This is a genomic window from Pseudomonas sp. LH1G9 (assembly GCF_002949975.1).
Lineage (GTDB): Bacteria > Pseudomonadota > Gammaproteobacteria > Pseudomonadales > Pseudomonadaceae > Aquipseudomonas > Aquipseudomonas veronii.
Genome location: NZ_CP026880.1, coordinates 799,129 through 845,000, shown reverse-complemented (window position 1 = coordinate 845,000; position 45,872 = coordinate 799,129). Strand labels below are relative to the sequence as shown.

Genomic DNA, 45,872 nt, shown 5'->3' with positions numbered 1-45,872 from the left:
GGGGTGTTTCATATTGAGTTCGGTGGTGAAGCGCCAGAGCAAGCCATTTTCGCTGACGCCATCGTTCTCCAACAACAGCGTCAACATTTCCAGTTGCCCGAAATCGCGAGGATGGGATTCGGCATCGCAGCAATAGCCACAATAGAAGCGATGATTGAGCTCGATGTAGACCGAGCCCGCCATAAAGCCCAGCTCGTAGTGAAGGCCGTAATAACGGTTATCCCTGGCCGCGCTGTAGTAACGGTCGATAACCGCCGCAGTGGGCGCTTCAGAGGGCTTGGGCAGCGTGGGGTATTTATCTTCGACGCACTTGGCAACGGCTTGCCAGAGTTCCAGTTGCAGGTCTTTGAGCGTCTCGGTGAAGGCTCTCTGCAGGTCCTTGACCACGAGCAGGTTGTTGTCCTGGCGTAACGTCTGCTTGAGCGCGTCCATGTAGGCGTGTCCTTGGTTCTGGAAAGTCAGTTTTGCGATGAGGTCGATGTACTGCAGCAGGCTTTCTCGCACGCCCGCTTCGCGGATCACCCAAGGTTGGCATTGCGCAAGCCAAGGCAGGATGTCGGCGGCGTAGCTGATGCGTTGGTAGTCGATGCCCAGGCAACTGCGCGTGTCGGCATCGCGCCCGTCCAGGGTGAGGTACAACGGCGGGAACGTCTGGTAGCCCTCGCCCTGGAGCGCTTCCAGGTAACGGTGCAACTGGGCGTCCTGGTCCTCGGCGTTGAGCTTGTTCTCAATGATGATCGCCTGGCGCTTGCCGTTGCGGATCAGGATGTCGACATTGCGGTACTCGACATCCACCGTGACAGCGCGACAATCGAAGCCTTCTATATTCAACGCCGCGAGCCACAGCTCCAGCAGTTTCCCGCCCGCGGCGTGGGCGCCCTTGGGGTTGAGCAAAAAAGCCAGGTAGCGAGAGTGCAGGCGGACCTCGTCCGAAGCGCTGCGCAACAGCGTGAACAGATTGAAGGGTTCAGGGCGATGAAGCGTGGCCCTGAGTGAGGCGGCGCGAGTGATCAATAGGTGCAAGGCTCATCTCCTTGTGCTTGCGATGCCTGAGAATGAGGCATTGTGCCACTATTTTATGACACCGCACCGTCAAAATCGGGCCCATTGTTTTTAGCTGATATCATTCGAGAATTGACCAGGTGGGTGAGACCAACATGAACCGTCGTAAAAAGATCAATCAGCTATTAAAGGCCAACGCGAAAAAGGCCAGTGCCAAATTGGCGCCGAAAGCCAAGGACAAATACATCAGCAAGGCTGACCGATTGAAACTCGAGGTAGAGTCCAGTCAGGACACAAACTAGACCGGCTTACACCCGGCGGCCTATTCAGCTCAGGCGGAAACGTGCGGTGTTGTCACTCAGCGCACGACTGCCCTTGCTCAACGTATCCGCTGCCTGATTCACCGCCCGCGCGCCATCGAGCAAGCGCCCTGCCGCCTGATCCACTTGCTGGATATTGCCGCTCACCTCGTCCGCCGTCGTCGCTTGTTCTTCCACCGCCGCCGCGATATGCGCCAGAGTGTCGGTGACGTTCTGCACGGCTCCGGCGATCTCGCCCAGCCGCGCGCCCAGCCCGGTAACGGATTCGGCGTCGGTCAGCGCCTGGGCACAGGCGACGCTCATCAGTGTGACGGCCTGACTGACCGTGGCGCGCAGGCTGTCGACGGTGCCGGCGATTTGCGCGGTGGAGGCCTGGGTGCGTTGCGACAGGCTGCGCACTTCATCGGCGACCACGGCAAACCCCCTGCCCTGTTCGCCAGCTCGCGCGGCTTCGATGGCGGCGTTGAGTGCCAACAGGTTGGTTTGCTCGGCGATGCCTCGAATGGTGTCGACCACCGACTGAATCTGCTGGCCCTGTTGACTCACTTGCTCCAGGGCGTTGGCGGTGTCGGTCAGGCGCTGGTTGAGTTGCTGGATGCTCGCCGTAGTACGCTGGCTGTCGCGGCTGCTGTCTTCAGCGATGCGGCGGGTGTGTTGGGCGCTGCCGGAGGCTTGCTCACAACTTTTGGCGACGCCCATGGAGGTGGCGGCCAATTGCGTCGCCGCCGCAGCGATCTGGCTGATCTGGTGTTGCTGGTCTTCGACGTCGCTGAGGGTACTGCCCGACTGCGAATTGAGCGTAAGCACCGCCGACCCGAGTTGCTGAGTCTCGTGATTGACCCCCAGCAGGCTGGTACGCAGTTGCACCACCGCCACGTTGAGCGCCGCGCTGATCGCCGCCAGCTCATCGCGACCGTCCACCGCCACTTCCACACACAGGTTGCCGTCGCGCAACGACTCAGCCAGCGTGGTGATACCGCTGGCACTGCGGCGGATCGACGCTTGCAGGCACATGAACAGGTACAGCGCCGCCAGGGCCAGCAGGCTGAAAATGGCCGCTACGGGGATGAATTGTTGCAAGGAGCGGTCGTGGTAATGGGTCAGGCGCGCATCCAGCGAGCCGAGAGACTGCTTGCGCAACGCGCCCAGGCTGCCGAGCATGGTGTCGACACTGCGCTCGAAACTGGCAGGGTCAAGCTTGATGGTGCCGCCAAACACGCCGTCGTCGAGCACTTTGAGCTCGCTGTCCAGTTGTTGCAGGCTGTTGTCGTACTGCGCGGTCCAGGGTTCCAGGCCGGCGTATGGCTTGGCCTTGAGCGATGCCGCTGCCTTGACCAACTGGTCCCGCGCATCGCCGATACGACCGCGCAGGTCGCGCATCTGCAAGCGGCTTTGCAAGGTGAACTGGCCCGAGGCGATGGACGACTGACCGATACTGGCCATGCGCCCGATACGCTCGATCAGGTCCGGCGTGTGCTGGCTGGAAATCTGCATCAGCAGGTAAGTCTCCAACCAGGGGTCGAGGATCAGGCCGGCGTCGAGGGTGATCTGTTCACGCAGGGTTTGCATGGCGCTCAGCGCCGAGGTGAAGCGGTCGTAGCCGTCTGGCCACCAGCCGACGGTGCGCAGGGATTGCACATCCATCCCCTTGACCGCTGCCTGCAACGCATCGAAGCGGGCCAGGGTATCGGCGCTCGCGTCCTGTTTCTTGAGCGCGTCGCCCAGGGCTTGCAGGCTTTGCAGGATGAGCGGGTTGTTCGCATCCACCTGGTCCATCGCCGCCTTGGCTGCGGGAGTCGGTTCACGCAGCAGGTCCAGCGCTTTCCAGCGCGACGCCAGGTTGCGTTGGGCCGTTAATTGGCCATCTAGCGCGTCCAGGGTCAGCAGTTGAGAAACGCCGGACTTTTCGCTGGAAATCACCGCGAGTTTGTCGCGATAGTCCAGCCCGATCATCCAGAGGCTCCCGGCCAAGGGCAGCATGAACAGAATGAACAGAATCTGGAATTTGCGTGCGAAGCCGAAACGTCCGAGCAGGCGGATACCGGGTGACAAAAGACTGTGCATGGCCGACTACTCCCTAAAACCACCCACACGCGGCAACGATGGGTGACGCCTTGAAATGACTAACGGCAAAGTGCCATGTCATTGATTGGGAAGGCTCAAGCAAGATACGGGCCGCAGAGAGCGCCCCCCTGAACAGGCGGTGCGACACCCGAAAAATCGTGTGCCGTGCGCGAAGATGGGGCGAAAGCACTCAGCGTCGGGAACGACCGCGTAGCGAGTGGGTTCGATCAACCCGCTGCGGTCACGCCAGCAACGCGGTGATCCACTGCACTTGCCGGGCGACCTCTTGCACCTTGGCCGGCGGTAACGCCTGGCGGGCCTGTTCGAAACCGGCCAGGGTTTTCTGCTTTTGCCGCAGCAGGCGTTGCCACTTGGCCAGGAAGTCCGGGCTGCGGGCCTGCAGGTGCAGCGGGCCGAAGTACAACTCCTCGGCACTGTACACCCGCGGTTCGGCGCGCTCGGCGACGATGATCTCGTAGTAGAAGCGGTTTTCCCGCAACAACTCTTCGACCAGGATGCGGTAACCGTTGTCCATCAGCCATTGGCGCAACGGTTGTTCACCGCCGTTGGGTTGCAGGATCAGGCGCTCCTGGCCGGTGAGGCAGGCCTTGCCGCTGTCGAGGATGTCGCGGATGGTCTCGCCGCCCATGCCGCAGACGCTGATCGCACTGATCGCGTCGCCGGGTTCGATGGCTGCCAGGCCATCGGCCAGGCGCACGCTGACATGTCGCTCCAGGCCATTTTCACGCACGGTGCGTTCGGCGGCCTGGAATGGCGTCGCGGCCACCTCCCCCGCCACCGCCGCCGCGATCAGGCCGCGGCGCAGCAACGCCACCGGCAGGTAGCCATGGTCGGAGCCGATATCCGCCAACCGCGCCCCGGCCGGCACATGCGCCGCCACGCGTTCCAGGCGCATGGACAATGTGTGTTCGTTCAACTGGGGCCCCTTCTTCACCACGAGTGTCAGTGCGAGGGCTATTGACGCACAAACTCCACCACCCGCTCCAGCATTCGATCACAGGCATCCAGTTGTTGCAGGCTGATGAATTCATCCGCCTTGTGCCCCTGCTCCATGCTGCCCGGCCCGCACACCACGGTGGGAATCCCCGCCTGATCGAACAACCCGCCTTCGCTGCCGAAGGCGACGGTACCGAAGTCCCGCGAACCGCAAAACTGCGCGACCCACTCAGCGGCCTGGCTTTGCGACGAAGTCGCCAACCCCGGATAGCTGGACAACTCACTGAAACCGATCGCGCACTGCGCACTCACCGCCTGCATCGCCGGCAGCAGGGTGTGCTCGGCATACAACCGTAACTGGTGCGCCACCTGCCACGGGTCCTGGGCCGGCAGCGAGCGTACTTCGAAATCGAAGCTGCACTGCTGCGGCACGATATTCAGCGCCTTGCCGCCGCTCATCACCCCGGTTTGCACCGTGGAAAACGGCGGATCGAACGCCGCGTTCAGGTGTTGCGGCGCCTTGAGTTCTTCACCGAGCCGCACCAGCTCCCGGATCAAGCAGGCCGCGTATTCGATGGCGTTGACGCCCGACGGCGCATAGGCCGAATGACACGCCGCGCCATGCACATCGCAACGCATGGCCAATTTGCCTTTGTGCCCCAGCACCGGCTTGAGCTCGGTGGGCTCGCCGATCACGCACAACAGCGGCTTGACCGGCTGCGCGCAAAACCGTTCGATCAATGAACGCACGCCCAGGCACCCCACCTCCTCGTCATAGGACAGCGCGATATGCACCGGCATGCGCAACGACGCCCGCACCAGCGCCGGCACACAGGCCAACACACAGGCGATATAGCCCTTCATGTCGGCGGTGCCACGCCCGTACAACTTGCCGTCTTGTTCGGTGAGGTCGAATGGCGCCACGCTCCAGCGCTGGCCGTCCACCGGCACCCCATCGGTATGCCCGGACAACACGATGCCGGGCACATCCGCCGGGCCGATGGTCGCCAGCAGGTTGGCCTTGTTCTTGTGTTCGTTGAACACCAGTTCACAGGCGACGCCGTGGCCCTGCAAATAAGTACGCACGAAGTCGATCAACGCGAGGTTGGATTCGCGGCTGGTGGTGTCGAAACGCACCAGTTGCGCCAGCAGGTCACGGCTGTGGCTCATCGGTCATCTCCCGGCACCGCATAGCCCGGCGCGATGTGCGGGTGGAGGGCGCGGTCGAGGTAGTCTTGCAGTTGCCCGCGATAGGCCTGCCACAACTGATCGAGGGCGCCGATCGGCTCGGCATCGGCCCAGTCCACGCGCAGATTGACGATGGGCCAGAGCAGATCGTCGACCACCACCAGGGCCGCCGAATGCACCGGCCCCGCTTCGCCGCCGAGGGCCTGGCCTGCGTGCAGCGCGGCGAGCAGCCGGTCAGCCAGATGCCCCGAGGCGTTTTCGAACGCGCCGACCATCGCGGCGATCACACCGGGATTGGCCAGCATGTTCCCGGCCGCGACGCATTGCTCGCCGCTCTGCGCGGCATGCAGGCCGAGGGTCTGCGCGCCGCTGAAGTGCGCGGTGCGGCCCAGCCGATCGATCACCGTCACCTGCCGATAGTCGCGATGGTCCTGCCCGGCGAACACTGCCGCCACGGCTTCACTCGGCGTCATGCCCTGCTCCAGCAGGTCGAGAATCTGCGGGCCCAGGCTCGGCAAAGTGATGTTCTGCGACGCCACCGCGCCCACACCGGGGCGCAGCCACGGGCAACGCGCGCCCACGGCGATGCTCGACGAACTGATGGCGATCCCCAACTGGCCCGTCTCGGCACAGCGGGCAACAACGGAAAAGGTCATAGCGCTTCCTCAGTCGAGCACCGACGCATCGGCATCGATCATCATTTGCTTCATTTCTTCAAAATGCTGGCGCGAGAAATCGGTAATGCCTTCCCAGCCCCGCGCGGTTTTTTCCGCCACTTCATCGGACAACACCCGCAACGGCTGCCCGGTGGACCACGCCGTGACGAGGATCTGGCAGGCGCGCTCCAGGGTCCAGATATCGTCGAACGCTTCACCGATGGACGAAGCGGTCACCATCACGCCGTGATTGCCCATCAACAGGCGGCTCTTGCCGTCGAGCAGGCCGACCAGGCGCGCGCCTTCGGCTTCGGTATCGGCCATGCCGCCGTAGAGTTCGTCGACCGCCACGCGGTTGAAATAGCGCGCGGTGTTCTGGTCGATCGCCGGGATGTGCGGCTTGGCAAGGCACGCCACCGCCGTGGTGTAGACCGGGTGCAGGTGCAGCACGGCGCGGGTGTGCGGCAGCAGTCGGTGGATCTGCCCGTGGATCGACCAGGCGGTGGCGTCCACGTTCGGGTGGTCGGCACAGCTGGGGTCATCGGCGTTCAATAGCAGCAAGTCGCTGGCGCGAATGCGCGAGAAGTGCTTCCACTTCGGGTTGAGCAAAAACTGTTTGCCATCGGCCGACACGGCAGCGCTGAAGTGGTTGGCCACCGCTTCGTGCATACCCAGGTGGGCGACGATGCGAAAGGTCACTGCCAGGTCAATGCGCGTCTGTTCTTCGAGGGATAACGCCATGGATCGGTCTCCGCAGGGCGCGACCGCAAGACGGCGGCCGCGCAATAGGCTTACTTGGGCATCAGCGCCGCAAGGTCGGCATCGGTGGGGGCCTCGAAGTTGTACTTCTTGAGCAAGGCCGCGTATTCCGGCGTGGCGCGGTACTTCTCCAGGCCATCGAGCAGGGCCTTTTTCACCGTGTCATTGCCCTTCTTCACGCCGAAGCCGTTCAGCACCGGGTAGATCAACGTGTCGGAGGAAATCACCACGCGGCTGCCCAGCTTGTCGATCACGCCACGGGCCACGGCCGCGTCGGTGATCTGCGCTTCGACCGCATGGGCCAGCAGCGCCTGGGTGGTTTGCGGGTCGGTGCTGTACTCGCTGATCTGGATCGGCTTCAAGCCCTTGGCCACGCAGTACTCGGCCGACAGTTTGTTCATCTGCGCGAGCCAGGACGTAGCGCCCATGGAACCGATCTTGTGGCCGCAGAACTCCTCGGGGGTCTTGGGTTGGAAGGTGCTGTCCTTGAGGGTGAGGATCGACTCACCGCTTTTCAGGTAGGGGATCATGTCGATGACCTTGACCCGCTCGGCGGTGATGTACATCGACGAGTTGGTCACATCGAAACGCCCGGCCTGCAGGCCGGTGATCAGGTTGGGAAAGCGCGTGTCGAGAGTCTCGACCTTGCGCCCCATGACCTTGCCCAGGCCGTCCATGAACTCGATATCGAAGCCCGCTGGCTTGTTGTTATCCATGTACTCATAGGGGAAGAACGTCACATCGGAACCGGCGATGATCTTGCCGTCCTGCTGGAACGCCGAAGCCGCCAACGAGGTCATCGCAACCGCTGCGCCCAGCAGGCACACGGCAAGGGGACGAACACTTTTACGAAACGCTGTCATGGTCAATACCTGCAAGGGGGTTGGGAGGTTAGGCAGTGGCAGAATCTTGTCCGGCCTGTTGCACGAAGAAAGACGCGCCACGGGGTTTCTGCGGCAAGCGCAGTTGGTTGTCCGTGGAACGTATCAAGCCACTTTCTTCACCGGCCACCAGCAGGCCGGCATGTGCGCTGGGCAGAGGGTTTTCGCCGAATGGCAGCGCGTCTTCAGCGGCGTAGACGCTGATGAACAGGGTGCGCGGCAGTTCGGTCTCGTTAGGGCTGGAGGCATGCAAAAGCCGGGTGTGCATGAAGCACACGGAACCGGCCGGGCCGTAGCAGGCGACCGGTTGCCGACAGTGTTGCGCGACCACGGCGTCGTCCACCGCGCCGGTGAAACGCTGGTTCTGCCAGTGCGACCACAACGGGCCTTTATGGCTGCCGGGGATCACATTCAGCGGGCCGTTTTGCGGGGTCACTTCGCTGACCATCAGCAAGGCGGTGATGATGTCGTCGTTGCTGTGGGGCGTGAATAAAAAGTCCTGGTGCCACTTCACCTGGGTCGCGGTGCGGGGCAGCTTCGAGTTGATCTTGCTGTGGTGAAAGCGCGTGCCACTGGCGCCGATCAACTGCGCGGAAATCGCCGCCATGCGTGAATGCAACGCCACGCGCTCATACACCGGGGAAATCTCGGTGGGCGAACTGACCCGCCGCAGCGACGGGTGATCGGCGCGATGGTCGCCCTCCAGATCGAAGCGTGCGCGGCCATCCACGGTGGTGCCCCAGCCCTGGTCATGGCGGCGACTTTCTTCTACCCATTGGTCGAAGTCGTGCTGCAACGCGGCCACTTCGTCCATCGACAACACGCCTTCCACCACCAGGTAGCCATCGCGCTGGAACTGCTCGATTTGATGTTGCTCGATCATTTTGTTTTTCCTGAACGTTAGAGGGTCACGCCAGCGAGACGTCCTTGAGGAACGCCTCCACGCGTGGGTTCTGGCCGCTGCGCAATACCGCAGGCGTGTCGTCGCAGACCACACGCCCCTTCTCCATGAACACGATCCGATCGGAGACCTTGAACGCGAAATTCATCTCGTGGGTGACGATCACCATGGTGATGCCCTCCTCGGCCAAGGCTTCGATGACTTGCAGCACTTCGTTGACTTTCTCCGGGTCGAGCGCCGAGGTGGGCTCGTCGAACAGCATGATCTGCGGGCGCATCATCAACGCGCGGGCGATGGCCACGCGTTGCTGCTGGCCGCCGGAGAGTTGGTGCGGGTACTTCCAGGCGTGGTCGAGCATGCCAACCTTGTGCAGCAGCGCGTAGGCCTGTTGCTTGAGCGCGTCGGTACGCCCCAGGCCGTGATATTTCGGCGCCATCAGCAGGTTGTCGAGCACGCTCAAGTGCGGGAACAGGTTGAAGCTCTGGAACACCATGCCAATGTTCAGGCGATGCTCGGCGTGTTCGACGTACTGCGGTTTCTGCGCGCCGGTTTTGTTCAGGTGGATGAACGGCTGGCCGTTGATCCTGATCTCGCCGTTGTCCAGTTGCTCCAGGCCGTTGAGCAGGCGAATCAAGGTGGTTTTGCCCGACCCCGACGGCCCGATCACCGACACCACTTCACCGGGCTGGACCTGCAGGTTGACCGAGCCCAGCACCTCGATGTCGTTGTAGGCCTTGTGCAGCCGCGTGGCTTGCAACGCCGGGGCCCCGGTGGTTGCCGGACGTTGCAGCGCAACCCGTTGTTGCGTGGCCAGCGCCAGCACCGCCGCATCGGGAACCCGCGACACATTGCGTTGGTTGACGTCGAGAAAGCGCTCCAGGCGTTTGAGCAGGAAGTCGAACACGGTGACGATAAACACGTAGAAAAACGCCACCGCCGCCATGGTTTCGATCACCAGGAAGTTCTGCGAATACAGGCGCTGGCCGACCATCAGGATTTCCGTCAGCGAGATCACCGACACCAGCGAGGTGAGCTTGACGATGGAGATGTATTCGTTGGCCAGGGACGGCAGCGCCACCCGCACGGCCTGGGGGATCACCACGCGCCATTGGGTGCCGAAAAACTTCAAGCCCAACGCCCGCGCTGCCTCGCCCTGGCCTTTGGGGATCGAGAGCAGACCGCCGCGATGGATCTCGGCCACATACGCCGTTTCGCAGATCACCAGGGCCAACAGGCCGGACCAGAACGGGTCGGCCAGAATCGCCGACGTGCCGGGCAGCGCTTGCGGCAGGTTGTAGATAAAGATCAACAGCACCAACAACGGCAGGCTGCGGAACAGCCAGATATAGCCACGCGCAGGAACGCTGAGCAGCCCATGCCTGGATTGCTTGGCCAGCGCCAGCAGAAAGCCCAGACCGATGCTCAAGACCCAGGTCAGGGTGCTGAGCTTGATCACCGTCCACGTTGCGCGCCAGAACTCGGCGTCACCCAGCAGACCCAACATATAATTCCAATCGAATGTCATCGTTGCGCTGCCCTGCCCCAAAAAAGAAGTTGATCTGCGTCAATGAATTCAGAGTCGTGGCGGGAGGCACTTGGGGTCAATTCGTAAAACCCGGTCCACTGGGTAGGCAGAACCTACGCAGCCCCCCGCCACCCTCGAAACCACCAAAAATCAATGTGGGAGGGGGCTTGCCCCCGATAGCGGCGCATCAGCAACACATCAGCAAGCTGACCCACTGCAATCGGGGGCAAGCCCCCTCCCACATTGGATAGGCTGTAGGCCCTGACCGAAAGGGTGCGCGCCTGAACTCACCGCGCCGAACACGCCACCTTTTGGTGCAAATTCAGCTCACACTGCTGAGCGAGCGCACCGCATGCGGGTCAAAAAAGCTCGGCGGGGCCATGCCGGGGATGTACTGGTCGGACACAAACATGCGGCAGCGCTCGGCAAACGCCGACACCACACGCGACAGCTGGGTGTTGCTCGCCGTGGCGTAGCCCAGCTTCATCGGCCGGTGCGCGCCCGCCAGGCGCAGGCGGATCACGCGTTTGCCGTCCTGGGACAGGTTCGATTTGGGCCGCGCATTCGCGAAGGAATAACCGATCCCGTTGCCGACCATGGCGCGCACCGTTTCGAGGTTGGTGGAGCGCATGATGATGTTCGGCGTGGTGCCTGCCTGCATAAACAGGCTGAGGAAATAGTCGCGGCTCCAGGGCGTGTCGAGCAGCACCACCGGGTACGCTTCCAGGTCCTGCATGCTGACCGCCGACAGACTCGCCAGCGGGTGGTACTCGCCGACCATCACATACGGCGGCAGGTGCGCCAGGGGTTGGAAATCGATGTCGGGGCTGGTCACCAGGTCGTAGGTCAGGGCGATGTCCAGCTCGCCGCTGCGCAGTTTTTCCAGCAGTTCCTCGTGGTTGCCTTCGGCCTGGGTCAGGCGCACGCCGGGAAACGCACGCCCGAAACCAAACACCAGCTCGGGGGTGATCATCGGCGCCAGCGACTCCAGGCAACCCACGCGCAGCGGCCCGCGCACGGTGTTCAACGACTCCGAGGCGATGGTGTAGAGGTTGCTCACCTGCTCCAGAATCTGCTTGGCTTCTTGCATCACCAGGCGCCCCACGGCCGTCAGCGAAATGCCTTGGGCGTGATGCCGGATAAACAGCTGGATGCCCAGCTCGGCCTCCATGTGAGTGATCGCCGCCGAGATCGACGGCGACGAAACATGGATGCGTTCAGCCGCGGCACTGATGCTGCCGGCCTCGCCCGACGCGACGAAATATTCCAGTTGGCGCTGAGTGATACGACTGAGCATCAGGCCTGTACCTCGGTAATGACTGTATGCCCAGCGCGTTGCAGGGTTCATGCCGGGATAGGCGCGGGCCCTGCGCAGGGCGATGACCTGCACGGGCTTCGGTTTTTCCTAAGCACTACCCCGCACAAATGCTGGTTTCGTCCGGCGACCGGCGATGTGAAGCTGATTGCATCCCGCTGCCGACGAGTCGCTCGCCATGCCCACCCATACCCGTATCCGCATGTTCAATACCAAACAGACCTATCCCAACCAGGCGCTGGACAACGACCTGTGCCAGGCCGTGCGCGCCGGCAACACCATCTATGTGCGCGGCCAGATCGGCACCGATTTCGACGGCAACCTGGTCGGCCTCGGCGACCCGCGTGCCCAGGCCGAACAGGCCATGAAAAACGTCAAGCAACTGCTTGAGGAGGCGGGTTCCGACCTGTCCCATATCGTCAAGACCACCACCTATCTGATCGACCCGCGCTACCGCGAGCCGGTGTACCAGGAGGTCGGCAAATGGCTCAAGGGCGTGTTCCCGATTTCCACCGGGCTGGTGATTTCCGGCCTCGGTCAACCGGAGTGGTTGATGGAGATCGATGTGATCGCCGTGGTGCCGGACGACTGGAGCGTATGAAGGCGGCCGACGCCCACCTCGTGCTGCACCTCGCCGAATAAGCCGGAGAACCTCATGCCCCACACCGTGTACTTCCTCAATGGCCCCAACGCCAACCTCTATGGGCTGGGCAAGGACGGCATCTACGGCAGTGCCAGCTTCGCCAGCATCGAAGCGCGTTGCCAGGGCCACGCCGCGGAGTTGGGCCTGACCCTGGACTTTCGCCAGAGCAACCATGAAGGCGTGCTGGTGGACTGGATTCAAGAGGCCCGCCTGAACGCCGACGCCATCGTGATCAACGCCGCCGGGCTGAGCTACAGCTCGGTGCCGATCCTCGATGCGCTGCTGGCGTTCGACGGCCCGATCATCGAAGCGCACATGAGCAATATCTGGAAGCGCGAAAGCTTCCGGCATCACTCCTACGTGTCCAAAGCCGCCACCGGCGTGGTCGCCGGGTTGGGCGCGCTGGGTTACCAACTGGCACTCACGGCGGTGGCCGAACTGCTCGCAGAGCCGCCGCAGTGAACGGAATCACCCACGCGTCCACATTGGCGGTCCACCGCGACCGCGCCCGTTCTTTTCAGACAGACTTCTTACTATTCAGGCCCTTCCTATGTCAGTAGAAACCATCAACACCCTGGTAGTCGGCGCTGGCCAGGCCGGCGTCGCCATGAGCGAACACCTGTCCCTGATGGGCGTGCCGCATATCGTGCTGGAGCGCAGCCGCATCGCCGAGCGCTGGCGTTCGGAGCGCTGGGACTCGCTGGTCGCCAACGGCCCGGCCTGGCACGACCGCTTCCCCGGCCTGAAATTCGAGGGCATCTCCCCCGAAGCCTTCCCGCCCAAGGAGCGCATGGCCGACTACTTCCAAGCCTATGTCGAAATGCTCAACGCCCCGGTGCGTACCGGCGTCGAAGTACAGCAAGTGGAGCGCCATGTCGGGCGCCCCGGCTTCAAGGTGACCACCTCGGCGGGCGTGATCGAGGCCGCTAACGTGGTGGCCGCCACCGGCCCGTTCCAACGCCCCTCGATCCCGGACATCGTCCCCGCCACCGCGCCGCTGCATCAGTTGCATTCCTGCGCCTACAAGAACCCCGGCCAACTGCCCGAAGGCGCAGTGCTGGTGGTCGGCGCCGGGGCCTCCGGCGCGCAAATCGCCGAAGAACTGCAAAAGGCCGGCAAAACCGTGTACCTCTCGGTCGGCGAACACTACCGCCCTCCCCGCGCCTATCGCGGCCGCGACTACTGCTGGTGGCTCGGCGCCCTGGGCCTGTGGGACGAAGTCAAAATCCAGCCGAAGAAAAAACACGTGGCCTTTGCCGTCAGCGGCTACGAAGGCGGCAAGACCGTCGACTTCCGCCGCCTCGCGCATCAAGGGATCAACCTGGTGGGCGTCACCGAACAGTGGAACGCAGGCGTCATGACCTTCGCCCCAGGCCTGGCCGCCAACGTGGCGCAGGGCGATCGGGCGTACTTCGACGTACTGCGCGACGCCGATGCGTACATCGAGGCAAACGGCTTGCCGTTCCCCGAAGAACCGCAAGCCTGGGAACTGCTGCCCGACCCGCAATGCCTGCTGAACCCGACTCTCAGCCTGGACCTGGCCGAAGCCGGCGTGACCACGATTCTATGGGCCACCGGCTTCAAGTTCGACTTCAGCTGGTTGAAGGTGGATGCGTTCGACGAGAACGGCGAACCGTTCCACAAACGCGGGATTTCGGCACAGAGCGGGATCTACTTCCTGGGCCTGCCAAACCTGGTAAACCGGGCGTCGTCGTTTATCTATGGGGTTTGGCATGATGCGAAGTACGTGGCGGATCACATCGTGTTGCAGAACGAGTACATGGCGTATGGCAAGGCTTAGCGCCTTGTTCCCAGCGACATTTCAACGCTCGAACCGTTACAATCGCCGCTTTGGACATTCGCCAAGGAGGCAACCATGAGCGTTCGTGGTCAAGATCGACAGATCGACAATATTGAATTCAATGTCAGCGACATTGCCCGCAGCAAAGCCTTCTACGGCAACGCCTTCGGCTGGACGTTCGTCGACTACGGTCCGACCTATACCGAATTCAGCGATGGCCGGCTGACCGGTGGTTTCACCACCGGGGAGCCGGTTCGACCGGGCGGCCCTTTAATCATCTTGTATTCGGACAATCTGGCAGACGCGCAACAGCGGCTCAAGGCTCTGGGCGCGGTGATCTCCCGCGAAACCTTTGCGTTCCCCGGTGGAAGCAGGTTCCACTTCATTGATCCCGACGGCTATGAACTGGCCGTGTGGACCGCGCAACCGTAGATCCAGTTGGAATACCAGCGGCTTCGACACTTTATGTCTGCCGACCTTGAGTTCAATGGCGCCCGCGACCAAAAGACAATTGCGCGCGCTAAGTATATTGGCCTCAATCAATGGGAAATCTGGCTGGAAGATGTCAAGACCGGTGAAGTTATCAGTCAACGCCTACACTGATCCGCGATAAAGGGGGCACACTTATTCGCCAGTTAAATGGCGGCAATAAATTGTCCTGTTCACTTTGTCGCACCCCCTCTGTTACTGCTCCAGCCCCCGCTATATCGGCCGATAACTTGATTAACCGCAAGCCCAACGCATGCGCCCCTGACTGGATCGAGCCCGCCGCCATGAACCCACTCAACCTTCTAAAAAAAGCCCGGGCCGATCGACAAGGCACCGCCACCCTCACCTGCACCGCCAATGAACTGGAGTCCTCATTGGCCAACCTGCGCATCGCGCCCGTGCTGATCACCGGTTTCATCTCTCCGCACCTGGACATCGACCAGATTGCCGCCAAGCTCAAGCGTCGCTTTCCCCACACCAGCATCAGCCTGTGTACCACCGCTGGCGAGTTGTGCAACGCGGCGAATTCGCTGTATTGCACCACCGGCGAGCGCTGGGACCGGATTGTCCTGCAGTTGTTCGACGACAGCCTGATCGCTTCGGCCGAGGTGGTGATGGTGCCGCTGGAGTGTGAGGACATCCGCAGCGGCGGCAAGCGCATGGGGATGAAGGAGCGGATTGCCAAGCTGACGAGCAATATCAAGCGGGTACAGGCACACACGCCGATCGACCATCGCGACACGCTGGCCTATGTGGTGTTCGATGGGCTGTCCGCGTCGGAGTCGTTTTTCATGGAGGCGCTGTATGAGTCGGGGCGCTTCCCCTGCCTGTTTGTCGGCGGTTCGGCCGGGGGAAAGTTGGATTTCCAGAAAACCCTGATCCATGACGGCCAGCGCAGTTATCAGAACCACGCACAGATCGTGTTCCTGAAAACCGCCGCGAATGTGCGTTTTGGCGTATTTAAAAGCCAGAATTTCAAACCGGCTGACTTGACCTTCAGCGTGCTGACCGCCTCCGAAGAGGACCGCACGATTGACCAGGTGATCGACAGCGCGGGCAATATCAAGAGCATGGTGCAAGCGCTGTGTGACGCATTCAGTTGCACGCCCCAGGCGCTGGAATCGAAGTTGGCGGATTTCTCGTTCGCCATCCGCGTGGGCAATGAATTGTTCGTGCGCTCCATCGCACGGATCGACTATGAACAGCAGATCGTCCAACTGTATTGCGACGTGGCCCCCGGCGAGGAGCTGGTGATGGTGCGGCGCACGCCGTTGCGTGAAGCCACCCGCACGGACTACGCGCAGTTCCTGCGCGGCAAGGGCGGCCAGCCGGTGGCGGGCATTCTCAATGACTGCATTTTGCGCAGGCTGAACAACCCCAGCGAATTGGGCGGCATGGCCGGGACGTTTGGCGATGTGCCGCTGGCGGGGCTGTCGACCTTCGGTGAAATCCTTGGCCTGAACCTGAACCAGACCCTGACCGCGATTTTCTTCTTTCGAGTGGCCAAGGGCGCCAGCTACAGCGACGAATACCTGGACAACTTCATTGCGCACTACGGCGAGTTCAAAGCCTTCTTCCTACGCCGCCAGGTAAATAAGCTGGCCGGATTAAACCATGTGGTGGTCAAGCAGATTGCCGCGTTCAAAAACAATGACTTCAGCGGCGCCCTGAATACCCGCGGGCTGGACAGCAATATCCTGCCGGTGTTCGAGGGCCTGGCAGACCTCGGCCAAGTGCTGGCCCAGGCCGAACGTCAACAGGCGGAAATCGCCTCGCAGATCAAGCATTACTCCGGCGAATTGCACGCCTCGATGGACGAACTGGTGGGCACCATCGACCAGCAGAACAGTGTGTCTGCAAAGGCCGGGGCGACGGTCGAGGGCTTGTCCAGCCAGGCGGATGATGCCGTGGTCGGCGCGCGGACCCTGGCCGGTTCGAGTTTGCGTATCCAGTCGATTGTGCAGGTGATTCAGCAAATCGCCGGCCAGACCAACCTGCTGGCGCTCAACGCCGCCATCGAAGCCGCGCGCGCAGGCGACCTGGGCCGCGGTTTTGCGGTGGTGGCGGATGAAGTGCGCAAGCTGGCGGAAATCACCCGCAAGAATGCGGCGGAAATCGGTGTGGATATCGACCTGCTGTCCGGCGAAATCCAGCGTGTTGCCCAGCAGATTGAAGACCAGTCCAGCGGCGTCGGCGCCTTGCGCGAAATGCTCGATGCACTGGAGGCGTCAAGCCGCGCCACCGAGGGGACCGCGCAACGGACCAAGACGATTGCGGATACGCTGACAGGGCTTACGCACGCGTAGGCCCCCACGGGGTCGATGTCGGATGTTCGAGTAGCGGGAACAGCGTGTTCAGCCAGAGGTCGCGCGTGTTGGGCTGCTCGCGAGTATCTGGCTGGGCCGCCTTTCAGGCTATGATGCGGCGCTCACATCAAGGACGATAGAAACCGTGAAAACCGCCCTCACCGCTCTGCTCCTGATCTGCCTGACCACGCCCGCGCTCGCGGTCGACAACGCCATCGGCTTCCAAACCGCTACGCTGGCCGATGCTCACCATGAGCGTCCGCTGGAGATGGTCGTCTGGTACCCCGCCACCGCCACCGCAACCGCCGAACCGATCGCCGACAGCGTGGCTTTTATCGGCGCCCTCGCGGTGCCCAACGCACCGCCGGCGAGCGGCGAGCATCCGCTGGTTGTGCTCTCCCACGGTTACGGCGGTAATTGGGGCAATCAGGCGTGGCTGGCCAGTGCATTGGCGCACCGGGGTTACATCGTCGCAGCGGTCAATCACCCGGGCACCACCACCAGGAATCGCAGCCCGCAAGCCGCCGCGCAGTTATGGCAACGGCCCAAAGACGTGAGCCGGGCCATCGATGCGGTGCTGGCGCAGCCGAAGCAATTTGGCGCGATCGCCAAAAACCGCATCGCTGCGGCAGGCCATTCCCTCGGTGGCTGGACCGTGATGGAACTCGCCGGGGCACGGTTCGACCCCGACCTTTTCGCCCAGGACTGCGACGCACACCCGAAGTTGGGCGGTTGCATCGTCTACCACCAGATCAACCCCGCCAACACGCCAGCCGCAAAGGCCCAACTGGCCGCGGACCTGCGCGACAAGCGCGTCAGCGCCGTGGTGTCATTGGACCTGGGCCTGTCACGCGGCATGACCGACGCCAGTCTGGCCGCACTGCCGGTGCCGACGCTGGTGATCGCGGGAGCGGTGCCCTCGGAGGATATGCCCGTCGAGTTGGAGTCCGCCGACTTGGCCAGGCGCCTGCCAACAGCCTCGACGCGCTACGTAGCGATCAGCGACGCCACCCACTTCAGCTTTATGTCGATCTGCAAGCCCGGCGCGGTGGCGTTGATTGAGGAAGATTCGCCAGGCGATGGCGTGATCTGCCGGGACGGCGACGGCGCGCGGCCACGGCAGGTGATCCAGCAGCAGGTCGTTGCGCTGATCACACAGTTTCTGCAGCCGACACCGCACAATTAAAACAAAGGGCGGCTCAAGGGGGCAGCACGTGTGCGAGCATTCTCAGCACCCGCTCAACGCCACCTGCGGCCGCTCGCCGGCAAAGAAGAACGGGCGCAACCGCACGCCGACGCTGTTGCCGATGAACGCCGCCACCAGCCACACCCAGCCATGCAGGCTGCCGGAGGCGATGCCGCTGAAGTACGCGCCGATGTTGCAACCGTAGGCCAGGCGCGAGCCGTAACCGAGCAGCAGGCCACCGATCACCGCCGCCATCAGCGAGCGCGCAGGAATGTTCAGGTTGGGGGCGAAACGCCCGGCCAGGCCGGCGGCCAGGAGCGCACCGAGGACGATGCCGATGTCCATCACGCTGGTGATGTCTTCCCACACCGGCGCGGCCAGGGCCTTGGCGTTGCCCGGCATTTGCCAGAACGCCCAACTGCCCACCTCCACACCCAGGCCACTCGCCACCTTGGCGCCCCACAGCGCGAACGCCGAGGTGATGCCCCAAGGCCGTCCGGCCAGGGCCAGGGTTGCGTAATTGAGCAGGGCCAGGCCAATCGCGCCCCACACCAAGGGCCAGGGGCCACGCAGGAAACGGCGCAAGCCTTGATGTTCGCTGGTCACGCCGGCTTCCAGTTGACCATGACGGGCCTTTTCCAGGCGCACGCTGACGGCTGCGATAAGGCCGAACACCGCCAGGTTCAGAAGCAGCGCCGGCATGACGCCGACACTTTTGACGATCGACGTCGCCGGGAACGCCGGCAGTGCAAACCACCAGCCCACATGGTGCGTGGCGATCAACGAACCACAGATAAAGAAGAACAGCGTCACCAACATGCGCGCATTACCGCCGCCCACGGTGAACAGGGTGCCCGACGCACAGCCGCCGCCCAGCTGCATGCCGATGCCGAAAATAAACGCACCGAACACCACCGATACCCCGGCCGGCGCTACCAGCCCGACCACCGGCTGGCCGAACAACGTGCCCGCCCCCAGCGCCGGGAAGAACAGCAATACCGCTATCGCCAGCATCACCATTTGCGCACGCAAACCGGCGCCGCGCCGGTCATTGATAAACACGCGCCAGGCCGAGGTGAAACCGAAGGCGGCGTGGTACAGGGTCAAGCCCAGCGCGGCGCCGACGACCAGCAACAGCACCTGGCGCATGCCGACAAGGTTGTGCAGGAATACGGCGCCCAGCACCAGGAGCGCAAAGGCCACCAGGGGCGCGACAGGCTTGCGCGCAGAGGTTGTGGAAAGAGAGGTGCTCATGAGGTATCTCAATTCATTTGAAGGGGGTTGATGACCAGACCGTCGAGTATAAACCGAGAGGGCCTGTCTCTCGGCGGGAGATTGCATAGGGGGGTGGGGTATGCCATGCTCCGCACCTCATAGGTAGGGGGGGTATATTTTGAGCCATATAGCGGCCAATAAAGACAGTCTGATCAAGCGCGTCAAGCGCATTGCCGGTCAGATTCAAGCGGTGGAAAGAGCGTTGGAATCGGACAGCGATTGCGCCAAGACCCTGCACCTGGTCGCCGCCACACGCGGCGCCATCAACGGCTTGATGGAAGAAATCATCGAAGAACATGCCCGGGCGCATGTGGCGGACCCATCCCTCAGCGAGGAAGAACGCAACCAGGGCGTCGAAGAGTTGCTTGAAGCCATTCGGCGGTACTCCAAATGAGCCTTGATCATACCCACGAGCATGTCTTCCTCGGCTCGGCCCACGAAGAAAACGCCAAGCGCACCTTATGGGTGGTGATGTTGACGGTGGTGATGATGGTCGCGGAAATCGCCGCCGGCGCCCTCACCGGTTCGATGGCCCTGCTGGCCGACGGTTTTCATATGGCCACCCACGCGGGTGCGTTGGGCATCGCCGCCGCGGCCTACGCCTATGCCCGACGCCATGCGTCGAGCCCGCGTTTCAGCTTCGGCACCGGCAAGGTCGGCGATCTGGGCGGCTTTGCCTCGGCGCTGATCCTGGCGCTGGTGTCCCTGGGCATTGGCATCGAGTCGGTCATGCGCCTGTTGCAACCGACCGACGTGCAGTTCGGCACCGCGACGCTGATTGCCGTGGTTGGGCTGGTGGTCAATATCGTCAGTGCGCTGTTGCTCGGCCACGGTCATAGCCACGGGCATGACCACGAACACGAACATGCCCACGGCCACCATGGCCACGATAACAACCTGAGATCCGCCTATGTGCATGTGCTCGCCGATGCACTGACCTCGGTGCTGGCAATCGCTGCACTGCTGGCGGGGCGGTACCTGGGTTGGGTCTGGCTGGACCCGTTGATGGGTATCGTCGGCGCCATCGTGATCGCACGCTGGGCCTGGAGCTTGATGGGCGTGACTGCCGGCGTACTACTCGATCAGACCCATGAGCATGTTGCTGCGGAGATCCGAGAGCTGGTGGAACAACCGGGCGACGCGACGATTACCGACTTGCACGTCTGGCAGGTAGGGCCCGGTGTGCATGCGGCAATCGTGAGCGTTGTCGGCCGCTCCACAGCGGATGCCGACAGCATTCGCGAGCGCCTCAAACCGGTGCATGAAGTGAGTCACCTCACCGTCGAGTTTCGCACGCTCGATGTGGCGTAGCGCGACGCTGGGTGACTCCCCCTCTTACGTGCGCCCTACTGACCCGGAGACCGGAAGATTACCGAGCAACTTCAGCCCGGTACTCTTCACGAACGCGTCATAGTCCATTGGCCGCTGGATGCGCGTCTGCGCGTTGGGCAGCACGTAAGCCCAGGCGCGTTTCGACGAAGCGTCGTACACCAGCTTGAACAGGCGCGTCGGCACCCAGACCTGGTTGTCGCCGATGGTGCCGTAGCCGGGGTCAAACAACGGGCCGGTGAACACAAACACATCACCGCCAGCGCGCTTGGCGAACTTGCGCACATCCGCCTCGACCTTGCTCCAGATCTTACGGTTGTTGGTAGGGTCTTGCGGCACCATGTTCGACAGTGCAAACGACTGCGCCATGGCATGGGCGTTCGGTGCGTCGGCGGCCGGCGACTGGTGGCCACGGTCGAAGGCCGGATGCTGGCTGTGGTAGTCACTCAACTCTGCACGGCCATCCTTGGGGATGCGCGGGTCGGGGTAGAACAGGTTGGTGCGCTCCTCGCCCTTGGCATCCTGCAATTGCTCGGCGTTCAGGCGCTCGACCACCACCAGCGGCGTCTTGCTGGTCTGCGAATAGAGCACCGCAAAATTGTCCGAACACAGGGCCAGGGGCCGCATGCTGGCGGGCACGGTGGCAGTGTTGATGGGTTTGGCGGCGGGGAAAAGATCGGCACAGCCATCAAAGGAGGCACGTTGTTCGGTGGCCGTGTAGAGGTCAGGCAGACTGCGGGCATGGGCCGCGGTCGAGAGTAAAACAAGGGCCGACAGCCCGACTGCAATGTTGCGTAGGTACATGTTCTAGATCTTTTGGCTGAGGATAAACCGACAACCATCAACGATGGTGCGGGGGCTGTTGACCGTGAAAAACCAGGTTAGTGCCGCAGGGCCGCGCCTGCTCTAGCCCCGGCATTACAGCAGAAAATTCCCACACCCCGCAGCGCTACGTCCGACCTCCGGGTTTGGTCAGTTGTAGGTCATGGTAAACGTCGCGGTGCTGTTGGCCTGGCCGGCGGTAACGTTGGCATCGGTCTGGTAGTAACGTGCCACCAACGGGATTGCGTAGGGGCCGTCGCTGACCGTAGTGCCCGCGGCAATCGGCGTTCTAAGCGTGACGGGGGCATTGTTGTAGTAGAGCCTTACGCCAACCCCGGTTGCGGCGGTAGGAGACGCATTCAGTGCCAGCACCCCAGCAATCCCGGAGCTGTGGGCGTTGCCATCCAGGGCAACTTTGACCCGTGTATTGGCATCGCAATCGAGCGGGATGGAAAAGTTGATTTCATCTCCCGCGCTTCCCGGGCCGGTGAACTGGCTTCGCGGCACATTGCCCATGGGCACAGGGATGGACGTATTGGAGACCGAACAAGCGACGGGAATGATGGTATTGCTGCCGGACAGGCTGGCGTAAGCCGCATAAAAATAATTAACGATACTGCCTGAGGCGAGTCTTCCATTCGTCAGAACACCGGCCCCAACTGCCCCCGAAGTGGTTTTTACCAACTGCACGGTAATTCCGGGTTCAGGCAGCGCAACAGTGCTGGGCCCGTTAAAGTTGACATCGTAAGGCATAGCGCCGCCGAAGAATAATACACGAATCCCCACACCCGCTATATTGGTGTTGTATACGTTATTCCCATATGCACTGATGACTCTGAACTGTTCCATTGCAAAGCGATGCACATAATTCACACTGCAGCCGTAAAAATACCGGCCACCATTGTAGGCGCCGGTATTGGCGGTTGCCAAAACCGTGCCGATGGGAGTATCACGCTGGACAATCAACGTTCCAAAATTTACCGTTCGCGTCAACGCCGACGACACGCCATTGTAAAAACGGCACGATGCCAATGCGTTATTCGATAACACCGTTAAAACCCATGCCGCACTGCCAAAACAGAACAACCTAATCAGCGTCCGTTGTACACCCAGCATAAAAAGCCCTCGATTAATTGCATGACACCGATAACGTCCTGATGATTGAAAAAGGCTGCGACCCTTCAATGGATATCGGTAAAACAAAAGCTGCCGTGCATTGTTGGTCCGCTTGCTCGCCCCACTGAACCTTCACTTCACCCTGTTCCGGCATGCCGCTTAGATAAACCTCCCCTTCCAGGCCGACAATGCCGCTGCTGGCAAACGTCGTCGACTCTTGCACCAGCGTTGCGCTGGCGCCGAACGTGACGGGTTTTCCCTGATAAGTGAGGGCCATCAGTACCCGGCTGCCGACGCGGGTCTGGAAATCTGCGAGTACCAAGGCGCCACGGGTCGGGATGACCGATTGGGTATTGGCCTCGATGTCGATGTCATCGGCCAGTGTTTCGGTGCTCAACGCAATGCGGTTGCGACGATAGGTGCTGACATGAGGAACCAGCGCATAACCGCGCCAATCGGTATTGACCCCGGTGTTGTTTTGCACTTTGACCCCGGCAGCGCCAGGCGCGCGCACCAGCGCCATGGTTTCGCCCTGGGGTTGGGAGAAAGTAATGCCGAACGGGTGCGCAACGACGCCACCCTGTGCGCCATAGTTGAGTTGTCGGGAGTGTCGCTCGTAGTTGTAACCGAGCTTGGTTTCCGCGTAAGCGCCTTTATACGTCGCGTGAGCATTGCCGCTGTTGCCTTGCCCTGGGCTGGCATAACCCTGGCTGACGCTGTAGATCAGATTATCGTCCGGCAGCGTCGCGCCACTGAGCCCCAGTTCGTGGGCGGTCTTTCCCTGTGCATCGGTATTCAGGTTGTAATTCACCCAGCTATTACGCAGAGCACTCCCCAACGGCAACTGGATATTGAATGCCAGTTGCTGGTCATTGCGCTTGCGCCCGTTATACGCGGGGGTCTGCGTGTAGGCATAACTCAAACCGTAGGTCACGCCGCCCCGGCTCAGGTTATAACCGGCACTCAGGCTCCGTTCGTAACCGGTTTGTCGCCAGAAGTCCTGCTGATAACCATTGATATAAAAGTTGCCGTATTCGCCCAGGGACTGGTTGATATTGAGTTGCGCACGGCTGCGCCGGTTATACAGGCGTCGCCAGTCATTGAAGTTGCCGGGGTCGATCTCATTGGCTTCCTGGAAATCGTAATAACCGCTGGTGGAATAACGGTAACCGGCCAGGGTGAACGTGGTGTTGGTGGCCGCGATATCCTTCGCATATTGAAAGCGCACCGACTGGCCATCGTGCCGGGAACCCTGGCGCAACTCGGTGCGGGCCTGGCTCACATCCATGGAAAGCGAGCCCCATTCGCCAAACCCGTGGCCAACACCCAAGGACGTCGCCGAATACTTCGCCGAGGCAAGGACACCCGCGTACACGGTGGTGTCACCGGGCAACCCGTAAATCAGCGTACCCTGGGCAAATGCGGGGGTGCTGCTCTTGCTCGCCGTCGAACGGTATTCGCCCGCGACCAGCGAATACTTGAAGCGCCCTTCCCGGACCATCACCGGCACCGCCGAAAAAGGCTGAATCGAGCTGCGCACGCTGCCATCAGCCTCGGTGATGGTGACTTCCATATCGCCGCTGGAAGACGTGGGGTACAAATCCGTGATTTCGAATGCGCCGGCGGGCACATAAGTCTGATAGATGATGTAGCCGTTCTGGCGCACCGTCACCTGGGCGTTGCTGCGGGCGATACCTCTCACCACCGGAGCGAACCCACGCAGGCTGTCGGGGTACATGTTGTCGTCCGAGGCCAATTGAATGCCCTGATACTGCACGCTGTTGAACAACTCCCCCGGCGTGAAGCTGTCCCCCACGACCAACTGGCTCTTCAACGAATGCACATCACGCTGAAGGTACGTATTGAGGCTGGCCCATTGGGCTCGGCTGTCACCTTGGGTGTAAGTCGAGTAGTTACGTAGCCGCCAGGCGCCCAGGTTCAACCCGCTGCGCAGGTTCAGGTAGTAATTGTCATCGCTGCCGGAACGCCCTTCGCGCCGAGTATTCGCGCCGCTGAAACTGTAATTGAGCAGCGCGGCCGGCAGGCCTTGGTCCCACTGTTCAGGATCAATCTGCCCGCGTGCTTCACGGGTGAGCGCCGCTTGGGGAATGCTGATGTCCAGACGGCGCTGATGAAAGTTGAACACGCTGCCCGCATCTGGAATGTATGCCTGCAGGTTGCTGATGGGGGTTTCCTGGGGCAGTTCGCGCAACGCAGGAAACGCCTGCAACTTGACGCCCATCTCCTGTAATTGTCGTGGGGTAAGTTCAGGTTGCAACAGACCGTCCAGCGCAACGAAGTTAATATCGCGACTGGCTATTCGTCGGTCGTTCAAGTAGAGGTCCACTGAATAACTTCCAGGCAACTGCCCGCCCTGATTGGAGAATGCATCGAGGTCGACCCACGTTTGTTCTGCATTGTCGATCTCCAAGGCACTGGCATTAAAATACTCACGCGCCAGCGCATTGGACGAACACAGCGTAATGCCTATCATGCATTTGAGTGCATGCGCGGCCAGCACCTTTAGTTTCAGGCGTAGCATTCCATTATTTATAGCGTTCATATAAGAAGCCCCGCAATCCGGGCAACACAGTGCCCGCCACCCCAACACCAAAGAGCGGTTGATCCAACGCATTAACGAAACAGGTAGCCGTTAAAACTAACAGCCCTTATGAATTAGAGTGGCGCACTGGCCTGCGGCGTAATACCGCCATAATCATTGATGGCTTGCCAACTGACGGCTCCACTTGCACCTTCCGGCATCGACCAGGCCAATGTACTTTTGGGAGCAACCATACCGGCATCGTTAATAACCTGGTCACCCACGCTCACGCGAAAAAAAGACACGTGATACGCCGTAGGGTTGTTGACCTGCAACGCTTTACCTACCCGCGTAAAGACCAGTGCCTTATAAGCATTCAGCGACTCTCCTGGCATTCCCGGCGGGCGATAGAAGAGTTTTATCCGACTCTTCACAGAAATCAGCAGTTGGTTTTCTTCGGTTTTTTCCGAGGCGGGAATCGACTTGATATTCACCCAGAACACCGACTCTCTGTCCTGCGGAAAATCCCCTCCGGTGCGAATGATGCGCAGCACATTCTCCTGCTCGGCATCCAGCCGAAACAGCGGCGGCGTCATGATAAACGGCGCCTTGCCAGGTGCAGTCTGCGCCCCGTCATCGACCCATGACTGAATCAGATACGGCTTGGTCTTCTCGGTGTTTTTCACCGAAATCGAGGCTTCTTTCCTTGAGCCGTCGTACACCACCCGCGTGCCCCCCACCACCACACCCGCAATAGCCGTATGCACCGTACCGACCAGCAGGCCGGCGGTTAACATGTATTTCAGCCACCCCATCGACGTATCTCCTACCGACGCTTTGCTCAAGCCTGCACGTGAGCAAACCCACTTGTTGAGAAGGCCGAGCAGCGTGCCCGGCCTGTCTTAGTGATCAGTTATAAATAACTGTGAAATCACTGACGGCGTTGCCGGAACCGGCCACCACTGGAGCGGTTGCCACATATTTGGCGAAGAAGTTGAAGGTGGTGTCGGCTACCGGAGAAAGAGGCTTGCTGACGGACGGGGAGCCCACGGGAATCAACGTAGCGGCATCCCCCTCATACACACCGATCGCCACACCCTCGGCGGTTCCAGCCCCACTCGTCAGGGCAATCAAACTGCTGTTATTCCCGTCGGTCGGGCCATCAAACTTTACGACCGCGCTGGTGGCCGTGGCCGGGCAGTTAGTCAGGACGATATCGAACCGGGTCGGGGCTGCGGTATCGCCGACATTGGCCAATGCCGTTGAACTGACCGTCCCCATTGTCACCGTCTGATTGGCAGTACCGGGTGTAACAGTACACGCGGCATCGGTGATCGTACCGGTGAAGTTAATAGTGCCGTCCGCCGCATGGCTGAGCGCCGAAAATGCAGAGCACGCCAACAATGTGCATACGATTAATTTTTTATTCACACGACTATTCCTTATCACGTCAAGTTATGCAGGCATTCAACTAACTACTGGGGAGCAAGTCTCAATGCCAACCTTTTTCTAGAGCAAACAGCTCCACAGGCGGATGACTGTCAGCCAGCTCGTCTTTGCTTTTCAGATTTGCCCTCTTGTTGTGAGAGAGCGGCGTCGATGATCAAGGCTTTTTAAAGAAATACCTACGTCGAAAAATCGGCGTGTGCTGTGGGGCTTTTCTCTGTTTTCCAATTATTTGAATTGCAGCACGCTCGACGATGTGATCCGCATGGCAAAAACCAGCCAAACAGGCTGTTCACTTGGGTTATGGATTACCGCCCTCTTCCGACAGAACACTCCTCTATCAGGACGGTAAAAATTACCGTTTGATTGATATGACCCCATTGGCGATTCTGAACATCGGTCTAAACTGCAAAACCCAGTCATGCTCCGCAAGGGAGTCAGCGTGCCATGCAGCCCACCCTCAAATTGCTCGATCAACCCACCCGATATATGTTCTTCACCGGCAAGGGCGGTGTCGGCAAAACGTCGGTCTCAACCGCGGTATCACTCGCCCTGGCCGAGGCCGGCAAGAAGGTACTGCTGGTCAGCACGGACGCCGCCTCGAACCTTGACGAGATGCTCGGCGTCGAGCTGAGCAATCAGCCTGTCGCGGTGCCGCACGTGCCTGGAATGTTCGTGCTCAATATCGACCCAGGGACCGCAGCAATTGACTATCGGGCCCGGGTGATCGAGCAAATGGGCGACCAGGCCCGCGATGAAGACATCGCCTTGGTGCGTGAGCAACTCTCCGGGGCATGCACGACCGAAATCGCAACCTTCGACGAGTTCTCCCACCTGCTGTCGCAGGGCAGCGCGGCGTATGACCACATCGTGTTCGATACCGCGCCCACGGGGCACACGCTCAGATTGTTGAGCCTGCCAAAAGCGTGGAGCGGCTTTCTAAAAGGCAACGATCGTGGCGCATCATGCCTGGGGCCGCATTCGGGCTTGAAAATGCAGGAGCAGTTGTTCAATCAGGCATTGGTGGCGCTCAATGATCCAGCCCTGACCACCGTTGTTCTGGTGACGCGCCCTGATAAAGGCGCCCTCAGCGAGGCTGCACGCTCCAGCGACGAACTCCGTGAACTGGGCTTGAACCACCAGCGCCTGGTGGTCAATGCTGTATTTAAACGCAGCGACTTAAATGACCCGATCGCCGCCGCGATCGAAGCTATGGGCCAGCAAGCGCTCGACGAGATGCCCGCGTCACTGCGTCAGCTTTCAGCCGACTACATCCCACTCAAGGCCGTGGATTCGGTTGGCTTGCCCGCGCTTCGCGCACTGCTGACACCCGAGCTTGCTGTCCCAGCCAGCATTGCAAACCCAGTACCGTCGCGCCTGGAATATCACGCACTCGCGGAATTGATCGCCGAGTTAGCCCACGACCAGCGCGGCCTGATCATGGTCATGGGCAAAGGCGGTGTGGGCAAAACCACCATTGCCGCCGCCATCGCCCTGGGACTGGTACAGCATGGCAAGTCCGTACACCTGAGTACGACAGATCCTGCGGCGCATCTGGCGGTAACCCTCAATGCCGACGTGCAGGGACTCAGCGTCGGCCGCATCGACCCTAAGGTCGAGACCCAAAAGTACGTGGACAAGATCGTCGCCTCCCGCGCGCCAAGCCTGACGGAAGACGAAACCGCCTTGCTCATCGAGGATCTGCAATCCCCGTGTACCGAAGAGGTCGCGGTGTTCCACGCATTCTCCCGTGTGGTTGCGCAAGCCAGAAGCGCATTCGTGGTACTCGACACTGCCCCCACAGGTCACTCCCTGCTCCTGATGGACGCCACAGGCGCCTATCACCGCCAGATGGTTCGCGAATTCAAAGGCAAAGCCTCGGACCACATCGTCACGCCGTTGATGCGCCTGCAAGATGCGGACTACACCAAGATCATCCTCGTCACGCTGCCCGAAGCCACCCCGGTGTCGCAGGCGGCAGCGCTGCAGGATGACTTGCGCAGGGCCGACATCGAACCGTTTGCCTGGGTGGTCAATAAGTCGTTGCTGGCCACCGATACGACAGACCCGCTGCTACGAGCGCGCCTGGATAGCGAGCGCAAACAAATGGCGAGAGTGGCCGAAGAAACCAACCATGCTGTCATCGTAGTGCCGTGGACGGCGGAACCGCCGGTTGGCGTCGCCGGGTTGAAGCGCTTGCTGGATTGAAGTGTCGCTCGGCTTGCTCACACCGTGCGCCTGGATGACTGGAACGACACCAGCAAAAAAGCCTGCATGGCTGCAGGCTTTTCTCTATCTGGCACGACCTGGATACGAATAGAAAACCAGCATCTGTGTTCCAATGAAATCAGGCTGATTTACATCTTTACGATGATCCCAATCAAGTTCGTATCCTAGGCGAACCTGGCTGCGGTCAGCCAAGCGTACTGTCGATCAGAGCCGTGACTGCCTGTCAGTCTTCAGACCCTGCTCTCAGCACCGAGACAAAGCGTTCCAATGAAGGATCTTGCTCAGCGTGCCGCTTAATCCGGCCGATGAACATCCACTCATATTCCGCCCAAAAAACCCGAGCAGTCTTGGGGGCTTTGCAGTCGAATACAACTTGATAGATCCCTGTTTCTCGCTGCCGAACGACGACGCATTGCTCAAGGCCAACCAACAGTCGCTGCCCTGGCTCCAGGGGCGGAGCATTCAGCGCAAGGCGTTTCTCAATTGCTGTTTTGCGCATGATGACTGTCGTCCTTAAAATTCAGAAACCTTATGCATTGAATCAAAAGCAAAGCCAGCCGCATGGCGGTGTGCCTTGAACGCCAGGGCATTGGGCGGACCCGCGTGGCTCAGGCGCTTCGACAGCTCTGCACACGACTATCCTCCACTGGATCATATGTGCATAATATTATCATGCAGTGATAATAGAAAGGCAATCGACGTCGCCCTGGCCTCAGGCCCGGACGAGGTCTTTTGATTGATTGCCAGGAGGCAGAGACATGCATGAAAGCAGCACTACGTGAGCGCTTGGAGACCCGTATGAAACGTGAAGACGTAAAAACCAAATACGCTGAAGGCATTCAGTTTGATACCCATTTGATTGCCAACCCGGCCAACACCCAGGAGTGGATCGTCTTCTTTAAAAAGGATGCCGGAAGAAGCTTCTTCCTAGTCAATGACAACGAAGAAATCGAACCTTTTCGGTACCTTGATGATTTGATTCATGAGCTGCGCGAAATCGGTATCAAGGTAGCTGAAATTCATTTCTGAATAGTTTTCCTTGGCACCTCGCGCATCTACAAGTGCGACCGCAGCAAATAATGATGTTGGATTAACGTCTATTAACGCCAACGTTACGGCAACAAAAGACTGCTGGAGGACTCGAGTATCGGAAGGTTTTCCAGCCAGCGGCCCTACGGGCAGGTCCGCGTGGAGCACACGTAGAAAGTCGCCAGCTCACAGTGAGCTGGCGCGCGTTTCCTGACGCTCTACTCAGGCACGCAAGTAGGCCACCAAGGCATCGGCGAAGGACTCAGTGGTACCGGCCCCGCCCATATCGGGTGTCACTTGATCACGGGAGTTTTCCAGAACAACGCGGATAGCAGTACGAATGCGCGTGCCCTTGTCCACCATGCCCAGGTAATCAAGCATGTCTGCGGCGGCCAATAACAATGCACACGGGTTCGCGATGTTCTTGCCGGCGATGTCCGGTGCCGAACCGTGGACCGCTTCGAAGATGGCTGCATCGGCACCGATGTTGGACCCCGGCGCCAAGCCCAACCCACCGACCAGGCCTGCGCACAGGTCTGAAAGGATGTCGCCAAACAGGTTGGTGGTGACGATGACATCGAATTGATGGGGATTCATCACCAACTGCATACAGGCATTGTCGACGATCATCTCGTGGAATTCGATTTCCGGATAATCCTCGGCAACCTCACGCGCCACGTCAAGGAACAGCCCGGAGCACGACTTGATGATGTTGGCCTTGTGTACCGCGGTCACTTTTTTGCGGCCCTTGCTACGAGCCAGCTCGAACGCGTAGCGCACGATGCGTTCGGAGGCTGTGCGTGTTACGCGAATGCTTGCCAGAGCGACTTCGCCGTCTTCCGAAATACTTTGCCCTTCTGGCAGGTACGCCCCTTCGGTATTTTCACGCACCGTGATGATATCGATACCTTCGAAGCGCGAACGAGTGCCGGGGAAACTGATCGCCGGTCGGACGTTGGCGTAGAGATCGAAGTGGCGGCGAAGGTGGACGTTGATCGAGGAGAAGCCGCGGCCAATCGGCGTGGTCAGAGGGCCTTTGAGTGCGACGCCGTGTTTGGCGATCGTATCGATGGACGCGGGCGGCATCAGTTGCCCATGCTGCTGCAAGGCCTCCAAGCCGGCCTCAACGAAGTCGTACTGAAGATTGCAGTCAAGGGCATCGAGTACGCGTAGCGTCGCTTGCATGATCTCAGGGCCGATGCCGTCACCCTTGATGATTGCGATGGTTTTGCTCATGGTCTCTTCCTTAACAGCGCTGTGTCAGCCTGCTGTATTGATGGGGTCACTGAGACTGGTGTCACGAGTCTGCTGATAGGCATTGACTGTCTGACGGCTTTCACCGCGGCAGAGTGCTATGTTTCATCCTCCGCGCCGTGACCGCGCAGGTCATTGCGGATCAATTGACGAGCGACCTGAACGGGTGTCAGCTCTCGCTATGGATGCGGCGGTTACAGGTGAGCGCCCGGATCAAGCGTGCAGTCATTTGCTCCATCGATGACGCGCATAACATTAACATACAATGCTAATTCCACGTGGTAGAAAGCAGCGTTTTCCGGATGATACCAAGGTCTTAGAACGCCTGTGCGTGACAGGGTGAGATCGCTTTTAGGCAGGCATAAAAGGAAGACGGGTTGTGGCTCGGATCATTCAAGAACGGATGATCTTGCAAATGACAGGCTGTCGATGTTCAGGGGCTGCGGCGGCCGGATGTCCGCCGAGTGCGACAGCTGCCAACCGTGCAAAAGGTCGTGCAACTGCCGCACATCAGCGTGATTGACCTCCGCTTACAGCGGGTAGTGCGCCGGGTAATGCAGCTTCGCAACACCGGTGTCGATAGCGGCCTTGGCCACTGCGCCGGCGATTGCCCCGAGCAGGCGAGCATCGAGCGCTTTGGGGAGAATGTAATCGCGCCCAAACTCAAGCTTGTCGACGTTGAACGCTCGCAGCACTTCCACAGGAGTTGGCTCTTTGGCCAATTGGCGCAGTGCTTCCACTGCCGCAATTTTCATCGCTTCGTTGATCCGGGTTGCCCGAACATCCAGGGTGCCGCGGAAGATGAACGGAAAGCCCAGAACGTTATTGACCTGGTTCGGGTAGTCGGAGCGACCGGTCGCCATGATCAAGTCATCACGCGTGGCCATGGCCAACTCGTAGCTGATTTCAGGATCGGGGTTCGAGCAGGCAAACACGATCGGCTTGGGAGCCATCGCCGCCAGCGCTTCAGCCGGAAGCAGATTGGCGCCAGACAACCCCACGAACACATCGGCACCGTTCATGGCTTCCATCAACGTGCGCGGGCCACCGTCGTTAACGAATTGTGCTTTGTATTGGTTGAGGTCTTTGCGCGCCGAGTGGATGACACCGGTGCGATCGACCATGTACAGATTGCTTTTTTGCGCGCCAAGGCTGAGCAGCAGGCGCATGCACGCCGTGGCTGCGGCACCGGCGCCGAGGCAGACGATTCTCGCGTTCTCCAGCGTTTTGCCCTGAATCTCCAGCGCATTGAGCATGCCGGCCGCGGTGACGATGGCGGTGCCGTGCTGGTCGTCATGGAAGACCGGGATGTTGCACTGTTCGATCAGTGCGTCCTCGATTTCAAAGCACTCAGGGGCTTTGATGTCTTCCAGATTGATCCCACCAAAGGTGTCGGCGATACGCACGACGGTGTCGATAAAAGCCTGGGAACTCTCGGCATTGACTTCGATATCGATCGAGTCGATACCGGCAAAACGCTTGAACAGCAACGCTTTGCCTTCCATGACCGGCTTACTGGCCAAGGGACCCAGATCACCGAGACCCAAAATGGCCGTACCGTTTGTGATCACGGCCACCAGATTGCCTTTTCCGGTAAAGCGATAGACGTTCTCCGGGTCCTTCGCGATTTCGCGAACGGGTTCGGCCACGCCAGGGCTGTACGCCAGTGCGAGTTGGGCAGCGGTATCGGCAGGCTTGGTCAGCGCAATGCCGATTTTTCCTGGGGTCGGGAATTCATGGTAATCCAGTGCAGCCTTCTTGAAGTCGGTAGTCATGCGAGCCCCTAATTAGACGTTGATTACAATATTATGTTAACACTATTATAATACAAGGCAACGAGGTCCTGAGCCACAGACCAGGATCGAGTTGCCGGCTTGAATGCTGTTGACGAAGGGGTTTGTCAGCCAGCAGACCAACGCTATTGGCCCTAAGACTTCAGGGCGGGCCTGTATTTTTTGGCCAATAGAGCCCTCCTATGCTTGAACCCGTTTAGGCCACCTTGCGTGGCCTTTTTTTTGCGCGCTCGAAAGCCCGGCGCGCCATGCACCAAGCACGACACACTAGGACTCGGGGGGTTGCTTATCGCGTCTTGGAGCCGCCCTACGCACTTCGACAATCGCGTAAGTGCCTGAAACGGTTACATACGGGCGTCGACGCGGCTCATGGGGCCGGATCAGCGTTGATCCGTGTCAGGCGATCGCGAAAAAGGATGGGGGGCGTCGATTCTTTCTTTAACAGAACTCAATCTTTACTGACCTGCTCAACCTTTCTGAGGGTGGCTGTCAGAAATGTACTTCGGCAGATTTGATACCCAGCTCGCGAAGCTCATGGATCAGATCATCGAGGCGTCCAAATGACTCCACTTCCTCGTTGTCATTGACCAGAAAATAGCTTCTCCCGGCATCCTTTTTGAAAAGAATGATCCACTCGTGCGTGTTGGCCGGGTTGGCTATCACATGCGTGTCGAAGTGCATGCCTTCCCCGTGTTTGGTTTTGACATCTTCGCGTTTCATGCGCGGTCTCCGAGCATAGGGCTCAGCTCTCTGAGCACTGAATCTAGAGCGTCGCCGGTGTTGTACCGAGGCTAGGCCAATTGCTTTGCTATTATCATAACGTGTGAATAGTATGCACATGCCACCAGAACGAGGCTAGTCATGATTGCGATACGAGAAGCTTGGAAAGCGGGCTTGTTAGGGCGCGAGCATTGGCTTGGAAATATCGTCTCAGGGATCATCGTCGGCGTCGTGGCGCTGCCCTTGGCCATGGCATTTGCGATCGCCTCCGGCGTCAAGCCGGAACAGGGGATCTACACAGCCATTGTGGGTGGTTTGCTGGTTTCGCTGTTCGGCGGAAGCCGGCTGCAGATTGCGGGCCCCACAGGCGCATTCATCGTCATTCTGGCCAGCGTGACAGCCAAGTACGGCGTTGATGGCTTGCAGGTCGCGACAATGATGGCCGGGGCAATTTTATTGCTGCTCGGCATCACCAAACTTGGCGCACTCATCAAGTTCATCCCTGACCCGGTGATTGTGGGATTCACCGCCGGCATCGGGGTGATCATTTGGGTCGGGCAATGGAAAGACTTTCTGGGCTTGCCGAAAATCAGTGGCGAGCACTTCCACCAGCGGCTGTGGCACCTCATCCAGGCATTCCCCAACCTTCATGTACCCACGACACTGTTGGCCCTGCTGAGCCTGGCGCTGGTGATCCTTGCGCCTAAACTGCCGGGTTTAAAGCGTGTTCCCGGCCCGCTGATCGCGATGGTCGTGGTCACGGCATTACATGCCTATTTTCAGTTCGACGGCGTGGCCACGATCGGCAGTGCATTTGGGGGCATTCCTCAAGGCCTTCCCCAAATCGGCCTTCCAGCAATAACGCTGCCCCAGGTCATTGAGTTGATTGGCCCTGCGTTTGCAATCGCGATGCTTGGGGCTATCGAGTCACTATTGTCGGCAATTGTCGCCGACGGGATGGCCGGCACCAAACATGACTCCAATCAGGAGTTGATCGGACAAGGCATTGCCAACCTGGTCACCCCTCTGTTCGGTGGCTTCGCTGCGACAGGGGCGATCGCTCGAACGGCCACCAACATCCGCAATGGCGGCAATAGCCCAATCGCGGGCATTGCCCACTCCCTCACGTTGATTTTGCTGATCTTCTTTCTGGCGCCGCTGGCTTCGGATATCCCGCTTTGCGCATTGGCGGCGATCTTGTTCGTGGTCGCTTACAACATGAGCGAACTGAAGCACTTCAAGCGCATGGTCAAACGCGCGCCCAAAGCCGACGTTGCCATCCTGCTAATCACCTTCGGCCTGACCGTATTCAGTGACCTGACGATCGCCGTGAACATTGGGGTGATTCTTGCCATGCTGCAATTCATGCGTCGCATGGCGTCCTCTGTCGAGGTACAGCTAATGGTCGAAGATGAGCTGGAGGCAGAGTTGCGTACAAATGGACATGCACATCTTCCTCCCGGTGTTTTGGTCTACACCATCGAGGGGCCTCTGTTCTTTGGCGCCGCAGAAACCTTTGAACGTGTTTTGGCGCAAACGCACACCGATCCCAGAACGTTGATTATTCGCCTGAAGCGCGTGCCGTTCATGGACATCACGGGGTTGCAAACGCTGCTCGAAGTCATTGAGCAACTGCACAAGCGCGGCATTGTCGTAAAGCTGTGTGAAGCCAATGAGAAAGTGCTTGGCAAACTCGACCGGGCCGGGATTCTTCAGGTGCTCGGTTCACAGCATTATCATGCGGACTTCAATGGCGCACTGGTCAGCCATGCCCAGATCAACGAGAGTCAGGGCGAGACGTAGGAGGCAGTGAATGACGCGCGATGAGCAGGCACTTGTCGTGCCCGCTCATACAGGGATGAATTACTTGGCATTGGCCGCAATTTTGCTTTTGGTCGCGTAGGACACGCCATGCGTCTCGAGGTAGTCCCGAATCAGCTGACGAACGACCTGAGAAGGTGTCAGGTCCTGAGACGCGCAAAGCTCCTCAAGGGCTTTTTTCTTGACGGGATCAATGAGCACAGTCAGTCGTGCAGTCTTGTTTTCCATGGAATTGCCTGTCGCCTAAATCGATCAATGATAATCAAATTATAATAGCAGGGCATTCATTTGTCACCGCTTAGGTTCGCCGCTGCACTGTTCGATCCGAAAGCCCGAGCACCTTCGAAAACACATGGTGGTCACGTAGCGGGGGCGATTACCAACTCCGACGGAAATCCTTTCTCCATCATCGAATGAAGCTCAAATGCGCTGGTGGTCTTGAGTTTCGTGCCTTCACCAAACAGCAGCGGTAAAGGCCTGGCCGGATCGTATGCTGTTGCTTGTAGGGTTTTGCTCGCCGGAATCATGCCCTCCCCCCTCCGCCATATGGCTAAAAAATATCGCCAACGGCAAAGAAAGCCATCCGACGATGGGCAGCTAGATCACAAGAACGCTAAAAAACCGCGAAGCCGAATGGGTGACTGGCCGCGCAAGGTTTTGGGCGAGTCGTATCATGACGGGACTAGGCTGACATCCGGCTTGCCAACTCTCGTGACAGAGAAGGTGAGCCGAGGAACGTCGCACGAGCGGCGCTCAATCTTGAGAGCGCAAAAGACCTCAAGACAATCGCCTTCAGGCCTCCCGCCGACCTCCCCACAACAATCAATAAAACAACCGCGGCTCCGGCGCAGCCAGCAGGCTGACCAACTTGGTCAACGCAAACCCCAACTCCGCACGGCTAGGGCCCATCAGGGCGATGCGTACCCCACGGGTGCTGGCGCTGCGCTGGGCCAGGAACTGGCTGCCACTGACCACGATCACGCCGTTGGCGCGCGCGAGGTTGGCGAACTCGTCGCTGGTCCAGGGCTCGGGCAATTCGAGCCACACATGGAAGCTGTTGGGTTGGGTGCGAATGTCGTACGAGCCCAGTAGCTGCCGCGCCAGGCGCTGGCGCTCCGCGGCTTCCTCCTGTTGCACACGCACCAATTGCGCCCCACGGCCACTGGTGATCAGGTTGCTGGCCAATTGGGCCATTAGCGGCGACGGCATCCACACACTGCTGCGCACCATGGACGACAGCCGCGATAGGGTTTGCGGCGGCGCGTACAGGTAACCGATGCGCAGGGCCGGTAGCAAGCTCTTGGACAGGCTGGTCAGGTATACCGAGCGCTCCGGGGCATAGGCCGACAACGGCTTGTGCGCGGGGCGTGTCTCAAGAAAGCCGTAGATATCATCATCGATGACGTACAGGTCAAACTCGCGGGCGATCTCGGCGATTTCCAGGCGACGCGATTCGGGCATGATCGAGTTGGTGGGGTTCTGGTGCGTGGCCACCGTCACCAGCAGCGTGGGCCGGTGCTCAATGCACGCGGCCCGCAGCGCCGCCGGCACCAGGCCGTACTCATCGACCTGCACCCCGTGCAGGCGACGACCCAGACTGTGGGCCAGGGAGATGATCCCTGGATAGCAATATTCCTCACACAAAATCATATCGCCGACGCTGGACAGGCCGCCGATGGCCACCAGCAAGCCGTGTTGGGCACCGGCCGTCAACACGATTTGTTGGGCGTTGGCGTCCGGCAGGCAGCGCTGCACCCACAACGCCCCGGCCTCCTTATGCACGGAATGGCCGCCGTCGGTGACGTAATCCAGGATCGACCCCAACTCGGGCGCCTGCGCCAACTCCTCGATTGCTCCTCGCAGCCAGTCGCTCATGCCGGCGTCGCAGGGCTTGATGATCGACAGGTCTATCTGCCCGGTATCTACCTTGGAGGCAACGCCGAGTCTGGCCACCGGCGCCAAGACACCGCGGGTCGGCAGCACGAATGTGCCCCGTCCCACTTCCCCGATCACCAGCCCTCGCTTGGCCGCCTCGTCGTAGGAGCGGCCTATGGTGCCCGGCGTCACTTTCAACGCCTCAGCCAGCTCCTTGAGGGTGGGCAGGCGCTCGCCCGCGGCCAAGTGCCCGGAAGCGATGTCACGCGCCAGTGCGTCGGCGATCATCAAGTAAACCGGCTGGCCATGGCCGCTGTATTCAGGAACCCACATAGGAACGACACCAGAAACAACTGAAGCGCGAAATCCTACCATGAAATTTTTCATAAGCGTAATCGCACAACAATCGACTCAATATTAGTCGATTCAAAACATTACACCGATCAAATACATGTCATTGATTTTCTACCGTAACACAAGACTTCAGCCGTCACCGCAAGGCAACGCGACCGAATTTTGCACGGAGCATCTGCGCCATCGCGGAGGGAAAGTGCAGTCCGGCAGCAGCTGCTGCAGATTTTATTGCCAATTAAAATCAATAAAATCATTAGGTTATGATCAGTCAAGCGAAACAATGTCAATTTAGGTATCAAAAACATATTGAGTCGATTTATTTCAAGGAATTAGAATGATTGCATCGATTCAATATTTTTTACCCATCCACATCAAAATATGGAACTTCACCTGAAATGGAAAGCGCAAACCTCAAGACCGCAGTCGACGCCACCACAGCCGCGCCGACCACCTTTACGAAGTCCTTTCCTGATCGCCACATTGACTAAACAGGTACCACCATGGAATTACTCGGATCGTTCTGGGCCCAGCACTGGATACTGGCCATCATGCTGCTGGGCACAATCGCTTTTGTCGCCGGCTTCGTAGACAGCATTGCCGGGGGGGCGGGCTGTTCCTAGTGCCTGGTTTCCTGCTGGTAGGGCTACCGCCGCAGGTAGCGCTGGGCCAGGAAAAGCTGGTCAGCACCCTAGGCACTCTGGCCGCCATCCGCAACTTCTTCGCCAACAGCAAGATGGTGTGGAAAGTGGCGCTGGTGGGCGTGCCGTTCGCGCTGCTGGGCGCTTACATGGGCGCCCACCTGATCGTGTCGATTTCCCCGGAAACCGTGGGCAAGATCATCCTGGCGCTTATCCCTCTTGGCATCTTGATCTTTCTCACGCCCAAGGACCGGCCGGTACAAGAGCACACACTCAGCAACCGCATGCTCTTCACCGTAGTGCCCCTGACCTGCTTGGTCATCGGTTTCTACGACGGCTTTTTCGGGCCGGGCACTGGCAGCATGTTCATCATCGCCTTCCACTACCTGCTGAAGATGGACCTGGTGTCCAGCTCGGCCAACTCGAAAAGCTTCAACTTCGCCTCCAACATTGGCGCGCTGGTCGCCTTCATTGTGGCCGGTAAGGTGGTGTACCTGCTGGCCCTGCCACTAGTGGCCTGCAACATCCTGGGCAACCACATAGGCAGCGCCCTGGCCATCCGTAAAGGCAACGATGTTGTGCGCAAGGTGCTGGTGCTTTCGATGCTTTGCCTGTTCGCCAGCCTTGGCGTGAAGTACCTGGCTTGATTCAACCCTCAAGGAGAACCTGATGAAAACTGCATTTGTGACCGGCGCTTCCGCTGGCTTCGGCAAAGCCATCTGCCGCGCATTGATCGCTGACAATTACCGCGTGATCGGCGGCGCCCGCCGCGCAGATAAATTGGCGGAACTGAAGCGCGAACTGGGCGAGCACTTCATTGCCCTGCCCCTGGACGTGACAGACGCCGCCTCGCTGGACGCGGCTTGCGAATCGATTCGCGACTCGTCGCTGCACATCGACCTGCTGGTGAACAACGCCGGCCTGGCACTGGGTATCGACCGCGCCCAGAGCGCCGATGCCAAGAACTGGGAACGCATGATCGCCACGAACGTCACCGGCCTGGCCATGGTCACCCACAAGCTGCTGCCGGCCATGGTGGAAGCTAACAACGGGCTGATCATCAACATCGGCTCCATTGCCGGCACGTATCCCTACCCGGGCGGCAACGTATATGGCGCCAGCAAGGCCTTCGTTAAACAGTTCAGCCTGAACCTGCGCGCAGACCTCGCAGGCACCAGGGTACGGGTCAGCAACATCGAGCCGGGGCTGTGCTCGGGCACGGAATTTTCACTGGTACGCCTGGCCGGTGACCAGGACGCGGTGAACGCGCTGTACCGCGACGTGGAGGCAATCCGCCCTGAGGATCTGGCCAACACGGTGGTGTGGATCGCAGGCCAGCCGCCGCACGTGAACATCAACTCGGTGGAAATCATGCCGGTAGCCCAGAGTTACGCTGCGCTGAACATCGCCCGCAACCTGTAGCCCGGGCATGCCGGTGGCTGGCACCAGGGCAGGGATTTATGCCGGGCCAAGCGTTGCTATAACGCGCCACTACCCATGAAGGAGTCTTATGGATACCGCGCGACACCGCCAATACCCTGCTCACTTTCCGGTAGTCGCTCGTGAGTGCAGCTTTACCTAGGCCGTGGCCAGGCGAAACGACTGCAGTGACTTTCATGGGGCTTACCTCTGAATCGAAGGATCAGAGACAGCTTCATGCAAATCACGCTGGGCGCTTTGGTTGTTGGGTCAACCCTGTCTAGTCCTGAAATAGGTGTAAACCTATTTCAGGACTAGACATCTGGCAGACCGCCCCATTCACTTCAGGTTCTGCTCAATCCAACCGGCCGTCGTCGTCAGATCAATACCGTGTGCGGCGTTGAAGGTCTGGCTCTTATCCCAAGCGACTCCTTTACCTTCAGCGAACACAGCTCGGTACTTGCTTAGCTGGTCATTCGGAGCAGCATCGAGATCGCTCTTCAATTTGGGAACGCTCCATTCGATGCGAGATACCGTGCGGTTGAGTCTTGCATCAATCGCATCCGCCAACTGTGCGTAGGTCAGAGTGTCTCCGGCCACGAAGACCACCTGATTGGCAAGGCGAGGCTTGGCGAACACAATCTTCGCCGTCAGCATCCCTATATCTTCTGGCGTAGTAACGGTGACCTGAGTATCCCAACTGCCTAGCGCATGAACAGTGTTTTTTGCCAGGTCAACCACGCCAAACGCCGGCTCGAACAAGAAGCTTGTAAACATCCCTGTGGAGACGATGATCCATTCGGTTGTGCGCTGCGCACGCAGTAGTTCACGGACCTCAAGTTGCTCATCAAACAAATCCTGCGCACTGCCTTTGCCAATCACGTCGTAGTCCACGCCAAACTGCCACGGCACGTAGCGTTTTACACGTGCCTGAAGCACAGCACGGGTGAGTTTCAGTTGGGTGCCGGCACCGGCGATAAAACCTACGCAACTGATGATCGTGTCGAATCGGGCGAAATGCTCGGCAAGTTCCTCAACTGAATCGTTAATGACGTCAGCCTGCAAAATGGATACGCCCAGCCCACGGAGTTCTTCAATGGCGTGCGCTTTAGAAGCGTCTTGAATCACGGCCGCCGCTGGACGCAGAAGCACGCTAAGACGAACGCCTGCATCCTTCTTGTTTGGCACAGCCCTGGCCAACTCGCGCAGCACGGACATGCCGAGTTCACCGGCCCCCAGCACCAGAATGTTGTCGGTTTCCACTGGTTTTGGCGCTTGCATGAATGTTCTCCAATGTGCAGATCAACGTGAGTGAGCGTTATCCTGTCACCATTGGAGCCTGCCCATAAGTAGGTACACGAGTGATCCTGGGGGGCGAATGGACAACGAAGAAATCATTAGGCAGTCGCAAGCTGCATGCGAAGCGCTCAGCGCAGAAGATGATGGTTTGAAGCGGGAAGTTCTCACCCATGCAGGTAATCGCTGGTCGCTGGGAATCGTCCACACACTAGGAGTGGAGGGACGGCTGCGGCATGCGGAGATAGCCAGGCGCATGAGTGGCGTGACGCAGCGGATGTTGACCCGCAGCTTGCGCCAGCTGGAAAGAGACGGCCTGGTTCTACGCCGGGATTACAACGAGGTGCCGCCACGTGTCGACTACGAATTATCCGAGCTGGGACGGGGCCTGCTAGCGCGGATGATTCCATTGTGGATGTGGGTAGCAGAGAACGCCGAAGGTTTTCGCGATGCTCGTATTCTCTACGATTCTGACATTTCGAATGATACTAAGTGACAGCTTCTGGCTGATCTCTGCCTGTCGCGACTGACAGTTTTACCCGGCCTGTCTTTGGTTGAAACGACTGCAGCGACTTTCATAGGGCTTACCTCTGAATCGTAGGATCAGAGACGCATTCATGCTGGTCACGCTGTGCGTTTTGATCGCCCTGGCGAAATCCAAGGCAAAAAAAAAGCCTGCATCGCTGCAGGCTTTTCTCTATCTGGCTTACGACCTGGACTCGAACCAGGGACCCAATGATTAACAGTCATTTGATCGCAACGGTGCCACGGAAGAACGTGGTAGAGATGTAAGGATACTGCATAGCGTGAGCCGCATGAGCGAGCACGCCAGGAAAGTTAGTCGTGTTGGATTAGCTTGTCAAAGCGTGGCAAAGCAATGAACTGCAGGAAAAGGAGGCGGCCGAAGTCAGCTCATGGACCGGCGCGCGCCCCTGTGTTTCGATGGCAGAACATTCACGTAAACACCACTCGGCCCAGCGTCACTGACGCGACTTGCAGCTTACAACTGAAAATCCTCGAGCAAGCACTTCAAACCCTGTGCCTCCATAGTCTTTCAGCCTGTATTTAACGCCCTCAAGCTGATCAGCTGAGACAGCTTCCATTTCAAGTTCGCTTAAGTAAAAACTTCCACACACATCAGGAACTTTTAAGCGACGAACCCCCGTAAACGCTAAAACAACTTCAAACTCCGACTGTTCAGACGCATAAAGCATCTCCAGACTAACCTTGTAAGTTTCAATTGCCTCTCCCGTATTTTCACGCTGCAAGCTGAGCCCCTGCATCAGATTTAGATTATAAAAATCAAAATCGGAAATAATGGAAAGCTTTTCAACGCCCTCAAAAGCCCTTTCAACTGCCCGCATATTTCCTCCTCGTCATCAGGACGCATATCAGGCCTGATCCCTTAGCATTCTAATATCTCTCCAAACCTGAAGCGGAGCAAAAGCAGCAAAAGGAGACACCCATTAGCCGGTCTCAAGTCAAGGCTAAAAGCCAACTCGCCCTGCAGCTTTTAACTGTAGGGTTTCCCTTTGTCTCAACCTGCTCGGTTGAACCCGTCGTACCCGTTTTCTCATCAATGGCTACGACCGAGTCGTGCCTGACACCCATATGGATCAAGCGGTAGCAACACAACACGCACCGCCCTGGCAGTGAACTGCCCCAGAGAAACGTTGGTACCGCCAATGTGTCCAAAACGTGTCACAGAACTGTGGCTCGTGCGCAAAGCGCACGTCCAGTCTTTACTGGCTCACTTAGCGGACGACCCGGTTACAACGCACTCAGGCAGTGATGATCGGACGCCACTCGGATTTTTGGCTCACGTCCAGTCCCCTTTCGGTTGCCCGATCATCACCTGACTCGCCCTTCAGGCGAAACAGCGTTTAGCGTCAAAAGGCTGCTTCTCCTTAAGGATGTGGTAGGTCGCTCGCGCTAGCTTGTGAGCCAGTGCTTTAGTCGCCACCACGCCATTGGTCTTGGCTTTCTTTTTCTCAAAAAAACGTTTGGCATCGTCACTAAATCGCCGCGCAAAATTGGCCGCTTCAATAAAGGCCCAGATCAGGTACGCGTTACCGTTTTTGGCGTTGCCTTCACCCTTCTTTTTGCCGTTGGAGTAGCGCGCACTTTTTACGCACCGAGCATAGGAGGCAAAGTGACCGACCTCTGCAAAACGTCCTATGTCACCGGTTTCCAACATGATGACTGTTGCCAGTACTTCACCGACGCTTGGCATCGTTTTTAGCAACAAATACTCAGGTCGTAATTTGGCCTGTTGAAGCAGTCGCGCTTCAAGCCCGGCGATCTGCGCTTCAAGCGTCTGGATGACCGCCACATTGGCGTTCATTGCCAAAGCCACATCTGTTGGCAGGCCCAGCCTGTCAACGGATGCGGCAGAAAAGCCTTTGATTTCATTGCAGCTAAAACCATGGCCGAACTGGCGTGCGGCAATGTTCTCGACAGCCAGGATATGCTGGGTTCTTGTGCGCACCAGTTGAATGCGTTTACGCGCCAAGTCTCTCAACGCACGCTCCTGAGGCGGATGAATATAGCCCGTCGGTAGAATCCCGAGTCGCAGCAAATGCGCGAGAAATACCGCATCATCCTTGTCGTCTGAATGCTTCAAACCGTCGTAGCGCCTCATCGCCACCGGGTTTGCCAGTTTAACGTCCATGCCCGCGGCCATAAGGCCATCGACCAGCCAATACCAGTTGTACGTCGACTCGACCACCACACCGACCAACTCGTCACGGTGTGGTTCGAGCAGTGAGAGGATCGGCGTGAGCTCATTGGGACAGCGTCGGCTCACCAAGACTCTGTCCGTTTCGTCGGTTACCACGACAACGCTGTTGTTCGAATGCAGGTCTATGCCACAGAATTTCATCACGGCCTCCTCAGCAAAAGTCTAAGTTCGCACGTTGAATTTTGCGCCACCTCCGTGAGGTGGGGAGGCCGGCCAGATGATTCTCAGTTTTATTTAAATTCCGATCAGGCCGCTGTTGGAAAGGTCGTTGCTGGAATTCGCCGACAGGTTATTGGTAGCACACGGCGCGCCGGCGTTAAGCAGATCTTCACCGGCTATCAGGTTCGGATTGTTACCGGCGATCAACCCGCCCCTCGGCGCGAGGCGATTGTCGGCCCGGGCTAGATAGAGCACCGGCACTAGGATTTGCGCGTCATCTACCTCGTTCTTCCTTTCTCCACAATTACTACTCACTTAACTTCTTAGCCAATGTAGTCTTCATTAGCTTTAACGTTCGATTCCCTTCCTTAAAACCCTCATTTAGAGCGAGTATGGCCTGCGACTTATCGAAAATATAGCCAGCTAAAAAAATTGATTCAATTGATTCAATTGCATGAATGACAACCGATTCCTCCTCAGCCTTTAGAAGCGCTAACAGAATACGCAGAGCCCGCTCATCATTCGAGTCCCCAAGGGACTCCGCGCACCGACCTCGCCACATTTCAGACTTCACTGAAAGCGCATACTCAAGTTCACCCCAACTCAAACTATCAAACTGAGAGATTTTGGAGGCTGCGATATCAATACCTACATCCGACCAATAATCTTCTGACCCTATCGAATCCAGCAAAAATTCATACTCTTTAAACATATTTCACCTATCAAAATTTCGTTGGATCCGTGCATCCTCTGCCACAAGGATAGCCAGCAGTAACGCGATCCCCCACCTTGATCACCTCAACTTTAACACCGTTAACTGTCGTTTGATGCAACGAGGCACCATCGGATCTAGTCGCGAGCGCCGGGCCATTTCCGGTAGCCCGAACAGCACTCATAGTTTGCGCTGTAGTGGTCTAATGAAACCGGACACCCATTTAGGCGAGAATGCTCGCCAGAACGAGGTGTCAGATGACCAAACAACGCCGTACCTTTTCCCCTGAATTCAAACGCGAGGCGGCCGGGATCGTGGTCTGGATCATCTGGACCTTCGGATGATCAGAAAAAGTTTCGGTTAGCGTGTGATAGATCAGGTTTGCATCGTTGGTTGCATCAAGCTTGTTGATCACGACATTCAACATTGGCGTCTCTGCACCCAGCGCTGCCAACGGCTCAAGATCTCGATAGAGCTGGAGCATTCCACGCTGAAACTCTCGTGCAGTCAGCATATCCGGGGTGATGGGCGAAATAGCCATTTGTGCCCCAAGCAAGGCCATCTCCAGCACGATGGAGCGAGCTCCTTGGGTATCGATCAGAATCAGATCAAAGTCCTGCTCGAAAGCCGGCAGCAGATTCTTGAGACGAAGGCGCCCGTCAGCAGCATGGAGCAACAAATTTCCCAGCTGATTGAACGGATCATTGGAATGGATCAATGAGAGATTAGGAATGCAGGTCTGCGAAATGACCTGGTCGGCCCGAGTCTCGTTATTCGCGATCAGTTGATAGGTTCCACCAGGCGCCTCATGCGATAGCGCATAGAATGAGGACAGAGACGGCTGATTATCCAGATCAATGAGCAGGGTGCGGATCCCTGCATCGGCGCAGAACGCGCCCAGATTGACGCCGACCGTGGTTTTACCCGGCCCGCCTTTGGTTGAAACGACTGCAGCGACTTTCATGATATTTACCTCTGAATCGTAGGATTAGAGACGCATTCATGCTGGTCACGCTGTGCGCTTTGATCACCCCGGAAAAATCCAAGGCAAAAAAAAGCCTGCATCGCTGCAGGCTTTTTCCTATCTGGCTCCACGACCTGGACTCGAACCAGGGACCCAATGATTAACAGTCATTTGCTCTACCAACTGAGCTATCGCGGAATTCAGCGTATGTTACTGATTAAAAAGGACAAGTCAAGCACTACCTGGCATTGCCGAACGCAATCGGATAACCCGTTCGGCTTTTACCCTGCGTGGGCCATTTCCTTGGCCAGGTCCAGCCAGGCGCGCGCTGCAGGTGGCAGGTGGG

General features: G+C 59.1%; 44 protein-coding genes, 1 tRNA gene and 2 pseudogenes (2 of these 47 only partly in view). 16 read left to right on the top strand and 31 right to left on the bottom strand.

The genetic code is table 11. The features are described 5' to 3' along the window. Positions 1-1,023, bottom strand: the 5' portion of a protein-coding gene (locus tag C5F70_RS03965; RefSeq protein ID WP_046382618.1) for a PD-(D/E)XK nuclease family protein. 159 nt of this gene lie to the left of the window's left edge; only the first 1,023 of its 1,182 coding nucleotides appear in the window; its start codon is at positions 1,021-1,023; its stop codon lies off the left edge, out of view. A gap of 134 nt (positions 1,024-1,157) precedes the next feature. Here C5F70_RS03965 and C5F70_RS03960 point away from each other — a divergent pair, with 134 nt between their 5' ends. Then, the gene (locus C5F70_RS03960) at positions 1,158-1,304 is read left to right on the top strand and encodes a DUF2986 domain-containing protein (RefSeq protein ID WP_082107721.1); all 147 of its coding nucleotides are present in this window, start codon (positions 1,158-1,160) and stop codon (positions 1,302-1,304) included. 24 nt (positions 1,305-1,328) lie between these two features. On the opposite strand, the gene C5F70_RS03955 is transcribed toward C5F70_RS03960, so the two are convergent. The 9 genes from C5F70_RS03955 to C5F70_RS03915 all read right to left on the bottom strand — a co-directional run bounded on the left by C5F70_RS03955 (position 1,329) and on the right by C5F70_RS03915 (position 11,550). After that, positions 1,329-3,386, bottom strand: coding sequence for a methyl-accepting chemotaxis protein (locus C5F70_RS03955; RefSeq protein WP_104902746.1), 2,058 nt, complete (start codon positions 3,384-3,386; stop codon positions 1,329-1,331). A gap of 241 nt (positions 3,387-3,627) precedes the next feature. Then, positions 3,628-4,323 carry a tRNA (adenine(22)-N(1))-methyltransferase TrmK gene (locus C5F70_RS03950; RefSeq protein WP_026140332.1) on the bottom strand — a complete coding sequence of 232 codons (696 nt, stop codon included), beginning with the start codon at positions 4,321-4,323 and terminating at the stop codon, positions 3,628-3,630. Between the two features lie 38 nt (positions 4,324-4,361). Continuing rightward, a complete protein-coding gene (gene argE / locus C5F70_RS03945; protein ID WP_017849365.1) occupies positions 4,362-5,513 on the bottom strand; it encodes an acetylornithine deacetylase in 1,152 nt (383 codons plus the stop codon). Further along, on the bottom strand, positions 5,510-6,187 hold the full coding sequence (locus C5F70_RS03940; RefSeq protein WP_104902745.1) for a DUF1028 domain-containing protein: 678 nt from the start codon (positions 6,185-6,187) through the stop codon (positions 5,510-5,512). Before C5F70_RS03940 ends, argE begins: the two co-directional genes overlap by 4 nt. 9 nt (positions 6,188-6,196) lie before the next feature. Continuing rightward, positions 6,197-6,928, bottom strand: coding sequence for a class II aldolase and adducin N-terminal domain-containing protein (locus C5F70_RS03935; protein ID WP_104902744.1), 732 nt, complete (start codon positions 6,926-6,928; stop codon positions 6,197-6,199). Between the two features lie 50 nt (positions 6,929-6,978). Then, positions 6,979-7,809, bottom strand: coding sequence for an ABC transporter substrate-binding protein (locus tag C5F70_RS03930; RefSeq protein ID WP_104902743.1), 831 nt, complete (start codon positions 7,807-7,809; stop codon positions 6,979-6,981). Between the two features lie 28 nt (positions 7,810-7,837). After that, positions 7,838-8,710 carry a phytanoyl-CoA dioxygenase family protein gene (locus C5F70_RS03925; RefSeq protein ID WP_017849369.1) on the bottom strand — a complete coding sequence of 291 codons (873 nt, stop codon included), beginning with the start codon at positions 8,708-8,710 and terminating at the stop codon, positions 7,838-7,840. Positions 8,711-8,735: 25 nt separating this feature from the next. Further along, on the bottom strand, positions 8,736-10,253 hold the full coding sequence (locus C5F70_RS03920; protein ID WP_046486813.1) for an amino acid ABC transporter permease/ATP-binding protein: 1,518 nt from the start codon (positions 10,251-10,253) through the stop codon (positions 8,736-8,738). Positions 10,254-10,575: 322 nt separating this feature from the next. Beyond that, complete coding sequence (locus C5F70_RS03915; RefSeq protein WP_017849371.1) at positions 10,576-11,550, bottom strand: LysR family transcriptional regulator; 975 nt, start codon at positions 11,548-11,550, stop codon at positions 10,576-10,578. 196 nt (positions 11,551-11,746) lie between these two features. On the opposite strand from C5F70_RS03915, the gene C5F70_RS03910 reads away from it, so the two are divergent. From C5F70_RS03910 to C5F70_RS03885, 6 genes are all read left to right on the top strand, one after another. After that, the gene (locus C5F70_RS03910; RefSeq protein ID WP_017849372.1) at positions 11,747-12,169 is read left to right on the top strand and encodes a RidA family protein; all 423 of its coding nucleotides are present in this window, start codon (positions 11,747-11,749) and stop codon (positions 12,167-12,169) included. 54 nt (positions 12,170-12,223) lie between these two features. Beyond that, positions 12,224-12,673 carry a type II 3-dehydroquinate dehydratase gene (locus C5F70_RS03905; RefSeq protein ID WP_104902742.1) on the top strand — a complete coding sequence of 150 codons (450 nt, stop codon included), beginning with the start codon at positions 12,224-12,226 and terminating at the stop codon, positions 12,671-12,673. Positions 12,674-12,761: 88 nt separating this feature from the next. Beyond that, positions 12,762-14,012, top strand: a complete 1,251-nt coding sequence (locus C5F70_RS03900) for an NAD(P)/FAD-dependent oxidoreductase (protein WP_104902741.1) — start codon at positions 12,762-12,764, stop codon at positions 14,010-14,012. 75 nt (positions 14,013-14,087) lie between these two features. Beyond that, entirely contained in the window at positions 14,088-14,444 is a 357-nt protein-coding gene (locus C5F70_RS03895; RefSeq protein WP_017849375.1) for a VOC family protein, read from the top strand. Between the two features lie 341 nt (positions 14,445-14,785). After that, entirely contained in the window at positions 14,786-16,807 is a 2,022-nt protein-coding gene (locus tag C5F70_RS03890) for an FIST N-terminal domain-containing protein (protein WP_104902740.1), read from the top strand. A gap of 145 nt (positions 16,808-16,952) precedes the next feature. Continuing rightward, positions 16,953-17,993, top strand: coding sequence for an alpha/beta fold hydrolase (locus tag C5F70_RS03885; RefSeq protein WP_104902739.1), 1,041 nt, complete (start codon positions 16,953-16,955; stop codon positions 17,991-17,993). A 42-nt stretch (positions 17,994-18,035) separates the two neighbouring features. Here the strand turns inward: C5F70_RS03885 and C5F70_RS03880 are convergent, their stop codons facing one another. Next, complete coding sequence (locus C5F70_RS03880; RefSeq protein ID WP_017849379.1) at positions 18,036-19,247, bottom strand: YeeE/YedE family protein; 1,212 nt, start codon at positions 19,245-19,247, stop codon at positions 18,036-18,038. Between the two features lie 139 nt (positions 19,248-19,386). Here C5F70_RS03880 and C5F70_RS03875 point away from each other — a divergent pair, with 139 nt between their 5' ends. After that, entirely contained in the window at positions 19,387-19,662 is a 276-nt protein-coding gene (locus C5F70_RS03875) for a metal/formaldehyde-sensitive transcriptional repressor (RefSeq protein WP_017849380.1), read from the top strand. Next, the gene (gene dmeF / locus C5F70_RS03870; protein ID WP_017849381.1) at positions 19,659-20,579 is read left to right on the top strand and encodes a CDF family Co(II)/Ni(II) efflux transporter DmeF; all 921 of its coding nucleotides are present in this window, start codon (positions 19,659-19,661) and stop codon (positions 20,577-20,579) included. The genes C5F70_RS03875 and dmeF overlap by 4 nt, the downstream gene beginning before the upstream one ends. Positions 20,580-20,603: 24 nt before the next feature. Here the strand turns inward: dmeF and C5F70_RS03865 are convergent, their stop codons facing one another. The 5 genes from C5F70_RS03865 to C5F70_RS03845 form a co-directional block, all read right to left on the bottom strand. Beyond that, positions 20,604-21,401, bottom strand: a complete 798-nt coding sequence (locus tag C5F70_RS03865) for a DNA/RNA non-specific endonuclease (protein WP_102618558.1) — start codon at positions 21,399-21,401, stop codon at positions 20,604-20,606. Positions 21,402-21,569: 168 nt separating this feature from the next. Continuing rightward, positions 21,570-22,535 (bottom strand): fimbrial protein, encoded by a 966-nt coding sequence (locus C5F70_RS03860; RefSeq protein WP_052735766.1) that lies wholly within the window; start codon positions 22,533-22,535, stop codon positions 21,570-21,572. A 13-nt stretch (positions 22,536-22,548) separates the two neighbouring features. Continuing rightward, on the bottom strand, positions 22,549-25,098 hold the full coding sequence (locus C5F70_RS03855; RefSeq protein WP_256588355.1) for a fimbria/pilus outer membrane usher protein: 2,550 nt from the start codon (positions 25,096-25,098) through the stop codon (positions 22,549-22,551). A 113-nt stretch (positions 25,099-25,211) separates the two neighbouring features. Further along, positions 25,212-25,892: a molecular chaperone gene (locus tag C5F70_RS03850; RefSeq protein WP_017845896.1), complete on the bottom strand. Its 681-nt coding sequence runs from the start codon at positions 25,890-25,892 to the stop codon at positions 25,212-25,214. A gap of 94 nt (positions 25,893-25,986) precedes the next feature. After that, positions 25,987-26,508 carry a fimbrial protein gene (locus tag C5F70_RS03845; protein ID WP_017845895.1) on the bottom strand — a complete coding sequence of 174 codons (522 nt, stop codon included), beginning with the start codon at positions 26,506-26,508 and terminating at the stop codon, positions 25,987-25,989. 462 nt (positions 26,509-26,970) lie between these two features. On the opposite strand from C5F70_RS03845, the gene arsA reads away from it, so the two are divergent. After that, positions 26,971-28,731, top strand: a complete 1,761-nt coding sequence (gene arsA, locus C5F70_RS03840) for an arsenical pump-driving ATPase (protein WP_104902738.1) — start codon at positions 26,971-26,973, stop codon at positions 28,729-28,731. Positions 28,732-28,975: 244 nt separating this feature from the next. Here arsA and C5F70_RS03835 read toward each other — a convergent pair whose 3' ends face one another. Beyond that, positions 28,976-29,251 carry a hypothetical protein gene (locus tag C5F70_RS03835; RefSeq protein WP_017845893.1) on the bottom strand — a complete coding sequence of 92 codons (276 nt, stop codon included), beginning with the start codon at positions 29,249-29,251 and terminating at the stop codon, positions 28,976-28,978. 299 nt (positions 29,252-29,550) lie between these two features. Here C5F70_RS03835 and C5F70_RS03830 point away from each other — a divergent pair, with 299 nt between their 5' ends. Beyond that, a complete protein-coding gene (locus C5F70_RS03830) occupies positions 29,551-29,781 on the top strand; it encodes a hypothetical protein (protein ID WP_017845892.1) in 231 nt (76 codons plus the stop codon). A gap of 222 nt (positions 29,782-30,003) precedes the next feature. Here the strand turns inward: C5F70_RS03830 and C5F70_RS03825 are convergent, their stop codons facing one another. The 3 genes from C5F70_RS03825 to C5F70_RS03815 all read right to left on the bottom strand — a co-directional run bounded on the left by C5F70_RS03825 (position 30,004) and on the right by C5F70_RS03815 (position 33,548). Beyond that, positions 30,004-31,017 (bottom strand): isocitrate dehydrogenase, encoded by a 1,014-nt coding sequence (locus C5F70_RS03825; protein WP_079444408.1) that lies wholly within the window; start codon positions 31,015-31,017, stop codon positions 30,004-30,006. Between the two features lie 548 nt (positions 31,018-31,565). Further along, entirely contained in the window at positions 31,566-32,810 is a 1,245-nt protein-coding gene (locus tag C5F70_RS03820) for a malic enzyme-like NAD(P)-binding protein (RefSeq protein ID WP_046382600.1), read from the bottom strand. 507 nt (positions 32,811-33,317) lie between these two features. Next, positions 33,318-33,548, bottom strand: a complete 231-nt coding sequence (locus tag C5F70_RS03815; protein ID WP_017845889.1) for a hypothetical protein — start codon at positions 33,546-33,548, stop codon at positions 33,318-33,320. 141 nt (positions 33,549-33,689) lie between these two features. On the opposite strand from C5F70_RS03815, the gene C5F70_RS03810 reads away from it, so the two are divergent. After that, positions 33,690-35,351, top strand: a complete 1,662-nt coding sequence (locus C5F70_RS03810) for a SulP family inorganic anion transporter (RefSeq protein ID WP_104902737.1) — start codon at positions 33,690-33,692, stop codon at positions 35,349-35,351. Between the two features lie 60 nt (positions 35,352-35,411). On the opposite strand, the gene C5F70_RS03805 is transcribed toward C5F70_RS03810, so the two are convergent. The 3 genes from C5F70_RS03805 to C5F70_RS03800 form a co-directional block, all read right to left on the bottom strand. After that, a complete protein-coding gene (locus C5F70_RS03805) occupies positions 35,412-35,597 on the bottom strand; it encodes a ribbon-helix-helix protein, CopG family (RefSeq protein ID WP_017845887.1) in 186 nt (61 codons plus the stop codon). A 131-nt stretch (positions 35,598-35,728) separates the two neighbouring features. Further along, on the bottom strand, positions 35,729-35,896 hold the full coding sequence (locus tag C5F70_RS30475; protein ID WP_017845886.1) for a hypothetical protein: 168 nt from the start codon (positions 35,894-35,896) through the stop codon (positions 35,729-35,731). 295 nt (positions 35,897-36,191) lie between these two features. Continuing rightward, positions 36,192-37,577: a PLP-dependent aminotransferase family protein gene (locus C5F70_RS03800; protein WP_017845885.1), complete on the bottom strand. Its 1,386-nt coding sequence runs from the start codon at positions 37,575-37,577 to the stop codon at positions 36,192-36,194. A 521-nt stretch (positions 37,578-38,098) separates the two neighbouring features. Here C5F70_RS03800 and C5F70_RS03795 point away from each other — a divergent pair. Further along, positions 38,099-38,883: pseudogene (locus C5F70_RS03795) on the top strand (sulfite exporter TauE/SafE family protein). A 22-nt stretch (positions 38,884-38,905) separates the two neighbouring features. After that, positions 38,906-39,658 carry an SDR family NAD(P)-dependent oxidoreductase gene (locus tag C5F70_RS03790; RefSeq protein WP_017845883.1) on the top strand — a complete coding sequence of 251 codons (753 nt, stop codon included), beginning with the start codon at positions 38,906-38,908 and terminating at the stop codon, positions 39,656-39,658. 336 nt (positions 39,659-39,994) lie between these two features. On the opposite strand, the gene C5F70_RS03785 is transcribed toward C5F70_RS03790, so the two are convergent. Next, positions 39,995-40,936: an aromatic alcohol reductase gene (locus C5F70_RS03785; protein WP_017845882.1), complete on the bottom strand. Its 942-nt coding sequence runs from the start codon at positions 40,934-40,936 to the stop codon at positions 39,995-39,997. A gap of 97 nt (positions 40,937-41,033) precedes the next feature. On the opposite strand from C5F70_RS03785, the gene C5F70_RS03780 reads away from it, so the two are divergent. After that, the gene (locus C5F70_RS03780) at positions 41,034-41,447 is read left to right on the top strand and encodes a helix-turn-helix domain-containing protein (RefSeq protein WP_017845881.1); all 414 of its coding nucleotides are present in this window, start codon (positions 41,034-41,036) and stop codon (positions 41,445-41,447) included. Between the two features lie 121 nt (positions 41,448-41,568). Then, positions 41,569-41,694: a hypothetical protein gene (locus tag C5F70_RS30950; protein WP_256588354.1), complete on the top strand. Its 126-nt coding sequence runs from the start codon at positions 41,569-41,571 to the stop codon at positions 41,692-41,694. A gap of 237 nt (positions 41,695-41,931) precedes the next feature. Here C5F70_RS30950 and C5F70_RS03775 read toward each other — a convergent pair whose 3' ends face one another. The 7 genes and pseudogenes from C5F70_RS03775 to C5F70_RS03745 all read right to left on the bottom strand — a co-directional run. Further along, positions 41,932-42,315, bottom strand: a complete 384-nt coding sequence (locus tag C5F70_RS03775; protein WP_017845879.1) for a hypothetical protein — start codon at positions 42,313-42,315, stop codon at positions 41,932-41,934. Between the two features lie 503 nt (positions 42,316-42,818). Beyond that, positions 42,819-43,832, bottom strand: coding sequence for an IS110 family transposase (locus tag C5F70_RS03770; protein WP_017845878.1), 1,014 nt, complete (start codon positions 43,830-43,832; stop codon positions 42,819-42,821). 102 nt (positions 43,833-43,934) lie between these two features. Then, positions 43,935-44,117, bottom strand: a pseudogene (locus C5F70_RS31425) (hypothetical protein); the annotation flags it as partial. A gap of 40 nt (positions 44,118-44,157) precedes the next feature. Beyond that, entirely contained in the window at positions 44,158-44,562 is a 405-nt protein-coding gene (locus tag C5F70_RS03760) for a hypothetical protein (protein ID WP_046483935.1), read from the bottom strand. 253 nt (positions 44,563-44,815) lie between these two features. Beyond that, entirely contained in the window at positions 44,816-45,526 is a 711-nt protein-coding gene (locus tag C5F70_RS03755; RefSeq protein WP_017845875.1) for a ParA family protein, read from the bottom strand. Positions 45,527-45,648: 122 nt separating this feature from the next. Continuing rightward, a tRNA-Asn gene (locus C5F70_RS03750) sits at positions 45,649-45,724 on the bottom strand. Between the two features lie 83 nt (positions 45,725-45,807). After that, positions 45,808-45,872 carry the final stretch of a LysR family transcriptional regulator gene (locus C5F70_RS03745; protein ID WP_017845874.1) on the bottom strand. The gene runs 820 nt beyond the window's last position, so the window shows 65 of its 885 coding nt (coding positions 821-885); its start codon lies beyond the right edge, outside the window; its stop codon occupies positions 45,808-45,810.

What these genes read in the sequence shown, in the direction of transcription:
- C5F70_RS03830 (WP_017845892.1), top strand. Translation starts at nt 29,551, where the DNA reads ATGAAACGTGAAGACGTAAAAACCAAATACGCTGAAGGCATTCAGTTT.
- C5F70_RS03790 (WP_017845883.1), top strand. Translation starts at nt 38,906, where the DNA reads ATGAAAACTGCATTTGTGACCGGCGCTTCCGCTGGCTTCGGCAAAGCC.
- C5F70_RS03775 (WP_017845879.1), bottom strand. Translation starts at nt 42,315, where the DNA reads ATGCGGGCAGTTGAAAGGGCTTTTGAGGGCGTTGAAAAGCTTTCCATT.
- C5F70_RS03890 (WP_104902740.1), top strand. Translation starts at nt 14,786, where the DNA reads ATGAACCCACTCAACCTTCTAAAAAAAGCCCGGGCCGATCGACAAGGC.
- C5F70_RS03895 (WP_017849375.1), top strand. Translation starts at nt 14,088, where the DNA reads ATGAGCGTTCGTGGTCAAGATCGACAGATCGACAATATTGAATTCAAT.
- C5F70_RS03755 (WP_017845875.1), bottom strand. Translation starts at nt 45,526, where the DNA reads ATGAAAGTCGCTGCAGTCGTTTCAACCAAAGGCGGGCCGGGTAAAACC.
- C5F70_RS03810 (WP_104902737.1), top strand. Translation starts at nt 33,690, where the DNA reads ATGATTGCGATACGAGAAGCTTGGAAAGCGGGCTTGTTAGGGCGCGAG.
- C5F70_RS03785 (WP_017845882.1), bottom strand. Translation starts at nt 40,936, where the DNA reads ATGCAAGCGCCAAAACCAGTGGAAACCGACAACATTCTGGTGCTGGGG.
- C5F70_RS03800 (WP_017845885.1), bottom strand. Translation starts at nt 37,577, where the DNA reads ATGTGGGTTCCTGAATACAGCGGCCATGGCCAGCCGGTTTACTTGATG.
- C5F70_RS03935 (WP_104902744.1), bottom strand. Translation starts at nt 6,928, where the DNA reads ATGGCGTTATCCCTCGAAGAACAGACGCGCATTGACCTGGCAGTGACC.
- C5F70_RS03820 (WP_046382600.1), bottom strand. Translation starts at nt 32,810, where the DNA reads ATGACTACCGACTTCAAGAAGGCTGCACTGGATTACCATGAATTCCCG.
- C5F70_RS30475 (WP_017845886.1), bottom strand. Translation starts at nt 35,896, where the DNA reads ATGATTCCGGCGAGCAAAACCCTACAAGCAACAGCATACGATCCGGCC.
- C5F70_RS03770 (WP_017845878.1), bottom strand. Translation starts at nt 43,832, where the DNA reads ATGAAATTCTGTGGCATAGACCTGCATTCGAACAACAGCGTTGTCGTG.
- argE (WP_017849365.1), bottom strand. Translation starts at nt 5,513, where the DNA reads ATGAGCCACAGCCGTGACCTGCTGGCGCAACTGGTGCGTTTCGACACC.
- C5F70_RS03835 (WP_017845893.1), bottom strand. Translation starts at nt 29,251, where the DNA reads ATGCGCAAAACAGCAATTGAGAAACGCCTTGCGCTGAATGCTCCGCCC.
- C5F70_RS03815 (WP_017845889.1), bottom strand. Translation starts at nt 33,548, where the DNA reads ATGAAACGCGAAGATGTCAAAACCAAACACGGGGAAGGCATGCACTTC.
- C5F70_RS03760 (WP_046483935.1), bottom strand. Translation starts at nt 44,562, where the DNA reads ATGTTTAAAGAGTATGAATTTTTGCTGGATTCGATAGGGTCAGAAGAT.
- C5F70_RS03910 (WP_017849372.1), top strand. Translation starts at nt 11,747, where the DNA reads ATGCCCACCCATACCCGTATCCGCATGTTCAATACCAAACAGACCTAT.
- C5F70_RS03860 (WP_052735766.1), bottom strand. Translation starts at nt 22,535, where the DNA reads ATGCTGGGTGTACAACGGACGCTGATTAGGTTGTTCTGTTTTGGCAGT.
- C5F70_RS03805 (WP_017845887.1), bottom strand. Translation starts at nt 35,597, where the DNA reads ATGGAAAACAAGACTGCACGACTGACTGTGCTCATTGATCCCGTCAAG.
- dmeF (WP_017849381.1), top strand. Translation starts at nt 19,659, where the DNA reads ATGAGCCTTGATCATACCCACGAGCATGTCTTCCTCGGCTCGGCCCAC.
- C5F70_RS03920 (WP_046486813.1), bottom strand. Translation starts at nt 10,253, where the DNA reads ATGACATTCGATTGGAATTATATGTTGGGTCTGCTGGGTGACGCCGAG.
- C5F70_RS03880 (WP_017849379.1), bottom strand. Translation starts at nt 19,247, where the DNA reads ATGAGCACCTCTCTTTCCACAACCTCTGCGCGCAAGCCTGTCGCGCCC.
- C5F70_RS03780 (WP_017845881.1), top strand. Translation starts at nt 41,034, where the DNA reads ATGGACAACGAAGAAATCATTAGGCAGTCGCAAGCTGCATGCGAAGCG.
- C5F70_RS03825 (WP_079444408.1), bottom strand. Translation starts at nt 31,017, where the DNA reads ATGAGCAAAACCATCGCAATCATCAAGGGTGACGGCATCGGCCCTGAG.
- C5F70_RS03905 (WP_104902742.1), top strand. Translation starts at nt 12,224, where the DNA reads ATGCCCCACACCGTGTACTTCCTCAATGGCCCCAACGCCAACCTCTAT.
- C5F70_RS03915 (WP_017849371.1), bottom strand. Translation starts at nt 11,550, where the DNA reads ATGCTCAGTCGTATCACTCAGCGCCAACTGGAATATTTCGTCGCGTCG.
- C5F70_RS03925 (WP_017849369.1), bottom strand. Translation starts at nt 8,710, where the DNA reads ATGATCGAGCAACATCAAATCGAGCAGTTCCAGCGCGATGGCTACCTG.
- C5F70_RS03865 (WP_102618558.1), bottom strand. Translation starts at nt 21,401, where the DNA reads ATGTACCTACGCAACATTGCAGTCGGGCTGTCGGCCCTTGTTTTACTC.
- arsA (WP_104902738.1), top strand. Translation starts at nt 26,971, where the DNA reads ATGCAGCCCACCCTCAAATTGCTCGATCAACCCACCCGATATATGTTC.
- C5F70_RS03850 (WP_017845896.1), bottom strand. Translation starts at nt 25,892, where the DNA reads ATGGGGTGGCTGAAATACATGTTAACCGCCGGCCTGCTGGTCGGTACG.
- C5F70_RS03940 (WP_104902745.1), bottom strand. Translation starts at nt 6,187, where the DNA reads ATGACCTTTTCCGTTGTTGCCCGCTGTGCCGAGACGGGCCAGTTGGGG.
- C5F70_RS03930 (WP_104902743.1), bottom strand. Translation starts at nt 7,809, where the DNA reads ATGACAGCGTTTCGTAAAAGTGTTCGTCCCCTTGCCGTGTGCCTGCTG.
- C5F70_RS30950 (WP_256588354.1), top strand. Translation starts at nt 41,569, where the DNA reads ATGCTGGTCACGCTGTGCGTTTTGATCGCCCTGGCGAAATCCAAGGCA.
- C5F70_RS03960 (WP_082107721.1), top strand. Translation starts at nt 1,158, where the DNA reads ATGAACCGTCGTAAAAAGATCAATCAGCTATTAAAGGCCAACGCGAAA.
- C5F70_RS03900 (WP_104902741.1), top strand. Translation starts at nt 12,762, where the DNA reads ATGTCAGTAGAAACCATCAACACCCTGGTAGTCGGCGCTGGCCAGGCC.
- C5F70_RS03855 (WP_256588355.1), bottom strand. Translation starts at nt 25,098, where the DNA reads ATGAACGCTATAAATAATGGAATGCTACGCCTGAAACTAAAGGTGCTG.
- C5F70_RS03955 (WP_104902746.1), bottom strand. Translation starts at nt 3,386, where the DNA reads ATGCACAGTCTTTTGTCACCCGGTATCCGCCTGCTCGGACGTTTCGGC.